Origin of the sequence: Myxococcus qinghaiensis, assembly GCF_024198215.1 — a bacterium.
GTDB lineage: Bacteria > Myxococcota > Myxococcia > Myxococcales > Myxococcaceae > Myxococcus > Myxococcus qinghaiensis.
Map to the genome: position 1 here is coordinate 115343 of NZ_JAKCFA010000022.1, position 57671 is coordinate 173013.

The 57671-nt window shown below is 69.3% G+C and carries 44 protein-coding genes (2 of these 44 running past the window's edge); 24 read left to right on the forward strand and 20 right to left on the reverse strand.

What is annotated here, in order from left to right; translation table 11 throughout:
- From LZ199_RS34170 to LZ199_RS34185, 4 genes are all read right to left on the reverse strand, one after another.
- On the reverse strand, nt 1–755 hold the 5' portion of the coding sequence (locus LZ199_RS34170; RefSeq protein ID WP_253997954.1) for a hypothetical protein. It extends 16 nt beyond the left edge of the window; 755 of the gene's 771 nt are visible here — the first part of the coding sequence; its start codon is at nt 753–755; the stop codon falls past the left edge of the window.
- Nucleotides 756–1418: 663 nt separating this feature from the next.
- The gene (locus LZ199_RS34175) at nt 1419–2408 is read right to left on the reverse strand and encodes an alpha/beta hydrolase family protein (RefSeq protein WP_253997955.1); all 990 of its coding nucleotides are present in this window, start codon (nt 2406–2408) and stop codon (nt 1419–1421) included.
- Nucleotides 2405–3226, reverse strand: a complete 822-nt coding sequence (locus LZ199_RS46285; protein WP_256569635.1) for a serine aminopeptidase domain-containing protein — start codon at nt 3224–3226, stop codon at nt 2405–2407. The genes LZ199_RS34175 and LZ199_RS46285 overlap by 4 nt, the downstream gene beginning before the upstream one ends.
- Before the next feature lie 182 nt (nt 3227–3408).
- Entirely contained in the window at nt 3409–4401 is a 993-nt protein-coding gene (locus LZ199_RS34185; protein WP_253997956.1) for an AraC family transcriptional regulator, read from the reverse strand.
- A gap of 146 nt (nt 4402–4547) precedes the next feature.
- Between LZ199_RS34185 and LZ199_RS34190 the strand changes: the two genes are divergently transcribed.
- Complete coding sequence (locus LZ199_RS34190) at nt 4548–5360, forward strand: class I SAM-dependent methyltransferase (protein WP_253997957.1); 813 nt, start codon at nt 4548–4550, stop codon at nt 5358–5360.
- Here LZ199_RS34190 and LZ199_RS34195 read toward each other — a convergent pair.
- Nucleotides 5357–6166, reverse strand: a complete 810-nt coding sequence (locus LZ199_RS34195; RefSeq protein ID WP_253997958.1) for a hypothetical protein — start codon at nt 6164–6166, stop codon at nt 5357–5359. The genes LZ199_RS34190 and LZ199_RS34195 overlap by 4 nt on opposite strands.
- 256 nt (nt 6167–6422) lie before the next feature.
- On the opposite strand from LZ199_RS34195, the gene LZ199_RS34200 reads away from it, so the two are divergent.
- Nucleotides 6423–7697, forward strand: a complete 1275-nt coding sequence (locus LZ199_RS34200; RefSeq protein WP_253997959.1) for an endonuclease/exonuclease/phosphatase family protein — start codon at nt 6423–6425, stop codon at nt 7695–7697.
- Between the two features lie 15 nt (nt 7698–7712).
- Here the strand turns inward: LZ199_RS34200 and LZ199_RS34205 are convergent, their stop codons facing one another.
- Both LZ199_RS34205 and LZ199_RS34210 read right to left on the reverse strand, forming a co-directional pair.
- Entirely contained in the window at nt 7713–8453 is a 741-nt protein-coding gene (locus tag LZ199_RS34205; RefSeq protein ID WP_253997960.1) for a peptidoglycan-binding domain-containing protein, read from the reverse strand.
- An 85-nt stretch (nt 8454–8538) separates the two neighbouring features.
- Nucleotides 8539–8871 carry a hypothetical protein gene (locus tag LZ199_RS34210; protein ID WP_253997961.1) on the reverse strand — a complete coding sequence of 111 codons (333 nt, stop codon included), beginning with the start codon at nt 8869–8871 and terminating at the stop codon, nt 8539–8541.
- Nucleotides 8872–9084: 213 nt separating this feature from the next.
- On the opposite strand from LZ199_RS34210, the gene LZ199_RS34215 reads away from it, so the two are divergent.
- Both LZ199_RS34215 and LZ199_RS34220 read left to right on the forward strand, forming a co-directional pair.
- Nucleotides 9085–10827 carry an N-acyl-D-amino-acid deacylase family protein gene (locus LZ199_RS34215; RefSeq protein ID WP_253997962.1) on the forward strand — a complete coding sequence of 581 codons (1743 nt, stop codon included), beginning with the start codon at nt 9085–9087 and terminating at the stop codon, nt 10825–10827.
- A gap of 119 nt (nt 10828–10946) precedes the next feature.
- The gene (locus LZ199_RS34220; RefSeq protein WP_253997963.1) at nt 10947–11828 is read left to right on the forward strand and encodes a hypothetical protein; all 882 of its coding nucleotides are present in this window, start codon (nt 10947–10949) and stop codon (nt 11826–11828) included.
- Between the two features lie 32 nt (nt 11829–11860).
- Here LZ199_RS34220 and LZ199_RS34225 read toward each other — a convergent pair whose 3' ends face one another.
- Nucleotides 11861–12580, reverse strand: coding sequence for an FAD-dependent oxidoreductase (locus LZ199_RS34225; RefSeq protein ID WP_253997964.1), 720 nt, complete (start codon nt 12578–12580; stop codon nt 11861–11863).
- Nucleotides 12581–12778: 198 nt separating this feature from the next.
- Here LZ199_RS34225 and LZ199_RS34230 point away from each other — a divergent pair, with 198 nt between their 5' ends.
- The 3 genes from LZ199_RS34230 (at nt 12779) to LZ199_RS34240 (ending at nt 17286) form a co-directional block, all read left to right on the forward strand.
- Entirely contained in the window at nt 12779–15544 is a 2766-nt protein-coding gene (locus tag LZ199_RS34230; protein WP_253997965.1) for a CHAT domain-containing protein, read from the forward strand.
- 84 nt (nt 15545–15628) lie between these two features.
- Nucleotides 15629–16900, forward strand: a complete 1272-nt coding sequence (locus LZ199_RS34235) for a hypothetical protein (RefSeq protein ID WP_253997966.1) — start codon at nt 15629–15631, stop codon at nt 16898–16900.
- 8 nt (nt 16901–16908) lie between these two features.
- Entirely contained in the window at nt 16909–17286 is a 378-nt protein-coding gene (locus tag LZ199_RS34240; protein WP_253997967.1) for a hypothetical protein, read from the forward strand.
- On the opposite strand, the gene LZ199_RS34245 is transcribed toward LZ199_RS34240, so the two are convergent.
- Both LZ199_RS34245 and LZ199_RS34250 read right to left on the reverse strand, forming a co-directional pair.
- Nucleotides 17255–18154, reverse strand: a complete 900-nt coding sequence (locus LZ199_RS34245; RefSeq protein ID WP_253997968.1) for a cupin-like domain-containing protein — start codon at nt 18152–18154, stop codon at nt 17255–17257. The genes LZ199_RS34240 and LZ199_RS34245 overlap by 32 nt on opposite strands.
- The gene (locus LZ199_RS34250) at nt 18151–19206 is read right to left on the reverse strand and encodes a cupin-like domain-containing protein (protein WP_253997969.1); all 1056 of its coding nucleotides are present in this window, start codon (nt 19204–19206) and stop codon (nt 18151–18153) included. Before LZ199_RS34250 ends, LZ199_RS34245 begins: the two co-directional genes overlap by 4 nt.
- 57 nt (nt 19207–19263) lie before the next feature.
- Here LZ199_RS34250 and LZ199_RS34255 point away from each other — a divergent pair, with 57 nt between their 5' ends.
- Nucleotides 19264–19431, forward strand: a complete 168-nt coding sequence (locus tag LZ199_RS34255) for a hypothetical protein (RefSeq protein WP_163869354.1) — start codon at nt 19264–19266, stop codon at nt 19429–19431.
- Nucleotides 19432–19449: 18 nt separating this feature from the next.
- On the opposite strand, the gene LZ199_RS34260 is transcribed toward LZ199_RS34255, so the two are convergent.
- On the reverse strand, nt 19450–20457 hold the full coding sequence (locus LZ199_RS34260; protein ID WP_253997970.1) for a cupin-like domain-containing protein: 1008 nt from the start codon (nt 20455–20457) through the stop codon (nt 19450–19452).
- A 223-nt stretch (nt 20458–20680) separates the two neighbouring features.
- Here LZ199_RS34260 and LZ199_RS34265 point away from each other — a divergent pair, with 223 nt between their 5' ends.
- From LZ199_RS34265 to LZ199_RS46810, 3 genes are all read left to right on the forward strand, one after another.
- A complete protein-coding gene (locus LZ199_RS34265; protein ID WP_253997971.1) occupies nt 20681–21118 on the forward strand; it encodes a hypothetical protein in 438 nt (145 codons plus the stop codon).
- 204 nt (nt 21119–21322) lie between these two features.
- Nucleotides 21323–22189: a hypothetical protein gene (locus LZ199_RS34270; protein WP_253997972.1), complete on the forward strand. Its 867-nt coding sequence runs from the start codon at nt 21323–21325 to the stop codon at nt 22187–22189.
- A 296-nt stretch (nt 22190–22485) separates the two neighbouring features.
- Nucleotides 22486–23643, forward strand: coding sequence for a M57 family metalloprotease (locus LZ199_RS46810; protein ID WP_323390082.1), 1158 nt, complete (start codon nt 22486–22488; stop codon nt 23641–23643).
- A 156-nt stretch (nt 23644–23799) separates the two neighbouring features.
- Here LZ199_RS46810 and LZ199_RS34280 read toward each other — a convergent pair whose 3' ends face one another.
- The 5 genes from LZ199_RS34280 to LZ199_RS34300 all read right to left on the reverse strand — a co-directional run bounded on the left by LZ199_RS34280 (nt 23800) and on the right by LZ199_RS34300 (nt 30085).
- Nucleotides 23800–24780 carry a GlxA family transcriptional regulator gene (locus tag LZ199_RS34280; RefSeq protein ID WP_253997973.1) on the reverse strand — a complete coding sequence of 327 codons (981 nt, stop codon included), beginning with the start codon at nt 24778–24780 and terminating at the stop codon, nt 23800–23802.
- A 64-nt stretch (nt 24781–24844) separates the two neighbouring features.
- Nucleotides 24845–27271 (reverse strand): ABC transporter permease, encoded by a 2427-nt coding sequence (locus LZ199_RS34285; RefSeq protein ID WP_253997974.1) that lies wholly within the window; start codon nt 27269–27271, stop codon nt 24845–24847.
- A 160-nt stretch (nt 27272–27431) separates the two neighbouring features.
- Entirely contained in the window at nt 27432–28121 is a 690-nt protein-coding gene (locus LZ199_RS34290; protein WP_253997975.1) for a hypothetical protein, read from the reverse strand.
- Complete coding sequence (gene rdgC, locus LZ199_RS34295) at nt 28108–28755, reverse strand: recombination-associated protein RdgC (protein ID WP_253997976.1); 648 nt, start codon at nt 28753–28755, stop codon at nt 28108–28110. Before rdgC ends, LZ199_RS34290 begins: the two co-directional genes overlap by 14 nt.
- 79 nt (nt 28756–28834) lie before the next feature.
- Nucleotides 28835–30085, reverse strand: a complete 1251-nt coding sequence (locus tag LZ199_RS34300; RefSeq protein ID WP_253997977.1) for a hypothetical protein — start codon at nt 30083–30085, stop codon at nt 28835–28837.
- Nucleotides 30086–30403: 318 nt separating this feature from the next.
- Between LZ199_RS34300 and LZ199_RS34305 the strand changes: the two genes are divergently transcribed.
- The 4 genes from LZ199_RS34305 (at nt 30404) to LZ199_RS34320 (ending at nt 35574) form a co-directional block, all read left to right on the forward strand.
- Nucleotides 30404–31054 carry a hypothetical protein gene (locus tag LZ199_RS34305; RefSeq protein WP_253997978.1) on the forward strand — a complete coding sequence of 217 codons (651 nt, stop codon included), beginning with the start codon at nt 30404–30406 and terminating at the stop codon, nt 31052–31054.
- A 474-nt stretch (nt 31055–31528) separates the two neighbouring features.
- The gene (locus LZ199_RS34310) at nt 31529–33364 is read left to right on the forward strand and encodes a DUF4114 domain-containing protein (RefSeq protein ID WP_253997979.1); all 1836 of its coding nucleotides are present in this window, start codon (nt 31529–31531) and stop codon (nt 33362–33364) included.
- Nucleotides 33365–33518: 154 nt separating this feature from the next.
- Entirely contained in the window at nt 33519–34988 is a 1470-nt protein-coding gene (locus LZ199_RS34315) for a hypothetical protein (RefSeq protein WP_253997980.1), read from the forward strand.
- A gap of 103 nt (nt 34989–35091) precedes the next feature.
- Nucleotides 35092–35574: a DUF4114 domain-containing protein gene (locus LZ199_RS34320; protein WP_253997981.1), complete on the forward strand. Its 483-nt coding sequence runs from the start codon at nt 35092–35094 to the stop codon at nt 35572–35574.
- Between the two features lie 67 nt (nt 35575–35641).
- Here LZ199_RS34320 and LZ199_RS34325 read toward each other — a convergent pair whose 3' ends face one another.
- Nucleotides 35642–36580 (reverse strand): SH3 domain-containing protein, encoded by a 939-nt coding sequence (locus tag LZ199_RS34325; RefSeq protein ID WP_253997982.1) that lies wholly within the window; start codon nt 36578–36580, stop codon nt 35642–35644.
- Nucleotides 36581–36816: 236 nt separating this feature from the next.
- On the opposite strand from LZ199_RS34325, the gene dacB reads away from it, so the two are divergent.
- The 3 genes from dacB to LZ199_RS34340 all read left to right on the forward strand — a co-directional run bounded on the left by dacB (nt 36817) and on the right by LZ199_RS34340 (nt 41874).
- The gene (gene dacB, locus LZ199_RS34330) at nt 36817–38304 is read left to right on the forward strand and encodes a D-alanyl-D-alanine carboxypeptidase/D-alanyl-D-alanine endopeptidase (protein ID WP_253997983.1); all 1488 of its coding nucleotides are present in this window, start codon (nt 36817–36819) and stop codon (nt 38302–38304) included.
- A gap of 162 nt (nt 38305–38466) precedes the next feature.
- Nucleotides 38467–40644 carry a prolyl oligopeptidase family serine peptidase gene (locus LZ199_RS34335; RefSeq protein ID WP_253997984.1) on the forward strand — a complete coding sequence of 726 codons (2178 nt, stop codon included), beginning with the start codon at nt 38467–38469 and terminating at the stop codon, nt 40642–40644.
- 84 nt (nt 40645–40728) lie between these two features.
- A complete protein-coding gene (locus LZ199_RS34340; protein ID WP_253997985.1) occupies nt 40729–41874 on the forward strand; it encodes a D-TA family PLP-dependent enzyme in 1146 nt (381 codons plus the stop codon).
- A gap of 6 nt (nt 41875–41880) precedes the next feature.
- Here the strand turns inward: LZ199_RS34340 and LZ199_RS34345 are convergent, their stop codons facing one another.
- On the reverse strand, nt 41881–42882 hold the full coding sequence (locus LZ199_RS34345) for a nucleoside 2-deoxyribosyltransferase (protein ID WP_253997986.1): 1002 nt from the start codon (nt 42880–42882) through the stop codon (nt 41881–41883).
- Between the two features lie 239 nt (nt 42883–43121).
- On the opposite strand from LZ199_RS34345, the gene LZ199_RS34350 reads away from it, so the two are divergent.
- From LZ199_RS34350 to LZ199_RS34360, 3 genes are all read left to right on the forward strand, one after another.
- The gene (locus LZ199_RS34350; protein ID WP_253997987.1) at nt 43122–44429 is read left to right on the forward strand and encodes a styrene monooxygenase/indole monooxygenase family protein; all 1308 of its coding nucleotides are present in this window, start codon (nt 43122–43124) and stop codon (nt 44427–44429) included.
- 73 nt (nt 44430–44502) lie between these two features.
- Nucleotides 44503–45459 carry a ketopantoate reductase family protein gene (locus tag LZ199_RS34355; protein ID WP_253997988.1) on the forward strand — a complete coding sequence of 319 codons (957 nt, stop codon included), beginning with the start codon at nt 44503–44505 and terminating at the stop codon, nt 45457–45459.
- 74 nt (nt 45460–45533) lie between these two features.
- The gene (locus LZ199_RS34360; protein WP_253997989.1) at nt 45534–46280 is read left to right on the forward strand and encodes a hypothetical protein; all 747 of its coding nucleotides are present in this window, start codon (nt 45534–45536) and stop codon (nt 46278–46280) included.
- On the opposite strand, the gene LZ199_RS34365 is transcribed toward LZ199_RS34360, so the two are convergent.
- Complete coding sequence (locus tag LZ199_RS34365; RefSeq protein WP_253997990.1) at nt 46269–47288, reverse strand: Lnb N-terminal periplasmic domain-containing protein; 1020 nt, start codon at nt 47286–47288, stop codon at nt 46269–46271. The two genes, LZ199_RS34360 and LZ199_RS34365, sit on opposite strands and share 12 nt — an antisense overlap.
- Nucleotides 47289–47465: 177 nt before the next feature.
- Here LZ199_RS34365 and LZ199_RS34370 point away from each other — a divergent pair, with 177 nt between their 5' ends.
- A complete protein-coding gene (locus tag LZ199_RS34370; RefSeq protein WP_253997991.1) occupies nt 47466–49112 on the forward strand; it encodes a cyclic peptide export ABC transporter in 1647 nt (548 codons plus the stop codon).
- A gap of 199 nt (nt 49113–49311) precedes the next feature.
- Nucleotides 49312–50385, forward strand: a complete 1074-nt coding sequence (gene hppD / locus LZ199_RS34375; RefSeq protein ID WP_253997992.1) for a 4-hydroxyphenylpyruvate dioxygenase — start codon at nt 49312–49314, stop codon at nt 50383–50385.
- A 29-nt stretch (nt 50386–50414) separates the two neighbouring features.
- Here hppD and LZ199_RS34380 read toward each other — a convergent pair whose 3' ends face one another.
- Nucleotides 50415–51767 carry a cytochrome P450 gene (locus tag LZ199_RS34380; protein ID WP_253997993.1) on the reverse strand — a complete coding sequence of 451 codons (1353 nt, stop codon included), beginning with the start codon at nt 51765–51767 and terminating at the stop codon, nt 50415–50417.
- A 378-nt stretch (nt 51768–52145) separates the two neighbouring features.
- On the opposite strand from LZ199_RS34380, the gene LZ199_RS34385 reads away from it, so the two are divergent.
- Nucleotides 52146–57671, forward strand: partial view of a MupA/Atu3671 family FMN-dependent luciferase-like monooxygenase gene (locus LZ199_RS34385; RefSeq protein ID WP_253997994.1) — the 5' portion only. It continues 948 nt past the right edge of the window; the window shows 5526 of its 6474 coding nt (coding positions 1–5526); its start codon is at nt 52146–52148; its stop codon lies beyond the right edge, outside the window.

Genomic DNA, 57671 nt, shown 5'->3' on the forward strand with positions numbered 1-57671 from the left:
ACAACCTCAGAAATAGCTTGCTTCAGCAGTGCCGAAAAACTTGGCGTCTCAATACACCTCAACATAACCTGCTGAGCGACCCAGCCGTCAGCCCTTAACAACCGAGAAAGTTCCTCAAATGCCTGTTGTCGCCGTTCTGATGCATTAGGCGCACTCTTGAGCTGTGAGCAAATAAGCAATCCCACAAGCGAAATTTTGGGGGAAGAAGCAGGATTCTTTCCAACTATATCCTTAACGACAGGGATTAAATCAGCGCGTCCCTTGTGATACTTAAGGCTCGATAGGACCCGTCCAACCCGACAAGCGAGACGGCCTTGAACTGCTCCTCTGAATAGGCTCTCGAAATCAGTCCGAAGACTAGATTTGACACCTGCGATCAGAGCAACTCCATCACCGATGCTCGATTTCACTTCAAAAACAAGGAGCTTGAGCTCGGCATCCGGAGTCAAGATCGCAAGAATGTCAATTCCCGGATCCGAAGAATTCCTCCATGGATTCTCCGCGTTGGGTGCCCAACTCCATGCGCGATCAAAGAGAAGCCAATGTTGTTCTCCGAGTTCCCACGCCAAAAACTCAGAGAGGTTCCCCTGGAGAGCATTGTCGAGGCCGGGAAGATTGGTCGGTATCTCAGACGACGGATGATTCTTCAACGCATTCGCCAACAATTGAGCTGCGCGTACGTTGTCCTCTACAACTTCAAGCTGCAACGACCCGCTAGGTTTACCTTTCAGTATTTCGCCAAACTTGCCGACCACCGAACCGCGTTGAGAAGGGCCAATCCGTTTAGGCGGCATGCATGAACTTTGACGTGGGGTTGTGTGCTCGTCTGCTATGGTAGCGAATCAAAGACGACACCTGCAACCCCCAATGATGAAGCCCAGGCCCATGCCGGGGTCGTTTAGACCCACTGACTTGCGTACGCTTAGTGGGAGGTGACGTCGAAAACCGTGGGTAGTGATTGCCTTCGCGAGAACCCGCCAAGCTGATGCTTCTACGTGAATTGGGATAGTACGTTCTGCCACGAATCCAGGGCGCTCTATTGCGCATAGGGTACAAATACCCGTTGTACCCTATGCGGAATCCTCGCTCTGAAAATCCTACAAAGCGGATATAGAGATCTGCATCGGATGTAACGCCAGGGACCACGGCTGCAACAGCGTGGGTAAATCCACACCATGACACCATGTGCAATTAGCCGGGCCAGGGCGTTGTCTGAAATGAGCGAGGCCGACCGGTCATCTTCCACTGACAGCCAATGCGCAATTTCGCTATTTACCTAGACTGGCTAAACATCACTGCAGACTGGGACGCTCGTGAGAAGGGCTGCGATAACATTATTGCGCAGTGGCCAGTTGAGTGCATACTCAGCGGCGGCTCCACCGCCCCATTGAAGAAGGGGTTCGCCAACCCGCGAGCCCTCAACTCACCACCCGCTCGGCCCCCGGACGCACAGCATCGGGAGGGACAGGCAGATGCGTGGTGTTCTCACCCGGGAAGCGCTCCGAGGCCCACTGTGACAGGTGGTCCACGGACGCCTCAATCGCGCCGCCCGTCGTGAAGATGTGATTGGTGCCCTTGAGCCGAATCCGCGACAGGTTCGGGTGCGGCAGGTCCGCCAGCGATGAACGATGGATGCGGTCGAAGAACACATCCCTCAACTTCCCCTCCGCCGTCAGAACCAGCACCGGCTGCCCGCGCTCCACCACGCGCTGCCACGCTCGCACCAGCGGCACGTTCGCCACCGCCGGTAACGAATCCCAGTCCATCAACAAGTCCAACAGTCGCTGCCGAGGGAACGGCACGTACTTGAACAGCCGCGCGTACTCGTTCTCCCGCGTCAGCATCCGCATCCAACCCCAGTACGAAAACAGCTTCGACGTCACCCGCTTCAATGACAGTCGCGAGTGCTCCGTCTCCACCGCCGTCCCCTCCCCGCCCACCGCCGCGGCTTCCTGCTCCGACAGGTAGAACTCCGGCTCGAACATGAACAGGCCGCGCACGCCCTCGGGCTCACGGTCCGCCAGGTACAGCGCCGTCGTCGCCGCCCCACACAGCCCGCCCATCAACATCCCCTCCAGCCCATGCCTCCGCTGGAGCTCCTCCCGCACGGCGCTCGCCACGTCCACGAAGCCGCCCTTGCACACGAGCTGGTACAGCTCCGACGTCATCTCCGGCAGCGGCCCATCCGAATCCCCCAACCCCGGCAGGTCCACGCGGAAACACGGGAACCCCTCCGCCGAGAGCCGGTCCGCCGCCTGCACCGACAGCCCCCCATGCCCCGAGCGCGGCACATGCCCCGGGTTCAGGAAGAGCACTCCCACGGAACGCCGGGGCACGGACGACGACGGAGGATGGAACGTCCCCCACAGCCGATGGCCCTTCACCTCGAGCTGGATCAGCTCCCTCATGACCGAGCCTCCTGGCCCACACCCGTCCCTGCGATGAACCCGAGCCCGTCCTCATAGAGCTCCGCCAGCTCCGGCAAGAGCCGGTTGCTCGTGGTCCAGAAGAACGGCCGGGGTGCCCGCACCGAACGACTCCTCCCCGGCGCCAGGTGGCGCTCCGCGGGGCGACCATCCAGGTGCACCACCCGCCACGGGCGCGCCTCGTCCTTCTCCGGAACGGCCAGCCCATACCCCTCCGAGCTGCGCCACAAGCCACGAGACCAGGGCAATCCCTCCACCTCCACGTGCCGCCCCGCCTCCAGCTCCGTCACGTAGTCCTCGCGCGAGCGCGCCTCCCCTCCCGTCCCCTCCAGGTTGTCCGCCGCCACCTTCCGGCGAAGCACTTCCATCAGGTGCGCCCGCCCCGACTCCGGCGGCTCCCACATCAGGAGCCCATCCACCCGCTCCGTCCGGAACACCCGCGCCGCGAGCAACGCACCGAGTCGAAGCCCATGCACCATCAATGGCACCCCAGGACTCACCCGACGCAGGTGCTCCAGGCCCGTGCGCAGGTCCTCTTCCCAGCGAGGAAACGTCATCTCGTCGAAGCGCCCCGTGCTCTCGCCAGAGCCCCGGTAGTCCAGCCGCAGCACCTCCACGCCCCTGGCCGCGAGGAAGCGCGCCCACCTCACCCACACGACGTAGCCGTGCGCACGCTCCAGCCCCAACGGCCCCGCGAGCAGCACCGCCGCCCGACGCTCCGTCAGCGCCCGGTGGTGAACGAAATAGAGCGAGTCCTCGCCCTGGGAGAGATACCCAGGTGACTCAGTCAATGCCGGCATGTGAGTGGTGAGTCCCCCGCCTTGATGTCGCGTGATGCTAGGAACGCGTCGCCAAGCGAGTCAAACAGTCGTTGTCACATCTGCAACCGCCGCGCGGTCACCCCTGACACGCCCTGACGCCAGACAGGACACACGCAAGGTCGGTCCCCAAGGACCCAGACGCGCGGAGCACACCGGCGGCATTACCGTGAAGCAGGGAGGTGCTCGCGGCGGAAGCGCTCGGGGCTCATTCCCCACCAGCGCTTGAAGGCGCGATGGAAGGCAGCCGGCTCCGCGTAGCCCAGCAGAAAGGAGACCTCCGCGATGGACATCCGCCGTCGCAGGTAGGTCCCCGAAAGCTCCCGGCGCAGGGCCTCGACGATGGCGGCATAGGACTCGCCCTCATCGGCCAGGCGACGCTGGAGCGTGCGGGGTGACATGCGCAGCGTCCTGGCCACCGCGGCGAACGAGGCGTCTCCGCCGGAGAGGGATTGGCGGACCTGCGCCCGCACCCGGTCCACCGTGGTGCTCACCACCGGAAGCCGCTCCAGCGCGCGCTGCACCTGACGCTCGAACATCGCGTGCAGCAGCGTGTCCGCGTGGATGAAGGGCCGCTGCGCATCCTCGTGAGTGAACTCGATGTCGCTGAACGGCGCGCCGAACTCCAGGGGACAGGCGAACAGGGCGTGGTGCTCGGACAGGTCCGCCGGGGCCGCGTGGACGAAGCGCACTCGCAAGGGGTTCACCGGCTCGCCCGTGAAGACTCTCACGCCGGTGACGAACTGGCTCAGCGCGGCCTCCGTCAGGTGCCGGTGCGCGGGCCGCCACGTCCCCACGGGCGTGAAGCGCATCCGCACGCCGCGCTCCGTGTCCTCCATCCGGAACCGCTCCCCGTCGCCCCAGACACGCTGGTAGCGGACGCCCCGCTCCATCGAGTCGCGCAACGTCGCGCTGGTGAGGACGACGAAGGTCGCCGGGTCATCCAGGTCCACCACGTCCACCCGGGCGATGTGCAGCCCCAGGTTCACGTCCCCGGACAACGCCTCCATCCGCTCCAGCAAGTCGTCCAGCACGGTGTAGGAGACGCGCAGCTCCGGGTCATCCAGGTCCGTCAGCCGCAGGCCGGTGGCGCGCTGGAGCGACTCCTCCACGGGCAGCCCGAGCCGGCTCGCGATGCGCAGGGCCTGACGAGCCATCCGAGCGGACAACGCAGGGGCGCCGCTCGAGGATGCGTTCGCCTTGGCCACGAGGGGAAACGCTAGCCGTGGGCTGGCGCGCGCGGCAAGCCGTTCTGGCGCTCCCTGTCACTGCGGCCCGGCCCCCACGGCGGCACCCTCCCCTCATGAATGACACCGCCACACCGGCCCACCCCACCGTGCCCCGTCTGCACCTGTTCGAGTTCATCGACCAGGACTGGTTCCCTCGCGCCCTGAGGAACCTGTCGACCGACTATCTCCACACCGTCAGCAGCCGGCTGGGCCTGTTCGACGGCGCCACGGAGGTGCTCGCCCGGGGCCTGCGCGCCTCGGGCAGCGACGAGCTGCTGGACCTGGGTTCCGGAGGACAAGGCCCCCTGCCCCGACTCAAGCGACTGCTCGCGGAGCAGCAGGGCGTGGACCCGCGCGTCCTGCTGTCGGACAAGTTCCCCAACGCCGAGGCCGCCGAGCGCGCGCGCCTGGAGGGTGTCACCTACCTGGAGCGCTCCGTCGACGCGCTGAAGGTGCCCGCTGACCTGCGCGGCATGCGCACCCTCTTCAGCGCGCTGCACCACTTCCGACCGGATGAGGCGCGCCAGGTGCTCGCGGACGCGCGAGACCAGGGCGTGCCCATCGCCGCCTTCGAGGCGGTGCGCCGCACGCCCGCGGGCATCTTCTCCATGCTGGTGGTGCCGCTGCTCGTGTTCCTCTTCACGCCGATGGTGCGCCCCGTGACGGCGCGACGGCTGCTGCTCACGTACGTGCTGCCCGTGTCGCCGCTGCTCATCTTCTGGGACGGACTGGTGTCCGCGCTGCGCGTGCATCACCCCCGGGAGCTGCGGGCGATGACGGAGGCCCTCGCGAAGGAGGGCTACACGTGGGAGGTCGGCGAGGTGAAGGCCCCGGGCAAGGCGGCCATCTCCTACGTGCTCGGCATGCCCACGCCGCGGGGGCGCTAGCGAATCTGCAACAGGATGGCGAGGACGATGAGGCCATTGAGCCCCAGGCCCACCGAGAGGTAGCCCCCGCTGGCGCGCGAGACGCCGGCGGCCATGTTGAGGTGGCCCACGTCCTCCAGGCACAGCTTCACGCCCGCCTCGCCGCCCAGGTTCAACAAGGTGTCCTGCCCCGAGCCCATGCCACCCACCATGGCCCGCGCATAGGGGACCACGAAGGGCGTGAGGTAGTGCTGATAGGCGGCGAAGCCATTGGCCTCCACCATCCCGTCATTTCCGCCCAACACCATGTTCGCGCCGAAGCCCAGCCGGCGGTCCATGAAGGCCATCGGCTGGAGGTTGAAGGACACCTCCAGGCCCGTGCCCATCTCGCTGCCCGTCCGCATGGCGAAGAGCACCTCCGTGTCGGGCTTGTTCATCGCGGGGGCCTCGTGCCGCAGCTGGGCCGCGGCCCGCAGGTCCACGGGCTGTCCCTTCGCTTCGCGCACGTCCGCCAGCGCCAGCGCGGCCTTCTCGTCTCCCGTGTCGTAGACCTTGGTGAGGGGAAGCTCGGCACCGACGAAGTCGCCGGACTCCTTGCGCAGCTGGCCCTCCGTCATGCAACTGGACAGGTCGCCTTCCGCGCACGACTTCGCGAAGGCCTCGATGGCGCGGGGACGGTCTCCCTCGCGCAGCAGCTTGGCGCCCCACTCCGGACAGGGCAGCACCGCGCCCTGCTCACACGAAGGCGGCGCCGAGTCCGCCCGGGGCGTGGTCGCGCACGCCGTCACCGCCACCGCACTCATCACCAGAAGCCACACCCGCATCATGTTCACCATTCAACCACGAGGTCCCCCCGCTCCGCCTCTCGACCTGCTGGAGAGGAGGCCATGGCCCCGCTGCCCGCCTGCTTTCCGTCCCGGCGAGAATGGCCGAATCGCGCTTTCCAAGGGGCCTGCCCCCTGGCGAGTCGGAGGATCCGCACCGAACTTGAGGGCACTCAGGAGGATTGGTGGACACCGTCGCTCACCAGCAGGACTCGCTGCTTCGCGCCCCTCTCGGGAGGGGTCTGTCCCAGGAGCCCGTATGAAGGTGCCCGAGGTCCTGGAGCACCTTCCGGGCGTGGGCCCCCTGCTCGGCCGCATTGCGACCAGCCCCGAGGAGCCCCATCCTCGCAGGGACCCCACCCTCACCCTGCCGAGCCTGGACGCCTTCAAGCTGCCGGCGACGGCGCGGCAGCTCGGGGACGGTCGCACGCTCATCGTCCGCAACCCGGAAGTCAGGGCTCCCACGGGGCCCGGCCTGTCGGTGATGAGCTACAACATCCTGCTCGGAGGCGAGCGACGCGCGGCGCTGCTGGCCTACTTCGACGGGCTGGAGGCCGAAGGCCGCATGCCGGACGTCATCGGACTGCAGGAGGCCAACGTCCCCATCTCCGTGCTGCTGTCGTCACGGTATGGCTTCCACCTGGCGTACTTCGGCCATGACGGGGGCAACGGCGCGCGCCTCATCAACGGCAAGGCGTTCCTCACGCGCCATCCGCTGGTGGACGCGGCCCACTTCACCTACTCCCTCTCCGACGCGGAGCGCGCCGCCGCCATCCAGCGCCGGGGGGGAGACGTGTGCGAGCTGCCGGAGGACCGGGGCGCGCTGTACGTGCGCCTGGAGGTCGGCGGGGTGCCCGTCGTCCTCTACAACGTGCACCACACGCTGGGGGACTCCGCCATCAACGCGCACAACATGCGGCAGCTCAACACGCTGCTGCGCCACCGGGAGGTCCCCCACGCCGTGGCGCTGGGTGACTTCAACGCCAACACCGCCATCAAGCGCGGGGGCTCCTGGCTGATGGCCCACCTGATTACGTACGACGACACGGACACGGTGGAGGAGTACGCCGTGCGCTACGGCGAGCCGCACGCGAGCGTCGGCGACAAGGGCGTGGGCAACATCGCGGACCCCCGGCTGCGCCACGAGCTGCACGTCATGGAGCAGGGCCTGCCGGAGACCATCGCCCACGCCGCCGTGGCGCGCGTGCGCCTTGCCGACGGGGCGATGATGACGCCGAAGCAGGCGTGCGCGGAGCTGCGCTCGGGGAAGGTGCCGCGCGGCAGTGAGCACTGGCTGCGGCTCCAGGACATCGCCGACAGCGCCACGCTCACCTCGCTGCCGGACGAGTCGGGCGTCGTGCCCGCCACGGGCAAGCGCTTCGACAACCTCTACGCCAGCCCGGAGCTGGAGCCCGTCCTCTTCGAGGTGGACCGGAGCACCGAGTCCTCGGACCACCAGCCCGTCCTGGCGCACTACACGCTGAAGCCCGCGAAGACTCGCGACGGCAAGCCGACGTCCGGCAAGCCCACGTGAGGCGCGCGGCTCGAGTCACACGAGGACGAAGTCCACGTTCTTGAAGCCCCGGGTGCGCGCGCAGACCTCGTAGCCTTCGTGCGCGCCGTCGTCGTTGGTGTTGGCTTCGATGGTCTGGAACGTCTCCTCGTCCACCTCGGTGACGATGCCCGCGTGGGCCCAGTCTCCGGGCGTGCGCCGTCGAAGGAAGAGGCTGCCCGGGCGGATGCGCGTGCGGTCCGGCGGCGCGCTCATCGTGGAGAGGAAGCTCGCCCGCGCGCGCCCCTGCGCCGCCAGCAAGTCACTGGAGAAGGTCCGCTCCAGCGGCATGGGCACGCCCAGCGTCCTCGCCGCTTGATGGAGGCAGAAGGTCGCGAAGCCGGCGGACCAGCACCAGGACGAGCCCTCATTGCCATCCAGGTACAGCCGCACCCACGGCCCGCGGTTGCGTCCGCCGACTTCCCGAGGGAGCTGGCGCAGGTGCTGCGCCGCATACGCCACCGTCAGCGAGCCCAGGGAGCGGCCCGATGCGGGGACCGCGGTGAGCGCGGCGCGCAGCGGCGACACCAGGCGTTCGAAGGTCACCGCATCGGCCACACCGGAGACGGGCAGCCCCGCGCGCGCCTGGAAGCGCTTGAGGGCCGCCTCCGTGGCGGCGCCGAAGTCACCGTCGACGGCGACCGCGAAGCCATTCAGGCACAGCCACTCCTGGATGCGCCGCACGCCGGAGGACTCCTCACCCCGGCGATACACCTTGTCCAGCTCCAGTTCGCTCATGGGGGGCCCCCGCCAGCCACTGCATGGCCGCGTGCAGCATCCTGGCACCGCGTCGAGTCACGGCGCCAGGAGGGCGGCCCCGACCTCAGCGCGGAGGTGCTTCACCTGGCACATCGCGGTCATCCACCGAACGTTCCCTGTCTTCATCCACCTCGTTCGGCACCGGCGTGGCCGCGTCGCCTTCCGCGCCAGAGCCGCCCACGCCTTCCCGGAAGCCCCGCGAGGCCTCCTTCGCGGCGGTCTTCATGTCCTTCGCTGCCTCGCGCGTACCGTCGCGCACCTCCCTCGCAGCGCTCCCCACCTCGCGGCCGACCTCACGCGAGTTGTCGCGCACCTTCGCGTCGTCGCAGCCCGTGAAGGCCGCAAGCGAGGTCCCCAGGCCCACAAGCGTGAGCCACTGCCAGCGTGTCCGTGCCATCTGTCGCCTCCCGCGCTCAGGTCGCGCTCGTGTCGTCAGGACCGGAAGGTAGGCATGGGAGCACGCGAGAGCGGGCCTGCGAGCAGGCGCCCCCTCCCTGGTCGCGGGAGCGTGCACCCGCCCTGATGACGCACCGCGCCTGACTGTCAGGTGGCCCTCGTGTCGGAGGGTTCCGGGTGGAAGTGGACAGAACGACGGGCCTAGGCTCGATGGATGGACCTCATCGTCGAGAACGGCCTCGTATTCGATGGTCTGGGCAACCCACCCCGCAAGCTGAACGTGGGCATCCGGGGAGGCACGGTTGCCTCTCTCACGGAAGGGCCGATTGAGCGCGCGCCGCACACGCGCGTCATTGACGCCGCCGGCCACTGGGTGACGCCGGGCTTCATCGACCTGCACACCCACTACGACGCGGAGGTGGAGCTGGCTCCGTCGCTCTCCGAGTCGGTGCGCCACGGCGTCACCACGGTGGTGGTGGGGAGCTGCTCGCTCAGCCTCGCGGTGGGAAAGCCCGAGGACCTGGCGGACATGTTCTGCCGCGTGGAGGCCATCCCCTACGACGCCGTCCGCACGCTCCTGGAGGAGCGCAAGACGTGGGACACGCTGGGCGGCTACCTGGAACACCTGGAGACGCTCCCGCTGGGCCCCAACGTCGCGTCCATGCTGGGGCACTCCGCGCTGCGCGCGCACGCCATGGGCCTGCACCGCAGCCTGGAGCCCGGGCTGCGCCCCAGTGAGGACGAGCTGCGCCGCATGGAGGCGCTGGTCACCGAGGGCCTGGACCTGGGTTACCTGGGCATGTCCATCATGACGCTCAAGTGGGACAAGATGGGCGGCTCGCGCGACGTGCGCAGCAGGCCCCTGCCCTCCACCTACGCGCGCTGGAGCGAGTACCGCCGGCTGACGAAGCTGCTGCGCGAGCGGGGCCGCGTCTTCCAGGGCGTGCCCAACATCAGCACCAAGGTGAACGTGGTGCTGTTCCTGCTGGAGAGCATGGGCCTGTTCCGCAAGACGCTGAAGACGACGGTCATCTCGATGATGGACCCGCGCGCCAGCCGGGGAATCCACCGGCTCATCGGGGTGCTGTCGCGCGCGGCCAACACGTTGTTCGGCGCGAACTTCCGCTGGCAGGCCCTGCCGGAGGTGTTCGACTTGTGGGCGGACGGCATCGACCTGGTCGTCTTCGAGGAGTTCGGCGCGGGCGCGGCGGCCCTGCACCTGCAGGACGCGGCCTCGCGCGCGGGGCTCTTGAAGGACCCGAAGTACCGCTCGCGCTTCCGGAGCCAGTGGACCAACCGCTTCCTGCCGCGCGCCTTCCACCGCGACTTCAACCAGTCACGCATCCTCGCGTGCCCCGACGCCAGCATGGTGGACAAGTCCTTCGCGCAGGTGGCCCAGGAGCAGGGCCGCGACGCGGTGGACGTGTTCCTGGACCTGGTGGCCACGCATGGGGACGCGCTGCGCTGGTACACCGTCATGGCCAACGACAGGCGCGAGGAGCTGGAGTTCATCTGCCAGCACCCGGACATCCTCGTCGGCTTCTCCGACGCGGGCGCGCACCTGCGCAACATGGCGCACTACAACTTCCCGCTGCGTCTCTTGCGGCTGGTGCGCGAGGCCCAGAAGCGCGGCGAGCCCTTCATGACGGTGGAGCGCGCGGTGCACCGGCTCACCGGGGAGATTGGCGAGTGGTTCGGCCTGGACGCGGGCGTGCTCGCGGAGGGCAGCCGCGCGGACCTCGTCGTCATCAACCCCGAGGGCCTGGACGCGAAGCTCGATGAAATCGCGGAGGCGCCCATGGAGAACTTCGGCGGCTTCGTGCGGCTGGTGCGCCGCAATGACACCGCGGTGAAGGCGGTGCTCATCTCCGGACGCGAGGCGGTGACGGAGGGCGCGGTGTCTGCGGCCCTGGGTCAGGAGCGCGGCTTCGGGCAGGTGCTCCGCGCGAGGGCCTGAGGACGTTGACGCGAAAAACCCGGCGAAAAACACCCGGGAAGATTCGCGAAAGGGGCCGTTCCATCGAGCGAAACCGGGACAACACCCGGCGCGGTACTCGACTGGAAGGCACTTTCACCATGAAGCGAAACACGAAGCTGCTGTGGGCCCTGCCGTTCACCCTGCTGGCCGTGGGATGTGGCCCTGAAGGACTGGAAGCGGAGAGTCCAGAGGCGACTGTCGCGCCCGCCGCGGAGAGCCTGGGTGAGACGCAGCAGGGGCTCGTCGTGACGGGGACGTGGGAGTCGGGCACCAACGAGGCGGACATCGACATGGGCCCGTCGAACAACCAGACCTGCTTCCTCACGGGCGTCCGGGGCAATCTCAAGGGCCGTGACACGTTCCCCCACACTCCCCTCGCCAGCGTGGGTGTCTACGAGGAGGGCGGGCACTGGAGGCTGAAGACGCGCCACGGCGTCGGCACGGGAGTCTCCGGCAGCGCGACGTGCATCTCCAACGTGGGCAACCGCGTGTCCATGTCCTGGTCCGAGTGCACGTCGTTCAGCTGCGCCTTCTCCCATGTGCCGGTGAACGCGAACCGCCGCTGCTTCCTGACCAGCATCTGGTCGCGCGCCGGCATGACGTTCCACAACTCAGGAGACTCGCGGCCCGGCCTGCTCATCAGCAAGCAGACCATCTTCCCCGGCGGCGGCGCGCCTTCGTATGACGCGTGGGTGATGAAGGGCTGGACGTCCAACGACGCCAGCGAGCCCGCCAACGGCGGCGGCACCGCGCACTGCGTGGACTTTCCGACGGGCGGCGCGGCTGACGGCTCGTGGGATGGCAACTCCACGACGCCCATGTGCAACGGCCCCGCCACCGTGGGACTCCTGCGCGGCATCTTCGGGGACTTCACCGGCGGCCAAGGTGATGGCGTGTCGCTCATCAAGAACGTCGGCACCGGCTGGACGGACCTGAAGGTCACCAACAACAAGGCGGGCTACGTCTCCTGCGTCTGGTGAGTGGCGCGAGCCCCATGACGGCCCGGCGGCGCTCAGCGGGCGTGCGCGGAGACGAGCTGGACGACCTCCTCCGCGCAGCCCCACGACAGCGTGACACCCGCGCCGCCGTGGCCGTAGTCATGCACCACGACGCGCTCCCCGAAGACCTCCGCCTCCAACCGCACGGTGGGACGTCCGGGGCGCAGCCCCACCTTGTGCTCCACGACGTTCAGTTGCGCGCCTGGAGGCAGGAGCGGCGCAGTGCGCGCCAGGATGCCTCGGGCCGCCTCCGCGTCGGGAACGAGCGACGCATTCCCCTCCTCCACCGTGCCGCCGAGGATGCAGTCGTGGGCGCGGGGAATGACGTAGGCGATGCCGTGCTCGCACTCGTCGTCGAAGATGAAGCGGTCCGTGGGGGGCGGCGTCACCCGCGGCAGCTCGTCCGCGCGCGCCCGACGGAAGTCCGGCACGCTGTCGCGCCACCATGGGTCCTCGACGTGGCGCCGGAACACCTCCACGCCGGGGACGCTCAAGATGCCGGCGGAGGGCTGCTCTCGCGCCAGCGACTCCAGCACGGTGTATGTCCGCTTCGCCCACGCAATGACGCGCTCCTGCGGCCACGCCCGATAGGGATACCAGACGGCCGCGGCGACATCCGACGTCGTGTGCGGGGTCAGCTCTCGCGCCCACACCTCCACCGAGTGCCCGGCCTCCAGCAACCGGATGCCGCACGACAGGCCCGACACCCCACCGCCGAGGATGACGATGAACATGGCGTCACCCTAGCTCCAGGCGGCGCTTTCGGGCCTCGCCGACGCGTCCCCGGGTCGCCTTGACTCAGGCCGTCAACTCCAACCCAGCAAGTCTTTCACTGCGACGATTTGTCCCAGTCAGGCGTTATGGCTTAAGACTCGGAGTCTCAGTGACGGCTCCACGCCATGGGACGTGGAGCGACGGGGAGGGTCCAGCGAATGGCGGCAGAGCTGGATGCACCAGGGAAGTCCACTCGCGGGCGACGCGCCCCGCGCCTGCGTGCGTGGCACCTCATTCCCCTGCTCGTCTTCCCCGCCCTCCTCATCGCCCGCTCCGGGCCGCTGACGGACCGTCGCAACGAGCTGCTGTGGCTCACCGACACCCGCACCCGCCCGCTGGAGCCGCGCCTCAGCGTCCCCGCCGCGGATGTGCACCGTCCCTATGCCCGTCCCCGCGAGGAGCGTCCCTCCATCGCCGTGCCCCTGCGGGAGCTGGCCCGGCTGGAGGAGCGTGGAGACCGCGCGGGCATCGCCGCGTCCTATCTGCTCCATGGAGATCCCCAGCAAGGCCTCGCGCACCTGGCGCACGCGCCGCCGTCGCTCAATCGCGACAACGACCAGGCCGTCGCCGCCTTCCTGCTCAAGCGCCATGACGAGGCGCTGACCTCGCTCGACGGAATCCTGGAGACCTCTCCCCGTCATCCCCAGGCCTTGTGGAACCGGGCGCTCGTGCTGCGGGAGATGGGGCTGCACCTGCTGTCGGCCTCCGTCTTCGACCAGGTGGCCGCCCTGGGGGAGCCCGGCTGGAGCGCGGAGGCCCGTGAGCACGCGGCCTCGCTGCGGGCGGCCGTGAGCCAGCGGGACGCGTCCTGGAAGCGCACGCGGGACGCGCTCACGAAGCTGGCCCAGGACCCCACGCTCCCCATTCCCCTGGACGAGGCCCGCCAGCATCCAGGCATCTCTCGCGGCCTCTTCTACGACGCCGTGCGCACCGCGCCCACGTCCGCCCGGGTGCTGGCGCTCCTGCCCCTCGCGGAGCTGTTGGACCGCATCCACGGTGGCACCGCCCTGGCCGACCACACGCGCGCCATCGCCACGCGGGACTTCACGCGCCGCGCGCCGCTGGCCGCCGAGTACGCGCGGCTCGTGCGCGAGCGCCAGCCCGCCTCCGCGGAGCTCCTCACGCGCCTGCGCGCCGCCGGTGAACATGACCTGCTGCTCGGCGCGCGGCTGCTGTCGCCGGAGGCCCAGAGCCCGCCCGAGGAGCTGGAGCAGCTGGCTCGCAAGTGGAACGACCCGTGGATCCACCTGCTGGTGCAGGACGAGCTCGCCCGGCAGGAGGGGCTCGCGGGCGAGTCGTGGCAGGCGGACCAGCGCCTCAAGGCCGCGCTGACGTTCTGCCGCGAGAAGCGGCTGCGCCCGCGCTGCTCGGACCTGCTGCGCAAGCTGAGCCACAACGCCACCTCCGCCAACCGGCTGTCGGAGGCCGAGGAGACGGCCCTGGCGAGCTGGCGAGAGGCCCAGGCGATGGGCGAGTGGGGGCTGGAGTCCGCGGCCCTGCGCGCCCTCGCCCAGGCGGCCCGCTTCCAGTTCCGCGTGGCCTCCGCGCGCGCGTACCTGGCCGAGTACCTGGCGCGAGCACCAGACACCTGCGACGTGAAGAACTACGTCCACCGCAACATGGCGGCGCTGGAGCTGATGCGGCTCAGGCCCCAGGAGGCCCGCCGCGCCCTGGTGCGCGCGCAGGAGTGCGACGCGTCCGTGGACCTCATCGGCGCCTGGATTCTCACCGACCTCATGCGGCTGGACCCACGGCCCGAGGACGCGGCGCAGATCAGCGCCGAGCTGGCCCGGGCCCAGGCGAGGCGCGAGACGCCCGGCCGCCGCATGCTCGCCCAGCTGGTGCGGGCGCGCTTCGAGCTGCTGAAGGACCGCAAGCAGGGCAATGAGCGGCTCGCCGCCCTCATCAAGGACGCCACGCCGTTCCTGACGACGGACGCGGACGCGCGCGACGCGGTGGCGGTGGCCTGGCAGACGATGGCCGTCACGGCTGGCGAGGCGGGCGCCTTCTCCGAGGTGCCGGGCGTCGTGGCCAGCCACCTGGGCGTCACCAGTCCCAAGCAGTGCGCGCTCATCGCCGCGACGGAAGCCGAGCGCACCGTGGTGGTCGCGCTCGGGCCCCGGGGCCAGGTGCTCGGTCACCATGACGCCTCCCGCAGGGAGCCCTTGGGAGAGGACCTGTCCGGGCTGGTGCCGGAGAAGCTCCTGACGCTGCTGCGCACGTGCCCTCGCGTGGACGTGCTCGCGGCGCCGCCGCTCGACAGCCGGGCCGGACTGCTCCCGCCGGAGATGGCGTGGAGCTACCGCGTGGCCACGGGCGCCGCGACGGAGCCGAAGCAGAAGCCGCCCGCGCCCCTGCACCTCGTCGTGGCCAACGTGGAGACGCCCTCGGGCCTGGGGCTGGCGCGGCTGTCCTCGTGGGAGTCCACGCCCGCGCCCATCGGCCAGTCGGTGGAGCTGTCCGGCGCGCAGGCCACGCCCTCGCGCGTGCTGGAGGCGATGGCTCGCGCCACCGACATCGAGTTCCACGCGCACGGCGTCGTGGACCGCAGCCTGTCCGAAGCGCCTGTCATCGCCCTGGCGCCCGAATATGACGGTCGCTACGCATTGACCTCGGAGGCGCTGAAGCAGGTGCGGCTGGAAGGTTCGCCGGTGGTGTTGCTGGGCGCGTGCAGCGCGGCGCGGCTGCCGCCCCTGTTGCATCAGACGTCATCACTGCCCCAGGCCTTCGTTGGCTCGGGGGCGCGCGCGGTGTTCGCGGCGACGGTGGATATCCCGGACTCGGCGGGCCGCTTCTTCCAGGGCGTCCGGGAGCGCATCCACGCGGGCGCGACACCGGCGGTGGCCTTGCGCGCGGAGCGGCTGCGCTGGCTGCGCGACGTGAAGGGCGCGCCGTGGGTGACGCGCGTCTTGTTGTATGAGTAAGACCACCGGCGGCCCGTGGGGGCGTCGCCGGAGGCCGTGAAGCCATGTCCGTGCCCCTCCGGCACGGGCGAGGGGGGGGTGGACATGCACATCGCGGAACCGCTGGCCATCTACAGCTTGCACTTCGACCGGGGAGACGCGGACAGCGGCACGGTGGCCTTGTGGAGCCCCGTCACCGACACCCGGCTGGGGGAACAACCGGAGTGGATTCGGGACCACCGCGCCGAGCCCGTCGCCTACGTGCGCGGCGCGCGGCCCTCCGTCGTCATCTCCCTGCTCGCGAACCACTTCGTCCCCGCGTCGTTCGAGCTGAGCGCCTTCGGCCGCTCTCTGTCCCCGGCCCATGGCCCGGACACGCCCATCCGCTGGCTCGGGCCGCATCCGGTGAGCCTGGAGCGCACGGCGGGCTGGAACACGCTCGCGGAGCCGGTGCCTTTCAATCGGCCGCTGCCCAATCACATCGGCACGCACGCGCTGGAGCTCCAGTGGGTGGCCGAGTGGACGGACGCGGACGGGAGCGCGCGCCGCCTCTTCCTGGGCAACAGCCGACATGAGCTGTTCACCACCGGAGCGCCCATGCGCGACGGAGGAGCGGGAGCGCCGCCCTCGGGGGCCTACCTGCCGCTGGTGCGCTGGTCCTCGCGCTGGTGCGAGCGGCTGGAGTCGCGCAAGGACATCTGCGACGCGCTGCTGCGAGGCCTTCCGGAGACGGGCCTTCGCTACGGCGTGCCCGCGTGGACGGTGCGCCACATGCTGATGGTGGGCGGCGGCATGTGTGGCGGCTGGTACCAGCTCTTCCAGCAGCTCGCCAACTGTCAGGGCGTGACGCTGGAGGGCCGCACGCTGCACCTGGTGCCCAGGGACGACCCGCGCACCGACGAGGTGCGCTGGGAGGCCATGGTGGCGGTGGCGCCGGGCATCAACCAGCTCGAGCCCAGCCGCCTGACGCGCCTGCAGGGGCGCTTCCACGACTGCGTGCGCTATCCCTTCGCGTCGGACGAACCCGTGGAGCTGCTGGGCCGCGTGGAGGCCCGGTATGTCTTCATGGCCGGCTGGGATGACGGCCACTGCCTCAACTTCCTGGAGGATGCAGGGCGGCTGTATCTCTACGACGCCTGCTTCCGGACAGAGGCGGTGGAGCTGGACATGCCCCTGCCCCCGGCGGATGGCCGCCCCGTCAGACTGGGCGCGGAGTCCTCCTTCCGCCGCCGCTACCTGCACCCGACGCTGCCCTTCCTCATGGGGACGCTGTGCGCGAACGGAAGACTCTGGGAGGTGGACCTGGGGCGCAACGAGTTCGGCATCACCGTCGGGACGGAGCAGGTCCCGGAGATAGACATCATGTGGACACGCTAGGAGTTGTCATGCCGACGACACGCGAGCAGCTCAGGCGGATGGTGGCGGAGCGAAAACCTCCGCCGCGCGGCTTCGCCTGGGGGGAGCTGATGAGTGCCCTGGAGCAGATGGAGGTAGCCCCCCTGGAGGACGCAGACGTGGGAGTGCTGGTGGAACTGCTGGCGCAGCGCGGCCGTGTCCCCTTGAGAGGACAACCGCCCGTCCCCCACTCCATGCCTCCCGAGGAGCTGGTGCAGTCCAGAGCGCTGAAGATTCTCGCGCAGGCGGGACGGCTCGCGCTCATCCGCGACGACCTTGTGCGACTGGAGCGCGAGCCCTCCGCGCCCGCGCTGCGAGACCTTGCCCGACAGCTCCTCAGCCGACTGGAGAGCGAGGAGGGGGCGTAGGCTCGCGGGACTCCGGCCGGGGTGTCCACGACACGTTGGGCTCGGCCGCGGCGAAGGACTCGAAGACCAGCGCTGCGCCGCCCTCTGGCGAGTGATGCGCGAACCACCACCCCACGGGAAGCAGCAGCAGCTCACCGGGCGACAGCTCCACCTCCAGGCGCGGCACGCCGTCCGGCACCGAGGCGGCGCCCAGCACGCGATGCAGCGCATGGGCGGGAACGAGTTGGAGTCGCCGGTGCCCTCGCACCTGACACACCAGGGTGTTGCGACGCGAGGGCCGCAGGGGCACCTGTGCGCCCGGCTCGTCCCACCACAGGCCCGCCGGTGCCTCCGCCGTCACCAGCCCCGGGGGCGCGTGCACGGTGATGCGCGACAGCCCGCTCGATCCCGGAGGCAGGACGAAGGCGCCGGGGGCCACGCTCGTGGCGCTGGATTCGCGCGCGAGCGTGGCCAACAGCGAGCCCATGTCCTCCGAGGCCGCATTGGTGAGCACCGTGGCGTGGACCACGACGGGGAGGTTCTGGAAGTAGTAGCGCTCGAAGAAGTCCTCGGGCGACAGCGCGTCATGGCGTGCGACGTGGGTGGGTTCCGCTGACTGGCGATGGAGGTCCGCGTAGAGGTCCAGCAGCCCCTCCAGCTTGCGCTGCATCGCGACGGCGCGCGCGGCGCCCAGGTAGCAGGGGTCCTCGGCCTCGGCGCGCACGGCCGCGCGCGCGAGCGAAGTGTCGACGCCCGAGCGCTCCAGCACGGCCACCAGGTCGTCATGCTCCGCGCCGCGCAGCAGGTTCTCCACCACCCAGCGCCGCCACTCCGGCGCCAGCGAGCCCGTCGTTCGCGCTCCAGGAGCGCGCGTGTCCGCATCCGTCATCGCTGGACCTTCTCTGGCCTGGGGCCAATCCAATAGTCGCGCCACTCCACGTTGCGCTCCGGCCGGTCGAAGCTGACGAACGTCACCGACAGGCTCACGTCGAGTGCCTGCACCGCGTGCCACCACCCCACCGGAATCAGCAGCGCGTCACCCGGCCCCACCACGCAGGAGTGCAGCGTCGCTCGCGCGAAGTCAGGGAAGCGGCCCAGGTCCGGCGCGAGGATGTCCACCGCGCTGTAGAGGCCCCGGTCATTGTAGAGCCGAGGCGTCTCGCAGGGCGGCGCCAGCCAGAAGCGCTTGCGGCCCAGCACCTGGCAGAAGAGGACGTTGAGGTGGTCGTGGTGGAGGTTCGACAGCGTCCCCGCCGGACCGAACCACAGGTGCACGCTGTCCGGAGCGCTCAGGTCCGGATGGATGAAGCCCCGGGGCGGAGTCAGGTCGTCGAGCAGGGGACGGAACGCGGCGCGCAGCAGCAGGCTGTTTCGCGCCACCAGGTACACGTCGTCCGAACCGGGCGTGCCGCGCACGTGGGCCACCAGCTCGCGCAGGGGCAGCGTGTGGCGCAGGCGTTCCGCATGGAAGTCCGGGTCTGGCTCCGCGTCGCGACCGGCCATGACCTCCACCTCCTCGTCACCGAAGCGCTCGACCAGCCACTCAGGACTCCAACGCTTCAGCGCTGGCCAGTCGTCCAGCACCCCCTCCAGGATGACGGGCCGGTTGGTGACGTAGTAGCGCTCGAAGAAGGTTTCGGGTGCCAGGTGGCGTCGCCGCTCCACGCCCAACGGAGACGGGCCAGGATGGCGCTGGGCATGGAGCCGGGCCCGCGTCTCCAGCAGTCCCTCCAGCTCCCGGCGCCGGACATGGGCCTGCTGGCCGTGACGCACCGCGGGGTGGGAGGCGACTGCGTCCACCGCTTCACGGGACTGTGCCTCGGACAGGCCTTGGGCCTGGAGCGCCTGGACAAGCCGTGAGGGGTCCACGCCCACGGTCAAGTTTTCAGCGAGCCAGGAACGCACCGGGGGCGGCAGGCTCTCGCGCTCGTCAGGAGTCATGGTTCGCGCGGTGCGATATACCACCCGGGTAGGCCACACCGTTGCATTGGGGACCGCATGACGACTTCAAAGGATCCTGCTCCAAAAATCGTCCCGAACCCGCCACCCAACCCGGCCACTCGGATAGCGCCGCGCATCGTCCCCAACCCGGGAGGTCATTCCGCGCCGCCCGAGGAGCGCGCCGTGCCCACTCCGCCGCCCACCACGCCGCCGCTGGAGAAGTGACGGCGCGGAGCCGGGGCATCATCCCAGCTTCCACCACGTATTGCCCTCCGGGACGTCGAACTCCTGGAAGGTGACGGACACGCTGACGTCGAGCGCGTGCACCCAGTGCCACCACCCCGCGGGAATCAGCAGCATGTCTCCGGGCTCGACGATGACTTCGAGGACGTCCGCCTCCCGGTACGAGGGGAAGCGCGTGAAGTCAGGGCGGTCCGCGTCGACCTGGCTCCACACCTCGAGGTGGCTGTAGACGTGGTGGGTGTGGAACGAGGGGATGAGCCGGAAGCGCTTGCGGCCGAAGACCTGGCCGAAGAGGACGGTGCCGAGGTCGTGATGCAGCTCCGTCCGCGTGCCCGCGGGCCCGACCCAGAGCTTCACCGCGCCGGCCCGCGTTGATGCGCGCAGCAGGCCCGGTGGATAGCGCACGTCGTCGAGCAGCCCGCGCAGCTCCTCGCGCTCCAGGGCGAAGTTGCGGGCCGTGAGGTAGAGGTCATTGGTGGGGCCGCCCTCCTCCAGCCTGCGGAGGAACTCGCCCAGGCGCATCACCGCGCGACAGGCGTCAGGCTCCACGTCGTGGTCCGCGCGGGACTCCCGGCCGGTCATGACTTCCACCTCGACGTCGCCGTAGCGACGCGAGAGCGCCTCTAGCCGCCAGTTCGTCATGAGCGGCCAGTCCCGCATGAAGCCGGCGAGCAGCACGGGCTCGTGCGCCAGGTAGTAGCGCTCCATCAGCGTGGGCACGGGCAGGTGTTCCTGGCGCGCCATGCGTTGGTGTCGTCCGGAGTGACGGTGCAGCGCGACGCGGGTGTCGAGCAGGGAGAGCATGTCCTCGTGAGGGCGCATGCGACGTAGACCCTCCGCCACGGCTGGGTGCGCACGGGTGGCTTCGATTTCGGCGTGAGCGCTCGCGAGCGGCACGCCCGCCGACACCAGCGTGTCGACGAGTCGCGCCGAGGCCACGCCTCGCACCACGTTCTCCGCCAGCCATGCCCGCCACTCCGAGCCCAGGCTGGATGCCACGTCGGCCATGTCTCCTCCGCTGACCTGCGCGCCGGGCACTGTACAAGGCGCTCGGTCGTCCTGGGCAAGCCACCGGTCAGGCGGTTTCCAGCGGGTGTGCGTTTTCTTCCGCGCGCGGTGGGCGGCACGAGGCCCGGGTGGCGCCCCATCGCCTGTCCCGACGGGGGGCGACTGCACGGGCCATGAGTCCCGTGGGGGGACGGAGTCCTAGATTCTCCGCACGAGGCCCGCGATGAAATCATCCAGCTTGAGGTTCCGGTCGTGCCTGTCGCTCGCCAGCACGGGAGGGTTGGGTGCGCTGCTCCTGCTTGTCGCTCCGGCAAGTGGACACGCACAGGACGACGATGACGATGAGGCGGTCGCTCCCCAGGTCTCCTGCTACACGGCCGCCAGCCAAGGGGGACTCAGTGATGACTACGTGGCCACCCAGCTCTGTCGAGGTGCCCGCTCCAATGCCCCCGCGAAGTGCTTCCTGCGCGTCCAGGACGAGGGCTCGCTGACGCAGGGCCAGGCGCTCCAGCTCTGCCAGTTCGCCACGGACGACGACGACCCCGCGGCCTGCTATCTCCAGGCGCGCAGCAAGAGCTTCGGTGACGACTCGCGCATCCTGCAGCTCTGCCAGCCACCGGTGACGGAGTTCCTGCGCTACTGCCCTGTCTATGTGCAGTGAGCGTCGACCTCACCTTTTCATGTGAGCCAGGGTCGACCCGCGTGGAGGATGGAGCGCGGCGCTACACCGCATGAGCGGCGACCTCACCTTTCATCGTGAACCAGGGGCCGACCTGCGTCGCGACAGCCTGGAGGGACCTGCGGCGCGGTTGGGGTGGCATCCCCGGGTGGAGCACGCTGCGGCGCCACGGGTTAGGGTGAGGCCATGACGGAGCAGCCGCCCCCCGAGGAGGACCTTCCCACGGCGCGTGAGCTGGAGCTGGGCGAGGCCAGCGCATCGCCCACGCCGCGCCTGTTGTTGCCACCCGGCAACGAGCCCCTCGCGATGCTGGCGCGCCGGGGCTTCCAGGCCACCGTCGCGCCCCTGGACCTGCCCTTCCCCGCTGACGTGAGCGGCGCGCGGGCGGAGCGACTGGTGGAGCGATTGGGCCACTATGCGTTCCGCCTCTTCCTGCGCGGGGCCATCCTGCGACGTGGAAGCTTCACGCCCCTGGAGGCCACTCGCTACCTGGAGGAGGCCGGTGCCACGGCCTTCGCCGAGGACCTGGTGTCTCTGGACCTGGCCACGCGCGAGGCGGATGGCCGATACCAACTCGTGTACCCAGCGGCGAGCTTCGGCGGCACGCTGGAGTGGTACGTCGCGCACGAGCTGCGAGGCAGGTTCGGCTTCGACGTGGCGGCGGGCGTGAAGTTCCACGCGCCAGACGTCGGTGGAGACCTGGACGTCGTGGGCGCGGCGGAGGGACGGCTCGTCTATCTGGAGATGAAGTCCTCGCCGCCCAAGCACCTGGCGCCGGATGAGGTGGGAGCCTTCTTCCGGCGCGTGCGTGCGCTGCGTCCGCATGTGGCGGTCTTCGTGATGGATACGGCCCTGCGGCTGTCCGACAAGGTGCTCCCGCTGCTTCAGGCGGAGCTGAGCACCCAGCCCCCTCCCCCTCCGCGCCGCATCGTCCGTGAGGTGTGGGCGCTCACGCCCCATCTCTATGTAGTCAACGCGCGACAGGACCTGATGGGCAACATCGGCCTCGCGCTCGCTGAGGGATTCCGGGCGCTCTCTCCTCCCGCACCGTGAGCCCGCAGGCGCCGGCACCCCACGAGCCGCGCGCCGCGACATCGACAGTGTGTATTTGAGGAAAACAATTGCGTCCCGCGATGACGCCGTGAAGTTCCAGGCGACACACGGGCGCGGAACACACGCGTTTTCGTCGCCGCTGAACATGAAGGTCGATAGGGCATTGGCCGACCTGCTCGTGAGAAGGCTCGAGCAGGCAACGCCTCATCCGCCCAGCCTTCACGACCGGATTGATTGTGAATCACACCCCCACGACATCGAAGTGTTTCATTCTCGCACTCGCCGCGAGCAGCGCCTTGGTATTGGGCTGCGGAGATCAGCCCGCACAGACGCAGGAGATTATCGACAACCTGGTACAGGCCGGCTTCCCGGTCAATGACATCCAGGTCGTTGGAGAGACCGTCTATGTCGGCAGGGACGCGGAGGTCAGCCTGGAGGCCTCTCGCGAGATGCTGGAGGCCCCTGCCTCCGAGGAGCAGTACCGCACGACCAACCTCGTCGGCGCGGCCGTGACGAAGATCTGCGTCAATGGCGCTGCGTTCACCGGGGTGTTCAGCACCGCCCTCAACCTGGCCATCCAGAACTACTCGGAGCGGCCGCTCCGATTCTCGATGGCGCGCACGCCGAGCACCGGCTGCAGCTTCACCATCAACGCCAACATCGACCCGAACATGAACGGCGGCGTGGCGGGATTCCCTGCCAATGGCCTGCCGTTCGGGTCCATCACCATTGGTGGCCTGCTCAGCCAGTACGGCGTCGACGTCATCGAGCACGTCATCACGCACGAGCTCGGCCACACCATCGGCTTCCGCCACTCTGATTACTACAACCGCGCCATCAGCTGCGGCACTGGCGGTAACGAGGGCGCCGCGGGCGTCGGTGCCATCCACATTCCCGGCACGCCGACCAACGCGGTGGTCGGAGGCTCGATCATGAATGCCTGTTTCCGCTCGTCAGAGACTGGCGAGTTCACGGGCAGCGATGTCACCGCGCTGCTCGCGATGTATCCCCGGAGCGGAGCGAGCCTGGCCTTCCGGACCGCCACGGGCCACTTCCTGGTCGCGGAGAACGGCGGCGGCTCGTTCGTCGGCGCTGACCGCACGGTCCTCAGCGACTGGGAGCGCTTTGGCTCCGTCGACTTGAATGGTGGCGAACTGCTCAACAATGACGTCATCAACCTGCGCGCCTTCAACGGCCAGTTCGTCACGGCCGAGAACGGTGGTGGCAGCGTGGTCAACGCCAACCGCGCCGTCGCCCAGGGCTGGGAGTCCTTCCGCCTCATCAACCTCGAAGGCCGGAGCCGCTTCCAGACCGGAGACCGCGTGGCCTTGCAAGCCTCCAATGGACAGTACGTGGTGGCCGAGAACGGTGGCGGCGGCAGTACCTCGGGCGCGGTGAACGCCAACCGCCCCGCGGTCGGCGCGTGGGAGACGTTCGTCCTCTTCATTCAGTGACGTCTCGGCGACGCGTCCTGGAACCATAGGACCCGCTTGTCCTGGTGAAGTCTCCAGGGGCGCATGCCAACAATGGCGGCGCCTGCCATGTCCGGATGTCCCAGATGGATGGCTTCATCTGGGCATTGACACCTCGACGGACAGCGCTGTTCGTGGTTACTCCACGGGCAGGAACGCGGGGGTACCAAAGCCTCGACGGTAGGTGCTCGGGGCCACGCCGAAGCGGCGCTCGAAGGCCCTGCGAAAGACATCCGCGCTCTGGAATCCCACGGAGAGGGCCACCTGCTCGATGCCGCCGTCTCCATCCACCAGCCTGCGGCGCGCCTCCTCCAGACGAAGCCGTTCGACATACGCAGCAGGCGTCTGCCCGAACACGGCCCGGAACTGACGGGCGAAGTGTCGGGGGCTCAGACATGCACGCTGAGCCAGCACCTCCACGGAGAGGTCTCCGGCGAGGTTGACCACCATCCAGCTCGTCAAATCACCAAAGCGCCCACCGCTCTCCTCCTGGAAGCGCAGGGGCTCCGAGTACTGGGCCTGTCCTCCCGGGCGCTTGAGGTACATCACCAACTCACGCGCCACGGAGAGGGCCGCACTCGGGCCGTGGTCCTCTTCAATCAACGCGAGCGCCAGGTCGATGCCCGCGGTGATTCCCGCCGACGTGTAGAACGCACCATCCTTGATGAACAGGGCATCCGGCTCGACGCGTACCTTCGGAAAACGCGCCGCCACGTCCTCCGCGTACTGCCAATGCGTGGTCACCCGCCGTCCGTCGAGCAGGCCCGAGTCCGCGAGCGCATAGATGCCCGTGCAGACGGAGACGACCCTCCTGAGCGTGTGTCCATGCGCTCGGAGCCAACGGACGACTGGGGCCCTGACCTCCGGTCTCCGGAGGCCCGCGCCTCCTGGAATGATGAGCGTGTCCAACCCCTTGGCTTCGTCCAACAGGACATGCGCCTTGAAGACGAGCCCCGACTCGGACCGGAACTCCCCCAGATGCAGCCCCACCAGCACCACCTCGTAGCGGCGCTGCCCGTCCGTCTGGACTTTCGCGAAGGCTTCCAGCGGCCCGACGAGGTCCAAGGCCTCCAGCCCCTCGTAGCCGAGAAAGCCCACACGCCGCACCGCCGCTGTCATGTGCACCTCAAGACCGGCATCGTAGTCCCGTCCGCCAGGCCGTGGGGCACCCACGACGTGGGCATCACGTGCTCCGCAGTGCAATTGCCGGGTCGGTCCGAGCGGCGCGCAATGCGGGCAGCAGGCAAGCCACCGCTCCAGTGCCGCCCAGCAACAACACCACTCCCACCAGAGTCAGAGGGTCGGTCGGCTCCACTCCGAACAGCAACCCCTCCATCAGCGACGACAGCCCCAGCGCACCAGCCGTCCCCATCAACAGCCCGGCGAGCACCAGGCTCATCCCCTGCCGCAGCACCAGCCCGAGCACACTGGAGGGCTCGGCTCCCAGCGCCAGGCGGATACCGAGCTCTCTCACCCGCTGGCTCACGGAGAACGCCACCACTCCCGTCAACCCCGTACAGGTCAGCACCAACGCCAGCACCGCGAAGAAGCCGAGGAGCAACGTCACCAGGCGCGGCGCCGCGAGCGACTCGCTCCGCAGGCTCGACAAGGAGCGCACGTCCGTCACCGGCTGCACGGAGTCCAGTTCGTGCACCAGCTCGCGCAGGTGTGGCGCGAGCGCCATCGGAGCCCCGCTCGTGCGCACGAGAATCCGGAGGTCGCGCAACGGCTGCAACGCGAACGGGAGATACACCTCACGCGGTGGGTCCTCCCCGAGCCCACGCTCGCGCACGTCCCCCACCACGCCCACCACGGTGACCCAGTTGCGTCCTTCATCGAACGAGATGCGCCGCCCCAATGGCTCCCCACCCGCGAGATACGTCCGTGCGAAGGCCTGGTTCACCACCACGACCGGGGCGGTGTCCGGACGGTCTCCAGGCTCGAAGAGGCGCCCCTTCAACAAGGGCACGCCGAGCGCGTGGAAGTAGCCACTCGTCGCGCTGCGCAGGTCCGCGCGCGGACGCACCTGTCCGGCGGAGACCTCTTCGCCCTCCACTTGCAACGCCATCGTCCAGGGCTCGTTGCCTCCCAGCGGAAGCTCGTTGGCGAGGCCGACGACCGTCACTCCCGGCAACTCCTCCAGACGCGGCACCAGTTGCTCGGCGAAGGCGCGGACCTTGTCATCCTCCCGATAGCGGTCCCATCCGAGGTCCACCCGCGCGGTGAGCACGTTCTCCGGGTCGAACCCCGGGTCCACCCGATGCAGGCTCACCATGCTGCGCAACATCAACCCCGCGCCCACCAGCAATACGCACGAGAGGGCCACCTGCGAGACGATGAAGAAGCCTCGCAGGCGCGGACTCACGCGGGAGCCGCCAGCGCCTTGCATGGCCACCGCGCCGAACAGCGTGCGTGCGGGAAGCGCGGGCAGCAGCGAGAGCACCAGCCCCGTGCCGAGCGAGAGCCCCAGGTTGATGAGGAGCATGGACGCGCCCACCTCCACTTCGACGGCGCGCGACGTGTAGCGCGCGACGAACGCCACCAGCAGCTCCATCCCGGCGACGGCCACCACGAGCCCGAGCAGGCCCCCCAGGAACGACAGCAACAGGTGCTCCGTCAGCAACTGTCTCGCGAGTCGCCCCTGGCCCGCGCCCACGGCGACCCGAACCGCGAGCTCATGTTCGCGGCGCGCGAGCCGAGCCAGCGTGAGGTTGGCCACGTTCGCGCAGACGATGAGCAGCAGGAAGACGGCCGTGACGAACAGGAGCAGCAGCGTGGGACGCGCGCGCGCCACGAGCCTGTCCTGGATGCGTGAAGCGGTGGCCGTGAAGCCCTCGGCGGAGGGATAGGCCTCGGGCCAGGCCTGATGAAGACTCGCGGCGGCCCTCTCCAACTCAGCGCGTGCCTCCCCGAGCGACACGCCGGGCGCCAAACGCCCCAGGACGGTGAGCCCACGGCTGGTGCGGGTATGAGCCCAGTGCTCACCCGAGCGGAACGGACATGCGGAGACGGGCATGTACACGTCGTTCTCCCCCGGGTACTGGGGCACGGGTGGCAGCACACCGATGACCGTGTGCGTGCGCCCGTTCATGGTGAAGGTCTTTCCGACGATGGTCGGGTCTCCACCGAGCTCGCGCTGCCAGTAGGCATGGCTGAGGATGAGCACGGGCGCGGCGCCGGGTTTCTCCTCGTCGGGCAGGAACGTGCGGCCGAGCAGTGGCCGGACGCCCAGCGTGTCGAAGAAGCCCGAGGACACCACGGCCGTCTGCACCCGCCGTGGCTCACCATGCCCCACGATGTGGAACGGCATGGAGTGGTACTCCACCAGCCGCTGGATGCCCGTGAGACGCTGCCGATAATCCTCCAGCTCGAGCGGAGAGAAGCCCGCGCTCTCGCCCCCCAGTCGTGCCACCGGCTGATCCAGGTGCACCAACCGCTCACCGTCCCCATACGGGAGCGGCCGCAGCAGCACGCCATGGATGACGCTGAAGATGGCGGTGTTCGCGCCGATGCCCAGCGCCAGCGTCACCAGGATGGCCACGGTGAAACCCGGGCCGCGGACGAGGACACGCGCGCCGTACCGAAGGTCCTGCCAGAGCGTCTCGAACACCACCTGCCTCCCGCGCCGGGACGGGCCCCGGTCGCTGGTGGCGTCCCCTCACTGAAGCGCGCGAGCAGTGGCCACCGAAGGCCCAGGGATAGGCGGACGCCCGGACCGGAACAATGACGTTGTCCCGACGATTCCGGACGTCCCCTGCCCCACTCCTACCTCAGTGCCGGGCAGCGCGCGCGTCGCGGCCCCGGGCGCGAGCGGCCTTGGAGAGCGCGTTGGCGCCCTGCTCGTCGCCGCGCATCCACTCCTTCATCGCCGGCACCACCTGCTTGCTCCAGGTCTTCCCCACGCGAATCTTGAGGAAGTCGCCGACCAGCGCGTCGATCATCGCGGAGAGCTGCTCGGTGAGGAACAACCGCTCGTTGAGCTGGTCGTCCTCCTCTTCGCTCATCAGCGCGGGCAGCTTCGCGGCGCGAACGTCGAGGAACTCGGAGTCGAGCGTGGCCTCGTACTCCTTCTCGCCATGCGTGAAGCGGATGCGCGCCTGGGCCACCAGGAGGCCCTTGTCCAACGCGTGCTTCACCTGCTCCGAGTACGGCGCCAGCGTGCCCTTCGCGCTCAGCTCCGTGACGTCACCGGCCACGCCGCGCAGGGTGATGCGGCCCATGAAGAGCACGTTGACGCCCGTGCCCTCCAGCTCCACCAGCGCGTCGCCCGTCTCCGAGCGCCACAGCAGCCACGTCAACAGCTCGCGGCCCAGGTACGCCCGGCCTCGCAGGAGCTGCTCGCGCGCCTGCCCTCGCTCCACCTCGGCGACGTCCTTGGTCTCCTCGGTGGCGGCGCCATCGACGCCCACATCGCCTCGCGCGAAGGCGGCATCCGCCCGCGCCTGCTCACGCTTCGCCATGTGCCACCTCCGCCGACGTCGCCGGCAGGTCCATGCCAATCAGCTCCGCCGTGGGCCCCAGCGCGTTCTCGTCGATTCCCGACGTCTGAGCGATGGCGGCCGGCGTCAGGCCCACGAGCTTCAGGCCCAGCGCGTTCTCCAGCGCGATGATGATCTCCTCCACCACCTTGCGCGACGCGGCCCAGATTTGGAGCTGCTGCGTCTTCTGGTTCCAGCTCACGTCCAGCACGTTGGTGCGAGGCGTGGCGCGCGTGCGGAGCATCTGCTTGATCTGCGCCTTGGCCTGCGTCTTCTCGCCACGGCTGGGCGGCCGGTCATTCTCCGCCTCGAAGTTCGTGGACCACTTCGCCATCTCCTCCTTCATCGCGGAGGCAGGCACTTTCAGCGAGTCGATGCGGAAGGAGAAGAGGACATACTCTCCGTAAAAGACACGGCCGACGGAGAAGTCGACGGCGTCGGCGTTCTCCAGTTCGACGAAGCCGGCCGCGCGGTCATCCTCGGAGCGGCGGTCGATGGGCTCGAACGCGTGGGCCTTGAGACCCCGGGTCAGCCAGCGCTTGATGTCGGAAGGCGCTTCCTTGGCGGGTTCTACCCGGAAGCGCGAGAAGGTGACGGCACCACGAAGGACAGGCATGGGGCGCGGCAGGATGGGGGGCGCGAGCCAAGGCGTCAAGGCACTCTTGGTGCTGCCCTCCGGCCGGGGACGATGGAAATTACAGGGCCCAGGGTCCTTGCCGCCTCCTGGGGTAATTTCGCAGGAGTCCATCCGCCACCACCTCCTGGGAATCCTTCGGGAAGCCGCGCAGGCTTTCACCGCCGCACTCCAACCGGAGCGAGTCCACCAGGGGTACTGGTCGTTGGCCCACGTACTCCTGCTCGATGCGGACCACCTCCGCACGACTCCAGCGCCTGCTGGCGGTGACGGCCAGCACGCGGCCCAGGGCGGACTCGAACTCCACCTCCGGCAGCCACCGCAGCAGTTCCACCAGTCGGTCCACGTCGAACGAGGGACGGGACGCCGTCCTGCCAGTGATGGCACCCAGCGCCTGGGGCCCCTGTCCCGCGGAGATGAAGGACAGGTGCTCGAGGCCGAGGACACAAAGTCCCGGCGCGCCCTCGAGCCTCGCGGGAAAGAGGGCTCTTGAGTCCAACCGCCTGCCAGAGCGGAGCGCGTCGCTCAGGCGGGGCCAGCGCACCAGCTCCACCAACGCCGCGAGGTTCACGGCATCAACGCTCCGCTGAGTGAACACGCCCCAATCCCCGCCCGCACGAACCTCCCGCGTGTTCGCGTCGAGCTGGGGCCCCTCCTCGGGGAGGTCATCCAGCCGCACGCTTCGGGGTGGACCGAACGCGGAGCGCCAGATCAACCGCTCGTTGGAGAGCCGCACTTGTCCCGAGCCCGGCACCCACCCGCGCCAGGATGCGTGCGGCCCGAACAGGGTCGCCAGGCGGCCCGAGTCCTTCTGAGTGACCTCCAGGTGGCGACTCCAACGCGCATCCGTCTCGAATACGAGCACCTCGCGCGAATCCAGCTCCCAGCTCACGGACTGACGCGCCAGCACCTCCAGTCTCGTCAGCGTCTCTTCGAGAGACCCATGCCCCGGCGACACACCCAGCGCCTCCAGCCTGCGCCGCGCGAGGGCCACAAGCCGCTCACGCCGCGCCGACAACTCCCGCGCCATTCGCAGCACGGGAATCGTCGCGGGCCATGCTTCCAGTTCCGCTCGGCGATGGACCCTCTCCAGCGCTTCCGTCAGCGCAGCCGCCCCTTCCACGAGCGCGGCCCCCCACTCAGGGCTTCGTGTCAGCGCGCGCCGCCACCCCCAGCCCGACAGCAGCTTCTCCAGCTCCGCATGAGAACGCCGGGCCGCCGCGAGGACCTCGGCGCGGCCCTCCAACTGGCGCTCGGCATCCGACGCCTGGAGGGCATTGGCCGTAACGTGCGTGTGCGTGGGCTCGGACATCTCCGTGGCAAGAATAAGCCAGGGCTCGTGATTCACGCTCGGTTGGAGAAGTGGGATACGGGTGCGCTGGTGCCCACCTCGTCGTTGGATGAGTGTGCCGCGCGGGAAGCGCCCTTCCGTGGCGGGCAGCGTGATGGAGGGCCGGGGCTCGCTGCCGGCCACCCTTGGCCCCTTGCATGGGCCACCTGGCTTTCAGCTATCGTGGGGTTGCCAGTCATGCGCGGACCCGGACCACTCGCGCATGTCATTCCTGGCGATTCCCACATCCCACCCTGAAGTGAAGTGCCCGGCCGGGCGTACGAGCTTCGGGTGTCTGTCATGACCACTCGTCTCTCGACGCTGTTCGTCGTCGCATGGCTGTCCGTCCCGAGCCTCGCCCAGGAGGGCTACAGCCCCCCTCCCCTCACCTCGGCGCCCGAAGACTCCCCGAGCGGGGTGCGGGGTTCCTCCACGCCCATCGATACCCGTATCCGACTCGCGGGGACGCTCCTGGGAGGCGCCGCGGGCACCGCCGCTGGCGGAACCATCGGAGGACTCTTCTCCATGGGCAAGCTCACAAGCTGCGGCTCCTTTCCCGCCACCATCCACTGCGGGCAAAGCCTGATTCCCATCTTCATCGGCATGGCTGGCGGCTCCGGCGTGGGAGTCTTCGCCACGGGCCGGGCACTCGGGAGCAACGGCAACTTCGCGCTCAGCGTGCTGGGCGGAGGGCTCGGCACGGTGGTCGTGGCCCTGATGACGGGAGACAACGCGCCGGGCGAACCGCTCGTGACCGAGGGAGGCACTCACATCGTGCTCAGCCTGCTGATTCCCACCGCGGGCGCGCTGCTGCTCAACGAGCTGTCTCACCGATTCAGCGGGGGTGAGCCTTCCGCGCGCAGTCAGCATCGAGACGAGGGGCTCCAGCTCCCCCCCACCGTGGGCGCGTCGAGGGATGGCGGTTTCGCGGGACTCGTCGGCCGGTTCTGATCCGACCCACTCCCCTCGGAAAAACGTGGCCGCATGGCGCGAGCAGTCACCGTCAGTCGGCGCATGGCGCGGCGTCGATGAGCGCGTCCTCGACGGGCCGGGGTCAGCACCGAGGCCGCATCCATCACATCGTCAATTCCGAGGGAGCTTGTCTTGTCATTGATTCCCATTCGATTCTCACGAAGCGGCGCGCTCGCCGTCATGCTCATCCTGCTGGCCGGCCCCGCCATGAGCGCGAGTCAGCCACCGTTGGCGCCCCTGCCACCCGCGATTCGCGGCACCACCCAGTCCTTGAAACAGGTGCCCTCGCGCGGGTCCGCGCTCCTGAGAGTCACAGCGACCGACCCGCAGGGAAGCGCACTCAGCTTCACCTGGACCTCCACCGCGGGCGCCCTCAGCGCTCCGATTCATGATGCGGGTGCGAGCACGGTCACCTGGACCGCTCCGGATTGCATCATCACGGGAAGCCAGCCCGTGAAGGTCTCTGTCACCAATGCGCACGGGCTCACCTCCGAGGCCACCTTCAGCTTCACCGTCGGAGGTGACCGCGATGTCGACCGCCAGCCGCCTTTCGCGGAAGGACAGTTCGAGTCCCTCGACAACGTGCACTTCTCCGGGAACTCGACCCTCCGGCACCCCGAGCCGCGCCCGAATCCGGTGACCGCCGAGCAGGTCGTGTTCTCCTCGGACGTTGACCTGTCGCTCTCGTTCCTCAGCACCTACGCCCTGGCGTCCCACTCACTGGGCTGGCTGTACTACGACGACCTCGTCGCGCGGGGCTATGTCGAGACTCGTGGGACACCTGACTCCTCCGACGACCTCCTCAAGGATGCCAACAACAATGGCATCACCGACCTCCACGAGGACCTCTACAATCTCGCCCCCCCGTTCGACCTCTGGGCACGGCCCTACATCGGCACGACTCGCCGCTGCTCCCGGTATTTCGTCTCAGGCGGCCTCCCCTACAGCGAGCCAGAGCTGGCGATGAACGGGAGCTGCGCCTCGGCCTTCACGCGCGAGGTCTCACTCCCGGATGCACGACCCGGACGGCTCAACGACCTCATCCCGGTGGATGTCGTCGGCGCACTCGCGGCCGCTCAGAATCCAGCCGCCGCCTTCTCGGACGGAGGACTCTTTCCTCGCATCCCCAACCTGCTTGAACCCGCCGCGCCCGGGAACCGCCACATGGGACTCGGGCACCTGGCCTTCCTGCTGACCGACGACGACTCCGACAGGACCACCTACAAGCAGTTGGGCCCGGTCCAGGACCGGGATGAGTTCTTCGAGGACGGCCTCCCCGATTACGATGTCTCCGCGTACACGCCGGACGGCGTGCTTCGAACCACCAATCCGGACCCGGGCATCACCCCGCTCGACCGCACCGTGAAGCTGGGGCGCATCCAGGGAGGCCGGGAGATCGTCTTCTTCCTCGTCACCTACTACGACGCCAGACACGACCCGGCTGGCGACGGCACCGTGTATCCCTGCTTGAAAAAGGCGCTGGATGGCCGTTGCACCCTCCATCTCAAGACCTCCACGTCCGTCTTCTTCTCGAAGCCGGGCTGGAACCTCGATCAGGACACCCGAATCACCACTCCCGTGGTCGAGCACAACCAGGGCTGTTCGTTTGACCCACGCTGCAATCCCATCAGACCCCAGCTCTACTCCTGCCAGGTGGCCTCGACCGGCCAGAGCCTCTGTGGATGGCTGCAGCCACCGTCTCTCGAGCGGCTCCGGACACCAGCCTATGGAAACCTCGTCCCGCCGAAGGAGAGAAGCTGGGTGCCCAGGGCCAGCAACGGCAACATGCCGCACCTCGAAGTGGGGCTCGCGACCCCCAGCCAGGACCAGTGGCTCCTCGGGTTCGAGGACCTCAACGGGGGAGGAGACCGGGACTTCGCCAATGTTGTGTTCCTGCTCAAGGCCGTCGCCATCCCGGGTATCGCGCGCTCCCATGTCATCAACGACACCCCTCCCGCCATGGACAGCCATTGCGCCATCTCCCGCGTGCGCTTTCGCAAGCACGACTGGATTCCCTCATGGTGCTCGCCGTCGTCGACCGGCGATAGCATCACCTATGCGGTCGCCTCGGACTGCGATGTGTGCAGTGAAGGGGTCTGCCAGACGAATCCCACACCCACGTGGGTGAGCGTGCCCTTCGCGCCCGGGCTGAACGAGGCGGTGATGGACCTCTCGTGGCTCGGCGGCTCCCAGCTCTGCTGGAAGGCGCAGATGACCAAGCCGGACTTCTTGTGTCATCTGGAGATCTTCAACGTGGACATCGGCTACGAGCTGGGCCTGGTGCCCTGAGTCCGGCGACATCATCCAACAAACCACCATCCCGAGGGGGATTGTCTTGTCATTGACTCCAACTCAAGTTCCACGAAGTCTGGCTTTCGTCGCCCTGCTCGCGGTGCTGGCCACGGGCACCCGGGCAGCGGCCGTGAGGACCCCGCCACCGCCCGTGATCATCAGCGTCGGCCAGTCACAGACCCTCCTGCCCTCGCGCGGCACCGCGCAGTTGATGGTGCGGGCACAAAATCCCCAGGGCGGCAGACTCGTCTTCACCTGGACCGCCAGCATGGGAGAGCTCGGCACCCCGCTTCACGGCGAGGACGTCAGTGAAGTCACCTGGACCGCTCCGGACTGCATCATCCCCGGCAGCTTCCCCGTGAAGGTCACCGTCACCAACGCCCAGGGCCTCTCGGCCGAAATGGATTTCTCCTTCCACGTCGGCCCGACCATCTACGACAACCATCAGCCACCGTTCGCGGAAGGCCAGTTCGAGTCCCTTCAGAACATGTTCCTCACGTCGGACGGAACGCTGGAGTATCAACACCACGCCCCGTTCGCGCTGGACGCCGAGCGCATCGTCGCCCCCACGGACCAGGAGGTCTCCCTCACGTTCCTGAGCCAGAACGCCCTGGCCTCTCATTCGATGGGCTGGCTGTACTACGACGACGTCGTCGCCCGAGGCTACGTCGATACCAAGGGCACACCTGACTCCTCCGACGACACCCTGGTGGACACCAACGGCAATGGCATCACGGACTTCCACGAGGACCTCTACAACCTCGCCCCGACCGGCGGCCCCCAGGCGCGCCCCTACGTCGGCAGGACGCGCCGCTGCTCCCGGCTGTTCGACTCCGGTGGCTTCGTCTACAGCACGCCAGACATCGCGATGAGCGCGGGTTGCTCCGCGGCCTTCTCACGGGGTGTCTCCCTGGACGATGCCCGGCCCGGACGGGCAGGTGAGCTCATCCGCGCCGATGTCGTCGGCGTCCTCGCCCCCTCCACCACCGCCCCGCCCGGCAGTGGCTTCTCCGACGGAGGCCTCTTCTCTCGCATTCCCAACCTGCTCGAGCCTGCCGCGACCGAGAATGGAGACAAGGGACTGGGGAATCTGGCCTTCCTGCTCACCGATGACGACAACGACAGGACCAGCTTCAAGCGGCTCGGTCCCGTCGAGGACAGGTCGGACTTTTCCGGGGACGGCCTCCCTGACTACGACGTCTCCGCGTACACGCCCTCGGGCCTGCTCCGGGCCACCAATCCAGACCCTGGAATGACAGCGTTCGACCGCACGGTGAAGCTGGGAGTCCATCCAGGGTGGCCGGGAGATCGTCTTCTTCCTCATCGCCTACTACGACGCCGAACACGACCCGGCCGGCGACGGCACGGTGTTTCCGTGTCTCAAGAAGGCCGTGGATGGCCGGTGCACCCTGCACCTCAAGACCTCCACGTCCGTCTTCTTCTCGAAGTCGCGCTGGAATCTGGACCAGGACTCCCGGGGCACCACGCCCGTGGCCGAGCACAACCTGGGCTGCGTGGCGGATACGCGGTGCACCCCCTCCGTGCCCAACAACCCCTACGCATGCACCCTGTACACGACGGGCCAGCGGCTCTGCGGCTGGCTGGACTGGTCGGCCCATGACCTGCTCCGGTCTCCGGCCTACGGAAACATCACCCTTCCAAGGGAATACAGCGGAGTTCCCGCCACGAGCCACGGCAACATGCCGCACGTGGAACTCGGTTCGATGACCACGCTTCCGGGAACCTGGCTCCTCGGCTTCGAGGACCTCAATGGAGGAGGCGACCGGGACTTCGCCAATGTTGTGTTCCTCCTCCAGTCACGACCCGTGACGGGGCTCGTGCGCTCCCATGTCATCAGCGACATTCCACCGAGCATGGACAGCCACTGCGCCATCTCCCGCGTGCGCATCCAGAAGGCCGAAGGTGGGCTCTCGACCTGCCAGACCTACCCGCCAGCCACCAGCCAGTTCTCCTATGCCATCGCCACCGACTGCAGAACGTGCACGGAGGAGTTCTGCGTGCGAAACCCCTCGCCCACCTGGAGGCCGATGTCCTTCGTGGGGGGGCGACCCGAGGCCATCCTGGACCTCTCGCCGTTCTCGGGGACCCAGCTTTGCTGGAAGGCCACCGTGAACACCTCGGACCCCACGTGCCGGCCGGAGATCTTCTACCTGGATGTCGGCTACGAACTGGGCTTCGTGCCCTGAGCCCAGCTCCCGCGAAACACTGACGTGAGCCGACGAGTCCCTTCCTTCGTGGAGGGCTCGTCGCGCGTCAGGGCGCCGATTCCGCCACGGAGGAGGAGGGCGCGGGATTCAGGTCGGTGTAGACGCCGTCCTTGAGCTGGTAGCGCGTCGTCTCCTTCGTCTTCACCACCTTGCCGGACTCATCCTCTTCCTCGTTGGTCCGCACCACCGTGAGCTGCTTCTTCCCCGCCTGGAAGGAGACCTTGAAGCGGGAGAAGGTGGGCGAGTCCGACAAGCCCGCCACCTCCAGCCCCAGCTTCGCCTTGCCCAGCACGCCCTTCTTGTTCCCCGGCACCGTGTAGCTCACGTAGCTCGTCCTGAAGTCGCCGCAGGCCTCGGGCGAGGAGTCCACCTGCAACAGGGTGACGCCCGCGGTCTTCGCCGGAACGAGCTTCGCCGTCGCGGGCCCTCCATTCACGCTGAGATACCCCTGCCCGGCGGGCGAGAGGTCCACGCTGCTGACCCGTCGGGGCGGCTTCACGTTCGGCTCCAGGACGCGGACGCGAATCTTGAAGTCCCCACTCATCACCACCGTGGCGATCTCCTTCTCCCCGTCCCCGTCGAAGTCCCCTTCGAAGCGGAACGGCGTCAGCGTGTTGCCGAAGAGCCAGCCCTTGAAGACCGCGTCGTCCGCGGCGTCCGCCGTGCCCTTCGCGTCCACGTACTCCACCGAGTACCAGTGGTTGACGTACTCCCCCACCTTCAAGCGCTCCTTGCCCTTCTCCAGCACTCGCACGGCCGCGCCCAGGGGCAGCGTCGCGACCACCGCGCCTTCCGCCGAGGCGGTCTGCCGGAGGTTCGCTTCATCCACCCCCACGTAGAGAGGCTCCTTCATTTCGGAAGGCTCCCACTCCGTGAAGGAGTAGCTCTCCAGCGTTCGCTGCACGCCCTCCTCCACCGACTCGGCGGTGTAGTGGATGTCGGGCGTCTGCGACAGGAGCAGCGACAGCAACAAGCCGGGCGTCATCGGGAACCATCCAGGGCGAGAAGCAGCGGGGCCCTTTCTGCGACAACCCGCGCCGCCGAAGCAAGGCAGCCCCCTGATTCCCGATTCCTCGCATCCGCCTGGGGCACCTCGGCCCCCATCCCACGGGGCCTGGGAGGAGGGGTCGCATACCGGACGGCCAGGGTGGCATGACACCCTCGCGTCGACACCACGCCGCATGACACCCACGTCCGCGAAGCGTTAGCGTGGCCCGGGTGATGAGCCGCGCCCTGCCCCTCTCCCTGTTGCTGGCCTCCGCCCTGCTTCCCGGCTGCCGCCACGCGCAGCATCCCGCAGCGCCCACCGTGGGCTCGGTGGCGAGCAGCCTCTTCGCCACCCTGGAGGAGGAGGGCGCGCTCGCGAGCGCCTTCGTGCTGGACGCGCGCACCGGCGAGCCGCTGTATGCGCACCGCGAGCACGTCCGCCTGCTGCCCGCGTCCACGATGAAGGTCGTCTCCACCGCGTCGGTGCTCTCCGCGCTCGGGGCGGACTTCCGCTTCCAGACGCTGGTGACGCTGGAGGGCACGTTGACCGATGGGCTCTACCTCGGAGACCTCGTGGTGGAGCCGTCGGGCGACCCGTCGCTGGGCTCGTGGCGCTTTCCGGAGACGGCGCTCGCGTGCGAGCAGGTCGCGGACGCGCTCCAGGCGCGCGGTGTCCAGCAGTGGCGCGGACAGGTGCGCGTGCGCGGCACCGACGACGTGGAGGCCGCCTTCGGTCCGGGCTGGGCCTGGGATGACGCCGCCTATGCGTACAGCGCCGCGCCCACGCCCTTCGTCTTCCGGGAGAACGTGGTGGACCTCGCGCTGTCCCGCGCGGACGGCGCCGACTGCGCGCTGCCTCCCACCGTGCAGCTCACCCCCGCCTTCGCCACCCTCTCCGCCATCGTCCGCGTGGACGCGAACGCGGAGCGCGCCAACCTCTCCTGCACCCGCCAGCGCGGCGCCCCCGGCGTGCGCTGCGTGTGGCGCTCTCCCGTCAACCAGTGCCCCCGCTCCGCCGCCGTGAAGCTCTCCGTGGACGAGCCCCAGGTCCTCTTCTCCGCCTGCGTGGAGGAGGCCCTGCTCAAGCGCGGCGTGCCCCGGCTCCCCGCCACCCTGGAGGCTCCCAGCCCCCTGCGTCCCCCCGTGCCGGAGCCGCTCGTGACGCTGGTCAGCCCGCCCCTGTCGGAGCTGGTGAAGGCCACCAACAAGGAGTCCCTCAACCTCTACGCGGAGCGCCTGGGCCTGCGCTTCGCTCGCGAGAGAAGCGGCACGGAGGGCTATGCCACGCTGCGCACCGCGCTGGCGGAGGAGCTCATCCGTCGCGGCATCCCCGCCCGGGACTTGCGCCCTGTCGATGGCAGCGGCCTGTCCCGCTACAACCTGGCCACCGCGCGGGGCCTGGCGCGCGTGCTCTTCACCAGCCTGCGAGAGCCCTATGGCGACGCGCTGGTGGACAGCCTGCCCATCGCCGGCGTCGACGGGACGTTGGCCACCCGCCCCGTCACGCCCCTCACCGCGGGCCGCATCCGCGCCAAGACGGGCACGCTCTCCGGCCAGAAGTGCTTCGCGGGCGTGGTGGACCGGCCCGGCGACCCCGAGCATCCGCGCGTCGTCTTCGCCCTGATGCTCGGCAACATGGACGAGAGCACCGCCCTCCCCGCCAATGAGGCTTTCGACCGCTTCGCCGCCGCGCTGGTGGAGCTGCCCCTGCGCGCCCCTTGACGTAGGACGTCCTCGAATTCCCTGGCGGGTTTGACGCACCGCACGCCTGGAGGCAACCCGAGGGAACACCCGTCCCATGACGACATTCCCCTGTCGGGAACGGGCGCCATGGGGGATGGGACGTGGCAGGCTGCGCCCGCCTTTCCCCATTCCGAGGTGAACATGAAGCTGACAACCGCAATGGCCGCGGCGGCACTGCTGCTGCCACTCACGTCCCCGGCCGCCGGCAAGGGCGCGTCCAAGCCGCCCGTCACCGAGAAGCAGGAGGTCGTCGACACCTACCACGGCACGGAGGTGAAGGACCCCTACCAGTGGCTGGAGGCCACCGACGACGCGAAGGTGAAGCAGTGGAACGACGCGCAGAACGCCCACACGCGGGCCATCCTGGACAAGCTGCCGGGCCGCGAGGGCATCCGCCAGCGCGTCGCCGAGCTCCTGTCCTGGAAGTCCCCGGGCTACGGCGGCCTGACGGAGGCCAACGGCACCCTCATCGGCATCAAGTTCCAGCCGCCCCGGCAGCAGCCGTACGTGGTGGTCATCGGCTCTCCGGACGACACGTCGAAGGAGCGCTCACTGCTGGACCCCATGGTCATCGACCCGTCGGGCCACACCACCATCGACTTCATCGAGCCCACGCTGGACGGCAAGAAGCTGGCCGTGTCGCTGTCGAAGAACGGCACGGAGAGCGGTGACGTCTCCGTCTATGACGTGGCCACGGGCAAGCCGCTGCCGAACGAAGTCGTGCCTCGCGTCAATGGCGGCACGGCGGGCGGTGGCCTCGCGTGGAACGCGGACGGGACGGGCTACTTCTACACCCGCTATCCGCGCGGCGAGGAGCGCCCGGCGGCGGACCGCGACTTCTTCCAGCAGGTGTACTTCCACAAGCTGGGCACGCCCACGGAGCAGGACACATACGCGCTGGGCAAGGACTTCCCGCGCATCGCCATGACGGAGCTGGAGACGTCGCCCGACGGCAAGTACATCAAGGCGATGGTCGCCAACGGCGACGGCGGCGAGTTCATGCTCTACCTCCACGGCCCCGACGGGAAGTGGACGCAGGTGACGAAGTTCGCGGACAAGGTCATCCGCGCCCGCTTCGGCCACGACGGCGCCCTCTACCTGCTCAGCCGGCAGGACGCGCCGCGCGGCAAGGTGCTGCGCCTGGCCCTGGCCACGCCGACGCTGGACAAGGCCACGGTGCTGCTGCCCGAGGGTGAGGCCAGCGTCCAGGGCTTCTTCCCGACGAAGTCGCGGCTGTACGTGAGCGAGCAGCTCGGCGGCCCGTCGCAGCTGCGCATGGTGGACCTGAAGGGCAAGGACCTGGGCCTGGTGCCCACCCCGCCGGTGTCGTCGGTGGGCGGGCTGGTGAGCGCGGGCGGCGACGACGTCTACTTCAGCAACTCCAGCTTCGTTCAGCCGCAGGCCTGGTACCGCTTCACCGCCGCGGACGGCAAGGTGACCAAGACGGCCCTGGCCAAGACTTCGCCGCTGGACGTCAGTGACGTGGAGGTGGTGCGCGCCGAGGCCACGTCGAAGGACGGCACCAAGGTCCCCCTCACCATCCTCAAGAAGAAGGGCACGAAGCTCAACGGCAACAACCCCACGCTGCTCACCGGCTACGGCGGCTTCAACGTCTCCATCAGCCCGGGCTTCAGCCCGCTGGCGGGCCTGTGGCTGGAGCAGGGCGGCGTGTACGCCATCGCCAACCTGCGCGGCGGCTCGGAGTTCGGCGAGAAGTGGCACGCCGAGGGCTCGCTGACGAAGAAGCAGAACGTCTTCGACGACTTCTACGCCTGCGCGAAGCTGCTGGTGGACCAGAAGTACACGCAGCCCAAGAAGCTGGCCATCCAGGGCGGCAGCAACGGCGGCCTGCTGATGGGCGCCGCCGTCACCCAGCACCCGGAGGCGTACGGCGCCGTGGTGGCCCGCGTGGGCCTCTACGACATGCTGCGCTCGGAGCGCACGTCCAACGGCCAGTTCAACGTCACCGAGTACGGCACGGTGAAGGACCCCGAGCAGTTCAAGGCGCTGCTGGCGTACTCGCCCGTCCACAACGTGAAGGACGGCGTGAAGTACCCGCCCGTGCTCTTCACCTCCGGCGCCAATGACCCGCGCGTGGACCCGTTCCACTCGCGGAAGATGGTCGCCCGGATGCAGACGGCCACGTCGGCCAAGAATCCCATTCTCCTGCGCGCCGACGCGGAGACGGGCCACGGCTCCGGCACCCCGCTCAACTCCCGCATCGAGGAGGAGGTGGACGCGTACTCGTTCATCTTCAGCCAGCTCGGCGTGAAGTACCTGCCGCCCGCGAAGAAGGTGGCGGCTCCCAAGCCGCAGTAGCGCGCCACACTTTCGCGCTGTCGTGAGGCCCGCCCTGGGCCCGGAGGAGACACTCCGGGCTCGCGGCGGGCCTCGACATGTCCGGTGACGCCCACGGACACCTGGAGCGTCGGCGCGCGCGGTGACAGATTGCGCGGCATGGACCTGTCCCCGCTCGAAGCGCTCACGACTCCCGCCGCCCTGGTGGACCTGGAACGCGTGGAGGCCAACCTGCGGCGCGTGGCCGCGTACTCGCGCCAGCACCGCCTGCACTGGCGCCCCCATACGAAGACGCACAAGACCGCGGAGCTCACCGCGCTCCAGCTCGCCGCCGGAGCCGTGGGCGTCACCGTCGCCACCCCGCGCGAAGCCGAGCTCATGGCCACCGTCTCGGATGACGTGCTGCTGGCCTATCCCCCCGTGGGCGCGAGCAGGCTCGCGCAGCTCATGGCCCTGCCCCGCCGCACGCGGCTCATGGTGGCGCTCGACTCGGTGGAGGCGCTCCAGGGCTTGAGCCACGCGGCGCGGGACGCGGGCCGCACCGTGGGCGTGCTGGTGGAGTTGGATTTGGGCATGCGCCGCGTGGGCGTGCAGACGCCGGCCGACGCCGTGGCCCTGGCCCACCGAATCGCCGCCATGCCTTCCGTGACGTACCGAGGCGTCATCTTCTATCCGGGCCACGTGCGCGCGCCGGTGGAGCAGCAGGAAGCCGCCGTGAAGGAGCAGACCGCGCGCGTGCGTGAGTTCGTGGACGCGCTCGCCGCCGAGGGCCTCCGCCCCGAAGTGGTGAGCGGAGGCTCCACGCCCATGCTGTGGCGCTCACACGAGGTGGAGGGCCTGACGGAGATCCGCCCGGGCATCAACGTGCTGAATGACCGCAACACCGCCGCGCTCGGCGCATGCGCGTGGAGCGACTGTGCCTTCTCCGTCCTGACGACGGTGGTGAGCACCGCCGTTCCCGGACAGGTGGTGGTCGACGCGGGCTCCAAGGCCCTGGCCAAGGAGGAAGGACTCGCGCCGGCGGGCGGCTACGGCGCCCTGCTGGACAGACCGGAGCTCGTCATCCGAAGCGTCTCCGAGGAGCACGGCCTGCTCGACGTCTCCAACACGTCCTGGCGTCCCCGCGTGGGAGACCGCCTGCGCGTCGTCCCCAACCACGTCTGCGCCGCCGTCAACCTGCACGAGCGGCTGCACGTCCTGCGCGGCGACACCATGACGGCGTGCTGGCCCGTCGCCGCGCGAGGCTGGTAGTCCGCCTCACACCAGCTTGTCGAGCCGCCCCAGCTCCCGCGAGAGCATCGCCTCCAGCTCGCGGATGTTGCGGTAGACGATGCACCGGTAGGACGCGACGTCGAAGCGCAGCTCCCGCACGTCGCGGACCAGGAGCAGCGTGGGCCGCCCCTTGCCCCACGCATAGCCGACCTCCAGGTACACGTTGGGGTTGGCCAGCGACAGGTCGGCGATGACGACCTTCGCCGTGTCGATGCGCTCCTTGATGCGCTGGATGATGGGCCCGTCGAACACGGCCTGGTCCACGCGCTCGCACAGCAGGCCCGCCGCATTCACCGGCCCCTGGATGCCGTAGTGGTACGTGTCCTCCAGCTCGGGCGCGAAGGGCATGGCCACGAAGGCGTGCGGCTTCGCCATGGACACCGTGCCCGCGCTCGCCATGGAAGGCGCCTGCACGAAGGCGCTGTTGCGCCGCACCCGGAAGCCTCCTCCCGGCAGCGTCTCCACGCCGGGCGTTCCCCCCAGGCCCCGCTCCAGCGCCTTGCGCAGCCGCAGCGCGCGGCGCATGTCCAGCTCGACCACCGTGAAGCGCTCCAACCCCTTGGGGCCCGTGCCGCGCTGGAAGGCCTCGATGAGCCCGCCCACGAAGGCCAGCACCGCCTCGTCCTCGTCCAGCCCGTAGTTGGGGCCGTGCACCGTGCCCGCCGCGTGCTTCAGGTGGGGCTGCGCCTCCAGCGCCTTCAGCGCGCGCAGCGTGAACTGGCGAATCTCGTGGTAGCCAAACGCGCCCAGGCGAACCGTGCCCACGAAGAGCGCCAGGGGCGAGGCCAGCGCGCCGCGCGTCTCCAGGAAGCGGTGCTCGCCCGGCTGGACCTCCCACTGCGCGGGCTCCACCCCCGCGGCCGCCAGTCGCCGTGAAGCCTCTCCGGAGGCGCCGTACAGCCTCTGTGCATATTTGAACAGGGCGACGTCCGCCTTCATCTCGGTGACGTCACCCACCTCCAGCACCACGTCGAGAGCCGCGCTCATCCCTCGACTGTAGGGCCGTCGACTGTCCTCACCCAACCCGGAACCCAACGGTCCAATCGCGAACGGGTGCCCGGGGACCCCCATGGCCCTGAGACTCGGGGTATGACCAGTCTAAAGAACTCCATTCGCATTGTGATATGGAGCCCTGCGCACCCCGGACTACCCGGGGAACCCCACATCCCCTGAGGGGCGGTCCCGACTCAAAGTCTTTCACGTCGGGAAAAGTGAAGGAGAGACAGATGGCGAGCATCGGAATCGTCGGCGCCGGCACTGCCGGACTGCACCTGGGTCTGAAGCTTCTCTCGCAGGGCATTCCCGTCACGCTCTACGCGGAGCAGGAGCCAGACGCCCTTCGGGTGGGCCGCCTTCTGAATACCGTGACTCACCATGCGCCCACGCGCGCGAGGGAGCGGGAGCTGTATGTGGACTTCTGGGGCGCGCCTGAGCTGGCGATGAACCGCTGCGCCATCCACGTCCACGGGCCGCACCCGTTCAGCCTGAAGGGGCGGGTGAGCGAGCCCAGCCTGTGCGTGGACTACCGCCTCTATCAGCCCCGGCTCGCGGAGGCCTTCGTGGAGCGCGGTGGCCGGCTGGAGGTGATGCCAGTGGACCTGGCCGCGCTGGAGGGACTGACGCGCCGCCACGCGTTGGTGGTGGTGGCCACCGGGCGAAGCGGCCTCAACACGCTGTTTCCGCGCGTGCCGGAGCTGTCGCCGCACGACAAGCCGCCGCGCGTGCTGTTCGCCGCGATGCTCAAGGGCCTGCGGATGCCGGAGCCCTTCGGCATGCACGTCAACCTGGTGCCGGGCCAGGGTGAGGTCTTCGAGTCGCAGATCATCACCCGCCACGGCCGCGTCCCCAGCACGCTCATCGAAGCGGTTCCCGGCTCCGAGCTGGCATCGATGATCTCCCGCAAGCGCGACGACGACCCGGCCGGCTTCGACAAGATGCTGCTGGAGCTGATGCGCCGCCACGCGCCCGCGACGTACGAGCGCATCGACCCGACGGAGTTCGGCGTCCGCGGACCGCTGGACTTCCTGCAGGGCGGCTTCACGCCCATGGTGCGCCGCGCCTGGGCCCAGGTGGGCGAGGGCCGCTTCGTGATGACGGTGGGCGACACGCACGTGACGAATGACCCCATCGCGGGCCAGGGCGCCAACGCCGCGTCGGCCTCCGCCTTCACGCTGGCCATCGCCATCCAGGACGCGCTCCTGTCCGAGCGCCCCTTCGACGAGAGGTTCTGCCGCGACACGGAGACGCGGATGTGGGCCGCCGTGGCCCCTGCGACGGACTGGACCAACGCGCTCTTGCAGCCGCCTCCGCCGCACGTCATCGACCTGCTCGTGGCGGGCAGCCGGGACAACCGGGTGGCCGACGCCATCGTCAGCGCCTTCATGATTCCCGAGCGCATCCTCGGCGCCTGTGCCTCGCCCGAGGCCGCCGCGGAGTTCATCGCCCACGCGGGAACGCCGAGCGCCGAAATCCTGGCCGCGTCCGGGGCCCTGGGCTGGGACACCGGGGCGAGAATCCGGCCGCTGGCGGGCTGAGACATGATTTCAGTGCGAGGCGCCGTCGAAACACTCCTGCGGGAGTGACGGCGCCTCGCTATCCTCGCGAGCCATGCGATTCGCCATCGTCGGTTCGGGTGGAGTGGGCGGCTATTACGGCGCGAGGTTGGTGCGCGCGGGCCATGAGGTGGGCTTCCTCGCGAGAGGTTCGCACCTGAAGGCCATGCGGGACAAAGGCCTCACCATCCTCAGCCAGGAGGGAGACTTCACCGTCCCCGTCCGCGCCGAGGAGGACGCCGCGCGGCTGGGGCCGGTGGACGTGGTGGTGCTGGCGGTGAAGAACTACGACGTCGCCAGCGTGCTGCCCCAGGTGAAGACGCTGCTCGCCGCGTCGGAGCGGCCCGCGCTCGGAGGCTCCAGCGCGGCGGTCGTCACGCTCCAGAACGGCGTGGACAGCCCCTCCGAGGTGGCCGCCGCCGTGGGAGAGCCCGTCGTCATCGGCGGGACGACGTACATCTCCACCGCCATCACCGAGCCCGGCGTCATCCGCCAGGCGGGCACGCTGCACCGGGTGGTGCTGGGGGAGACCTTCGGGGACCTCTCGCAAGTGTCCTCGCGCGTCCAGGCGCTGCGAGACGTGCTCGCGCAGGCGGGCCTCAACGCGGAGGCGGTGGCCGACATCCGCGCGCCCCTCTGGGAGAAGCTCGCCTTCCTCGCCGCCATGGCCGGCTTCTGTACCGCGGCGCGCTCCTCGATTGGCCCCTTGAGGGAGGCCCCCTTCTTCCGGGACGTCTTCCGCGAGGCCGTCGCCGAGGTGCTCCGCGTCGCCGCCGCCGAGGGCGTCTCCACCCCCACGCGTCCCGACGACGTGGTGCGCTTCATGGAGGCGATGGCCCCGGAGATCCGCCCGTCGATGATGGTGGACTTCGACGCGGGCAAGCCGCTGGAGGTCGAATACCTCCAGGGAACGGTGGCGCGACGTGGCCACGCGCTCGGCGTCCCCACCCCCGTCATGAGCACCCTGTACTCCGTCCTCCTGCCCCACGCGCGCGGCTCGCGGCAGGGCTGAGCCTGGCTGACCACCCGCCAAGCGGGCCGAACATCCGACGCAATCGCCCGCCGGAATTCGCATAGAGATGAGTGATGAGCGAGCCGAGCCCCCGTCCCACGCCGAGCCCTCCGTCGTCCGCGCCCCTGGGGCGCGTGGCGCTGCACGCCGTCGCCTCCGGGTTGACGCCGCTCATCCCCGTCCCCTTCCTGGATGACTACGCCCTCTTCCAGGTGCGGGAGCAGCTGGTCCGCTCGCTGCTGGAAGAGCGCGGACTGCGCGCGCCGAACCAGGCCGTGGAGGCGCTCGCGGGCTCCAGCCTGGGTCGCACGATGGGCGGCCGGCTGGTCGGCTACCTCAAGGGGATGATGCTCCTGCCCGTGAAGAAGCTCTTCCGGAAGATCTTCTTCGTCCTCTGGGTGAAGGACTGCGTGGACGTGGCCTCCGTGTCGCTGCACCACGGCTACCTGCTCCACCACGCGCTGGAGCGCGGAGACCTGGATGCGCTGAGCCTCCAGGGCGACAAACCCCAGGCCATCCACGCGGCCATCGTCGCGGCCTGCGCGGAGGTGGACGCCCGGCCCGTCAACCAGGCCCTGCGGCGCCTCTTCGCGAGCAGCCGGTTGCTGGTGGCCGAGGCCACGCGCGTGTTCCTCAACCCGAAGAACGCGGGCCCGCGCACGCCCGAGCCGGGTGAGAGCGCGGAGGTGAAGTCGCTGGCGGACCGGCTGCTTTCCCTGCTGTGGGAGGAGCGCGGCTACTTCGCGACGCTGGAGGCGCACTACGTCCGCCACCTGGAGGCCGGGCCGGCCCCCGTCCTGAAAGCCGCCTCAGGGAGCTGAGTCCACCGCGCGCGCGTCCGTCTGGCGGATGCGCTGCGAGAAGTCCGGCTGGTTCGCCGCCGCCAGCGCGCGCGGGTTGATGCGGTGCCGCGCACGCACCACGTCCAGGGGCGCGTCCGTTTCAATCAGGCCCAGCTCGTACGCCAGCGCGTCCGAGAACGCCGGCAAGAGCGTGCGGTGGTCATACGGCACCTTCAGCGCGCTCACCTTCTCGAAGTGGCTCACCAGGTTGGTGGTGCAGTTGTTGGTGAGCGAGTTGTAGAACTCCGGCTTCGCGTGCAGCGCGTTCATCCGCGCCACCATGTCCAGGAAGAAGTCGGAGATGCGCTCCTTTGATGCGCTCACCGGGTAGAGGTACACCTCGTCGTGCCGGTGGTTGGAGCGCAGCTGCACGAGGTCTCTCTCGTCGCCCACGACATAGACGAGCTCGAACTGGCGGAAGAGGCCTCCCACGGCGGAGAACGACTCCCCCTTCTCGCGGCGCACCTCCACGGAGAAGACGAGGTAGCGGCCATCCGAGAAGCCGAAGCTCACCATGGTGTGCGCGGCGCCGTAGAAGCCGGAGAAGGGCTCGACGATGAACCACGCCCCCGTCAGCTCGCGCGCGTCATACGTGGCCGTGTACCAGGAGGCATCCCAGTCCGTGGTGCTCCGGTAGCGGAAGTCGCGCACGTCGTGAATCGTCACCTTGGGGCCCTCCACGTCCGCGCGAGCCACCCGGACCAGGTCCGGCGCCCAGTCCCGCTCCGTCGAAGGCGCCTTGGAATAGGCCCAGACGTGAAGGCCCCCGCACACAGCGAGCACCACGGCCACCGCGCCCAGGCGAGAGCCGAACCGCCGCCAGACAACGAGGGCCACGGCCGCCACGGCCAGCGCACCCGACGCCCTGAGGAGGTGCGCGCCTTCGGGCCCCGCCCCCGTCAAGGCGAGCGCGAGCCCGACCCAGGCGGTCCCCCCGAGGAGCACCAGGGCGGTCAACACGTCGGGGACGAAGGAGGGCAGTCGCATATCCCCCCAGTATTCCGTGGCCCAGGCCCGCCCGCCAAGGGTGCCGGTATCCTGTCTCGCCTGGCACCACGATAACCCGATAAGCAGCCTGTCCCCGGGTATCACTTCGCGCGGCAATGACGTATGAGAGCGGCGAGGGCCCGATTCTCAGGTCCCTCCGGGTCTCCGGGAGCCGTCGTGTCATTGCTCGCCCTGCTCTTCCAGAAGTCCAAACTCCCCATCATCCTCGCGGCGCTCCTGGGCATCCTCACGGGTGCGTGCAGCGCGGCGCTCGTCGCGGTGATGAACCAGACGCTGACGTCCCGGACGGTGGCGGAAGCGATGCCGCTGATGCCCTGGTTCATCGGCCTGGCGGTGGCGGTGCTGGTGCTGCGCATCGTGTCTCAGATGCAGCTCAGCTCCATGCAGCAGGTGGCGCTGCTGGACCTGCGGCTGTCGCTGTGCCGGCGCATGCTGGCCGCGCCGCTGCGGAAGCTGGAGGATGCCGGCTCGCACAAGCTGCTGGCCGCGCTGACGGAGGACATCGCCGTCATCAACAGCACCATCTCCGTCATCCCCGGCGTCATCATCTGCCTGGCGACGCTCGTGGGCTGCCTCGTCTACCTGGCGTGGCTGTCCGGGCCGCTCCTGATGATGATCCTCGGGGTCATCGCGGTGGTGATGGCGAGCGTCGCCATTCCGAACCGCTACGCGTATTCGCAGTTCTTCAAGCGGCGAGAGAGCCACGACGCCCTGTACTCCAACTTCAGGACGCTCATCGACGGCGCCAAGGAGCTGCAGCTCCACCACGCGCGCAGCGAGGACTTCTTCGCCAAGGAGCTCAAGCCGACGGCCGAGGAGGTCTCCCGCGTCTCCCTGTCGACCAACAACCTCTTCATCGTCACCGGGAGCTGGGGCGGCTTCATGGTGATGGCCGTCATCGCCGTCATCCTCTTCGGCGTGCCCCGGTTCCAGACGGTGGAGATGTCCACGCTGGCCGCGTACGCGCTGGTGGTGCTGTATCTGCAACAGCCGCTCGACGGCCTGCTGAATCAGTGGCCGGCCCTGTCTCGCAGCCACGTAGCGATGAAGAAGCTGGAGAAGCTGGGCCTGTCGCTGGAGGACCCGGAGCCCCCCGCCGCGGATGGCGCGGTGCCGACGAAGTTCGAGCGAATCGAGCTGGTGGACGTCACCCACACCTACTACCGCGAGCAGGACGGCGCGAGCTTCACGCTGGGCCCCATCAACACGACGATGCACCGGGGCCAGCTCGTCTTCCTCGTAGGCGGCAACGGCAGCGGCAAGACGACGCTGGCCAAGCTGTTCACCGGGCTGTACGCGCCGGAGAAGGGCGAGCTGCGCGTGGATGGCCTCCCCATCACCGCGTCCAACCGCCGCGCCTACCGGCAGCTCTTCTCCTCCGTCTTCTTCGACTTCCACCTCTTCGAGCGCATGCTCGGCCTGGACCACCCCGGGCTCGAAGAGAAGGCGCGCGGCTACCTGTCCCGGCTCCAGTTGGAGCGCAAGGTGAAGGTGGAGGACGGCAAGCTGTCCACCGTGTCGCTCTCGCAGGGACAGCGCAAGCGCCTGGCCCTGCTAACGTCGTTCCTGGAGGACCGCCCCATCTACGTCTTCGACGAGTGGGCCGCGGACCAGGACCCCATCTTCCGTGAGCTGTTCTACCGGGAGATGCTCCCCGCGCTGAAGAACCAGGGGAAGCTCGTCTTCGTCATCAGCCACGATGACCGCTACTTCCACCTGGCCGACCACCTGCTCAAGCTCGAGTCAGGGCAGCTCGTCTCCACGCAAGACGCCGCACCCGCGCCCACCGCCGCATTGGCGTGAGCACCCGGTGATACATCGCCCCACGTGCTGTCTCGCCGTGAGCACCGGGTGATACAGCGACCGACACCTCTCGGGAATGTCTCACTGAGAGGTCTACGGCGGCAATCCGTGATAATGGTTGTTGCAACGGTATCAACGTCTGGCGCTCCCATCGGGCTGGCCTGGAATGGCCCTGCCCTCTTGAATCGAGGTCCTCCGAGTGGAGCTCACGCGCGTGGAGCATGCCGAGCTGTTCGTGGGCGATGCGGCGCTCTCCGCCTATTTCTTCTGTCACGCGCTCGGCTTCCGGATGGTGGCCAGCGGTGGACCGGAGACGGGGTTGGCGGGCCGTCGCTCCTTCGTGCTCGAGCAGGGTGACGCGCGGCTCGTCGTCACGTCCGCGCTGGGCTCCGACGGCGAGGTGGCCGCGTACGTGCGGACTCACGGCGATGGCGTGCGTGACATCGCGCTGGGGACGCCCGACGTGCACACGGCCTTTCGCGAGGCGGTGAGCCGGGGCGCGCGGGTGGTGTCGGAGCCGTCCGTGCACGAAGCCGACGGCCAGCGCGTGGTGAAGGCCACCATCGCCGGGCCGGGCACGTGGGTGCACTCGTTCATCCAGCGCGATACCCCGTCGGGCGAGTTCCTTCCGGGGACGTACCTGCCGGTGGACGCGGGGCCCTCGGGTGGCGCTGCGCTGTTCTCCGGCGTGGACCACTTCGCCTTCGCCCTGGAGCGGGGCCGGCTGCTCGACACGGTGGGCTTCTACGTGGACGTGCTCGGCTTCGCGCAGACCCACCAGGAGGACGTGCGCACCGAGTACAGCGGCATGAGCTCCCGCGTGGTGCAGGCCGCGGAGGGCCGGGTGTGCTTCCCGCTGCAGGAGCCCGTCTCCGGCGCGCGACGCGGCCAGCTCGAGGACTTCGTTGATGCGCACGGCGGCGCGGGCGTGCAGCACCTGGCCTTCCTCGCGGACGACATCACCCGCGCGGCGGACGGGCTCACCCAGCGCGGCGTGAGGCTGCTCGACGCGCCCCGGGGGTACTACGAAGGGCTGGAGACCCGCCTGGGCTCGCTGGGCCCGTTCCGGCGGGAGCTGCTCCAGGAGCGCAACATCCTGATGGACCGGGACGCGTGGGGCGTGCTGTTGCAGGTCTTCACCCGCTCCCAGCACGCGCGGCGCACCCTCTTCTTCGAGGTCATCCAGCGGCAGCAGGCCCGGGGCTTCGGAGGCGCCAACATCCAGGCGCTCTACGCGGCGAAGGAGCAGGACGCGACGCGCGCGGCGGGCTGAATCTCGCCCGCCGCGGGCAGGACGTCACGTCACTTCCGGGGCTCCAGCGTCATCGGCAGGCCGCCGTGGGGCAGGAGGGAGATGCCGGGATAGATGTTCACCTTCCGCCCGGGAATGGCGCGCAGGTGGTAGCGCTGGGAGACCATCGCCAGCACGAGCGCGCCGAACATCAGCGACAGGTTGTTGCCGATGCAGATGTGCTGGCCCGCGCCGAACGGCAGGTAGGCGAACTTGTGGCGCGCGCCGCGCGGCTCGGGGGCGAAGCGGTCCGGGTCGAACTTCTCCGGCGACGGCCAGAACTCCGGGTGCCGGTGCAGCACGTAGGGGATGGCCATGACCACCGAGCCCGGCGCCACGGGATAGCCGCCCAGCGTGTCCGCCTCCTTGGCCACGCGCGGCAGGCGCCAGGCCGTGGGATACAGGCGGAGCGTCTCCTCGAACACCTGGGTGGCGTAGCGCAGGCGCGGCAGGTCCTCCAGCGTCGGCGCCCTTCCCCCGAGCACCGCCGCGCTCTCCGACGCCAGCCTGTCGGCGATTTCGGGATGGGTCGACAGGAGGTGCCACGCCCACGCCAGCGCGGCTCCCGGGCCCTCGTTGCCGGAGAAGAGGTTCATGAACTCGTCACGAAGCTCCTTGTCCGTCATGCCCTCGCCGGTGTCGCGGTCCTTCGCGGCCACCAGCATGGACATGATGTCGTCCTCGGGGCCGCCTTCCTTGCGCCGGGCGATGACCTCCTTCGCCTTGCGGTTGAGCTGGCGCAGCGTGGCGAAGAAGTCCGCCCACTTCTTCTTGTAGATGGGCAGCCGCTCCAGCTTCAGGAGCCGGTACAGCAACGAGCCGCGGTCGTTCATCGTCCACATCATCCGACGGATGGCCTCCGCCAGCGGCTCGTCGGGCTCCTCGGAGTACAGCGCCCGCGTCGTCATCCGCAGCGAGAGCACCCCCATCTCCTCCGCGATGTCGAACCTCCGCCCCGGCGTGTTCGCCGCCTCCCAGTGGTTCAGCTTGCGCTGGAGGAGGTCCACCATGCCCGCAAGCAGACCGGTCAGCCGCTCCCTGTGGAAGGCGGGCTGCACGAGCCTCCGCTGCCGCCTCCAGTAATTCCCCTCGCTCACGAAGAGCCCGTTGCCCAGGAAGGGGTCGTCCACCAGCTCCGGCTTCGAGTAGTTGGGGGCGTTCTCCGTGAGGAAGTACCGGACGTGGTCCGGATGACTCACCATGTAGGTCGCGTGGGCGCCCAACCGGAAGCGGACCACGTCGCCGTGCGCCCGGAAACCATCGACGAAGAGACCCAGCGGGTCGGTCTCATGTCGCAGGATGTTGCCCCAGATGGGAAGCCCCCGGGGACCCGGGGGGTACGACGAAACTTGAGTCGAAGCCATGCCGTCTCGCGAGCGAAGCGCACCAGTTTATCAGAAGTGCATGACCCCCTGACAAACCAAGGAGTTAGCGCCGTTCGAGGCTGACTAGACATTCCAGATAAAACAAGGGATGAAGCCAGAGGGCATGCTTCACCTCCGACCTAATTTTCCTCGTTCACGGCTCCCGGTACCGGTGCCGTGCCCCCGTGCGGTGGCGGGCTCCTCGCGGCAGACCGGGGGGAGCTCCGTGGCTGCGCCCCTCGCGAGGCGGATTGTCGAATCCGCCCGCTGTTGAGGGTCGAGGACTTCACCAGCCAACTGGACTGAAGCGGTCCCAGGAGCGGCCTACTCCTCGGGCCCGCGGAACCAACTTCGCGAGCCGTCCGCCTGGGAGCAGGGATGAAACAGCGCAACGAGCCGTCACCGGGTGACTTTCCCCACCTCGTGGATCTGCTGTGCCACCGCGCGCAGACACAGGGTGATTCGCTGCTGTATCGCTTCCTGGAGTCGGGCGACGTCGACGGCCCCATCGAGGAGTGGAGCTACGCGCGGCTGGACACGCGCGCCAGGGCGCTGGGCGCGCTCCTGAGGGCCTCCGGGGCCCAGGGACAGCGTGCGCTGCTGCTGTATGCGCCCGGCATGGAATTCGTCGCGGGCTTCATGGGCTGTCTCTACGGCGGCGTGGTGGCCGTGCCGTGTTACCCGCCAGATCCCACGCGCCTGGAGCGCACCCTGCCCCGCCTGCGCGCCATCGCCCAGGACTGCGGCGCGCGCTACGTGCTCACCAGCAGCTTCATCCTGGAGATGTCGGAGCTGTTCACGCCCCAGGCGCCGGAGCTGGCGGAGCTGAAGTGGCTGGCCAGTGACGCGGTGCCGGAGGCTCAGGCCGCGGAGTGGCGCCGCCCGGAATTGGAGGGCGGCACGCTGGCGTTCCTCCAGTACACGTCAGGCTCTACCGGTAATCCCAAGGGGGTGATGGTGAGCCACGCCAACATCCTCCACAACGAGGCACTCATCTCCCGAGGCTTCGGGCTGGATGCGTCGCGCTCGTCGGGGATGGGCTGGCTGCCCATGTTCCACGACATGGGGCTCATCGGAAAAGTGCTGCAGCCGATGTACCTCGGCTTCCCCTGCACGCTGATGTCGCCCATCTCCTTCCTGCAGCGCCCGCTGCGGTGGCTGGAGGCCATCTCCCACTTCCAGGCGACGTGCAGCGGCGGGCCCAACTTCGCCTACGACTTGTGCGTGAGGAAGGCGACCGACGAGGACCGGGCGAAGCTGAAGCTGGGGAGCTGGGAGCTGGCCTTCAACGGCGCGGAGCCGGTGCGGCGCGAGACGCTGGAGCGCTTCGCGGACGCCTTCGCCCCGTGTGGATTCAAGAGCACTTCGTTCTACCCCTGCTACGGCCTGGCGGAGGCCACGCTCATCGTCACGGGCGGCACGCAGGGCGAGCCCTTCGTGCACGGGCGATTCACCGCGGAGGCGCTGGAGCAGGGCCGCGCGGAGGCCCCGACCGAGGCCACCGACAACGCGCGCGTGCGCACGCTGGTGGGCGCGGGAATCAGCGCCCCGGACCAGCGGGTTCTGATCGTCCATCCCGAGACGCGCGAGCCGCTGGGCGCGAATGCCGTGGGCGAGGTGTGGGTGTCGGGTCCGAGCGTGGCGCAAGGGTACTGGTCTCGACCCGAGGAGACGGCCCACGCCTTCGGGGCGCGGCTGGCCTCGGGCGAGGGTCCGTTCCTGCGCACCGGAGACCTGGCCTTCCTGTCGCCCGAAGGGCAGCTCTTCGTCACCGGCCGGCTCAAGGACCTGCTCATCATCCGGGGTCGCAACCTGTACCCCCAGGATTTGGAGCTGGAGGCGGAGCGCGCGCACCGCGCCATTCGCGCCGGCTGCTGCGCGGCCTTCAGCGTGGACGTGGAGGGCGAGGAGAAGCTGGTGCTCGCGGCCGAGGTGGACATGCGCGACGGCTTCGACGCGTCGGCTGTCGTCGCCGCCGTGCGCCGTGCGTTCGCCGAGCAGCACGCGGTCCACGCGCATGGCGTGGTGCTGCTCGCGGCGCGCAGCATTCCCAAGACGTCCAGCGGGAAGATTCAGCGTCGGGCGACGAAGGCGGCCTATCTGGCGGGTGAGCTGGAGGTCGTCGAGGCCTCCGTGACGGAGCCCGAGGCGATTGAAGTGCCCTCGACGCCGACGCGCCCCCTCAAGGAGACGCTCGCGCTGGCGGCCGAGTCGGAGCGCGCCGCGCACGTCCAGGACTACCTGCGCCACGCCGTGGCGCGCACGCTGCGCATGGACGCCGCGAAGCTGCCGGGCCACACGGAGCTGGCGAGCCTGGGACTCGACTCGCTGATGGTGCTGGAGCTGCATGGCCAGCTGGAGTCCGAGCTGGGCGTGGCGCTGCCCGCGGCCTTCCTCTGGATGAGCCCGACGCTGGACGCCGCCGCCGCGAAGCTGCTGGAGGCGTGGCAGGGCATCCGGCCGGAGACGGCGCTCGTCGCGCCGCCGCTGAGCGCGGGGCCTCGCGAGGGTGAGCTGCCCCTGTCTTCAGGCCAGCTGCGCCTGTGGTTCCTGGACCGGCTGGTGCCGGACAGCGCGCTCTACAACCTCCACTTCCAGCTCCGGCTCACCGGCCCCCTGGACGCGGAGGCCCTGGGACGCAGCCTGGACGCGCTGCTGGCGCGGCACCCCACGCTGAGCGCGGGCTTCCCCGAAGTGGACGGACAGCCGCGCCTGGTGACGCGCGCGCCCGCGCCGCTGGCGCTTCCCCGCTTCGACCTGCGCGCGCTGGAGTCCGAGGCCCGCGCCGCGGAGCTGCGGCGGCTGTCGCTGGAGCAGTCGCGCGAGCCCTTCCGCCTGTCGGAGGGCCCCTCCGTGCGCGCCTCGCTGGTGGTCCTGGGTGAGCAGGAGCACGTGCTGCTGATGACCCAGCACCACATCGCCACGGATGGCTGGTCCATCGGCGTGCTGGCGCGCGAATTGGCGGCGCTGTACCGGGCGCAGGTCTCCGGAGCGAGCGCCGAGCTGCCGCTCCCCGCCCTCCAGTACACGGACTTCGCGCGGTGGCAGCAGGGCCTGGGCGCGCGGCTCGACGGGCAGCGGGCGTATTGGGGCAAGCAGCTCGCGGGCCTGTCTCGCCTGGAGCTGCCCACCGACTTCCCGCGTCCCCGCGAGCCGGGCTTCCAGGGCGCGCTGCACCGGCTCACGCTGGAGCGTCCGCTGGTGGAGTCGCTGCGTGCGCTGGGGCGTCGCGAGGGCTGCACGCTCTTCGTCACGCTGACGGCGGCGTGGACGGCGCTCCTGCACCGCTACAGCGGCCAGGAAGACTTCGGCGTGGGCACCGTGGTGGCGAACCGCGAGCGCCCCGAGCTGCGGGACGTGGTGGGCTTCTTCGCCCATACGCTCGTGCTGCGGGCCAATGTCGCGGGGCAGCCGACCTTCCGCGAGCTGCTGGCGCGGACGCGGCAGACCTTCCACGAGGCGCTGTCCCACGCGGACCTCCCCTTCGAGGAGGTCGTCGGCGCGGCGCGGGCGCCTCGCGGTGGCGCGGACAACCCGCTGTTCCAGACGGCGCTGTTGCTGGAGGCGCTGCCTCCCACGGACCTGACGGTGCCGGGCATGCAGTGGCAGCCGGTGTTGCCGGTGCCGGATGGCGCGGTGGAGGGCACGTCGAAGTTCGACCTCCAGCTGTCACTCGCGGAGACGGCGGACGGCCTCACGGGCGCGCTCGAGTACCGCACGGACCTCTTCTCGGCCACCACCGTGGCGCGCCTGGCGAGGCACCTGGAGACGCTGCTGCGCGCGGCCGTGGACGCGTCCGAGACCCGGGTGGAGGACCTGGCCCTGCTCGACGCCGTGGAGACGCGGCGGCTGCTGGTGGACTGGAACGAGCTGACGCCCTCGGCGCCCGAGGACGCGGCGGCGTGCATCCACGCGCAGTTCCGCGCCCAGGCGGCGAAGACGCCCGACGCAGTGGCCGTGGTGGGTGACGACGGAGAGCTCACCTACGCGGAGCTGGACGCGCGCTCCAACGCGCTGGCGTGGCATCTGCGGACGCTGGGCGTGGGGCCCGAGGTGCGGGTGGGCCTGTGCCTGGAGCGCTCGGCGGCCATGGTCGTCGCGATGATGGGCGTGCTCAAGGCGGGCGGCGCCTACGTGCCGCTGGACCCGGACTATCCCCGCGAGCGCCTGGCGTACATGCTGGAGGACTCCGGCGCGGCCGTGCTGCTCACGGAGACGCACCTGGAGGGCACCGTGCCCGCGGGTCGCGCTCGCATCGTCCCGCTGGAGAGCGTGGCGCTGACGGCTGGCGCGGGGCGCGATGCGCCTCCCCCTTCCGGGATGGGCCCGACGAACCTCGCGTACGTCATCTACACGTCCGGCTCCACGGGGCGCCCCAAGGGCGTGATGGTGCCCCATGGCGGCGTGGCCAACTTCTTCACCGCGATGGACGCGCGCATCGGCGACCAGCCCGCGGGCGCGTGGCTGGCTGTCACCAGCATCTCCTTCGACATCTCCGTGCTGGAGCTGCTGTGGACGCTCACGCGCGGCTTCAAGGTCGTGGTGCAGGGCGACGGCGCGTCCATCAAGGCGCCCGCCCGGGCCTCAGCGGCGAAGCGCAAGCCGATGGAGATGAGCCTCTTCTACTTCGCGGATGACGCGGAGGCGACGTCGGGAGACCGCTACCGGCTGCTGCTGGAGGGCGCGAAGTTCGCGGACCGCCATGGCTTCGCGGCGGTGTGGACGCCGGAGCGCCACTTCCACGCCTTCGGCGGGCTGTACCCCAGTCCCTCCGTCGCGGGCGCCGCCATCGCCGCGGTGACGGAGCGCGTGGCCATCCGCGCCGGCAGCGTCGTGCTGCCCCTGCACCACCCGGTCCGCGTGGCCGAGGAGTGGGCGCTGGTGGACAACATCTCCCGGGGCCGCGTGGGCATCTCCGTCGCCTCCGGCTGGCATGCGAATGACTTCGTCTTCGCGCCCGAGCGCTACGAGAAGCGCCGCGAGCTGATGCTGGAGGGCCTGGAGACGGTGCGCCGGCTCTGGCGCGGTGAGACGCTGCGCATGACGGGCGGCGCGGGCGCGCAGGTGGACGTGACGCTGCGGCCCCGCCCGGTGCAGAAGGAGCTGCCGGTGTGGCTCACGGCGGCGGGCAACCCGGAGACGTTCCTCACCGCGGGCAAGCTGGGCTGCCACGTCCTCACCCACCTGTTGGGTCAGACGTGGGAGGACCTGGAGAAGAAGCTGGTCCTCTACCGCGACGCCTGGCGCGCGGCGGGGCACGCGGGTGACGGCCACGTCACGCTGATGCTCCACACCTTCATCGGCGAGGACGCCGCCCAGGTGCGCTCGGTGGTGGAGAAGCCCTTCCGCGACTACCTGCGCAGCTCCGCGGACCTGATGCGAGGCCTGGGGCAGACGCTGGGCGTGGACCTGAACACCGCCACCGAGGCGGATCTGGATCGACTGGCGGCGCAGGCGTTCGAGCGTTACTTCGAGACGAGCGGCTTGTTCGGCACCCCGCGCTCCGTGCGCGAGCAGATGGAGCGGCTGCGCTCGCTGGGCGTGGACGAGGTGGGGTGCCTCATCGACTTCGGAATCCCCGCGGACACCGTGCTGGCCAGCCTCCCCCTGCTCCTCGAGGTGAAGCTCCAGGCGGACCGCGAGGGCCGTCGCTCCGGCACCGCGCGCTCCATTCCGCTCAACCTGCGCGAGCACGCCGTCACGCACCTGCAATGCACGCCGTCGCTGGCGCGCGCGCTGATGGCCGAGCCCGAGTCCTCCGAGGCGGTGGGCGGGCTGCGCCGGCTGATGGTCGGCGGCGAGGCCCTCCCCTCCTCCCTCGGCGCCTCGCTGCGGCAGGTGCTGGGCGAGGGCTCGCGGCTGCTCAACATGTACGGCCCCACGGAGACGACCATCTGGTCGTCC

Excerpts from the sequence above, each read along its gene's own strand:
- LZ199_RS34305 (WP_253997978.1), top strand. The coding sequence starts at position 30,404 with ATGACCACTCGTCTCTCGACGCTGTTCGTCGTCGCATGGCTGTCCGTC.
- dacB (WP_253997983.1), top strand. The coding sequence starts at position 36,817 with ATGAGCCGCGCCCTGCCCCTCTCCCTGTTGCTGGCCTCCGCCCTGCTT.
- LZ199_RS34360 (WP_253997989.1), top strand. The coding sequence starts at position 45,534 with ATGAGCGAGCCGAGCCCCCGTCCCACGCCGAGCCCTCCGTCGTCCGCG.
- LZ199_RS34215 (WP_253997962.1), top strand. The coding sequence starts at position 9,085 with ATGGACCTCATCGTCGAGAACGGCCTCGTATTCGATGGTCTGGGCAAC.
- LZ199_RS34265 (WP_253997971.1), top strand. The coding sequence starts at position 20,681 with ATGAAATCATCCAGCTTGAGGTTCCGGTCGTGCCTGTCGCTCGCCAGC.
- LZ199_RS34175 (WP_253997955.1), bottom strand. The coding sequence starts at position 2,408 with ATGAGGGAGCTGATCCAGCTCGAGGTGAAGGGCCATCGGCTGTGGGGG.
- LZ199_RS34325 (WP_253997982.1), bottom strand. The coding sequence starts at position 36,580 with ATGACGCCCGGCTTGTTGCTGTCGCTGCTCCTGTCGCAGACGCCCGAC.
- LZ199_RS46285 (WP_256569635.1), bottom strand. The coding sequence starts at position 3,226 with ATGCCGGCATTGACTGAGTCACCTGGGTATCTCTCCCAGGGCGAGGAC.
- LZ199_RS34250 (WP_253997969.1), bottom strand. The coding sequence starts at position 19,206 with ATGACTCCTGACGAGCGCGAGAGCCTGCCGCCCCCGGTGCGTTCCTGG.
- LZ199_RS34200 (WP_253997959.1), top strand. The coding sequence starts at position 6,423 with ATGAAGGTGCCCGAGGTCCTGGAGCACCTTCCGGGCGTGGGCCCCCTG.
- LZ199_RS34380 (WP_253997993.1), bottom strand. The coding sequence starts at position 51,767 with ATGGCTTCGACTCAAGTTTCGTCGTACCCCCCGGGTCCCCGGGGGCTT.
- LZ199_RS34350 (WP_253997987.1), top strand. The coding sequence starts at position 43,122 with ATGGCGAGCATCGGAATCGTCGGCGCCGGCACTGCCGGACTGCACCTG.
- LZ199_RS34255 (WP_163869354.1), top strand. The coding sequence starts at position 19,264 with ATGACGACTTCAAAGGATCCTGCTCCAAAAATCGTCCCGAACCCGCCA.
- LZ199_RS34220 (WP_253997963.1), top strand. The coding sequence starts at position 10,947 with ATGAAGCGAAACACGAAGCTGCTGTGGGCCCTGCCGTTCACCCTGCTG.
- LZ199_RS34190 (WP_253997957.1), top strand. The coding sequence starts at position 4,548 with ATGAATGACACCGCCACACCGGCCCACCCCACCGTGCCCCGTCTGCAC.
- LZ199_RS34365 (WP_253997990.1), bottom strand. The coding sequence starts at position 47,288 with ATGCGACTGCCCTCCTTCGTCCCCGACGTGTTGACCGCCCTGGTGCTC.
- LZ199_RS34235 (WP_253997966.1), top strand. The coding sequence starts at position 15,629 with ATGCACATCGCGGAACCGCTGGCCATCTACAGCTTGCACTTCGACCGG.
- LZ199_RS34345 (WP_253997986.1), bottom strand. The coding sequence starts at position 42,882 with ATGAGCGCGGCTCTCGACGTGGTGCTGGAGGTGGGTGACGTCACCGAG.
- LZ199_RS34355 (WP_253997988.1), top strand. The coding sequence starts at position 44,503 with ATGCGATTCGCCATCGTCGGTTCGGGTGGAGTGGGCGGCTATTACGGC.
- LZ199_RS34270 (WP_253997972.1), top strand. The coding sequence starts at position 21,323 with ATGACGGAGCAGCCGCCCCCCGAGGAGGACCTTCCCACGGCGCGTGAG.
- rdgC (WP_253997976.1), bottom strand. The coding sequence starts at position 28,755 with ATGCCTGTCCTTCGTGGTGCCGTCACCTTCTCGCGCTTCCGGGTAGAA.
- LZ199_RS34205 (WP_253997960.1), bottom strand. The coding sequence starts at position 8,453 with ATGAGCGAACTGGAGCTGGACAAGGTGTATCGCCGGGGTGAGGAGTCC.
- LZ199_RS34185 (WP_253997956.1), bottom strand. The coding sequence starts at position 4,401 with ATGGCTCGTCAGGCCCTGCGCATCGCGAGCCGGCTCGGGCTGCCCGTG.
- LZ199_RS34290 (WP_253997975.1), bottom strand. The coding sequence starts at position 28,121 with ATGGCGAAGCGTGAGCAGGCGCGGGCGGATGCCGCCTTCGCGCGAGGC.
- LZ199_RS34240 (WP_253997967.1), top strand. The coding sequence starts at position 16,909 with ATGCCGACGACACGCGAGCAGCTCAGGCGGATGGTGGCGGAGCGAAAA.
- LZ199_RS34230 (WP_253997965.1), top strand. The coding sequence starts at position 12,779 with ATGGCGGCAGAGCTGGATGCACCAGGGAAGTCCACTCGCGGGCGACGC.
- LZ199_RS34210 (WP_253997961.1), bottom strand. The coding sequence starts at position 8,871 with ATGGCACGGACACGCTGGCAGTGGCTCACGCTTGTGGGCCTGGGGACC.
- LZ199_RS34300 (WP_253997977.1), bottom strand. The coding sequence starts at position 30,085 with ATGTCCGAGCCCACGCACACGCACGTTACGGCCAATGCCCTCCAGGCG.
- LZ199_RS34280 (WP_253997973.1), bottom strand. The coding sequence starts at position 24,780 with ATGACAGCGGCGGTGCGGCGTGTGGGCTTTCTCGGCTACGAGGGGCTG.
- LZ199_RS34320 (WP_253997981.1), top strand. The coding sequence starts at position 35,092 with ATGACCACGCTTCCGGGAACCTGGCTCCTCGGCTTCGAGGACCTCAAT.
- LZ199_RS34260 (WP_253997970.1), bottom strand. The coding sequence starts at position 20,457 with ATGGCCGACGTGGCATCCAGCCTGGGCTCGGAGTGGCGGGCATGGCTG.
- LZ199_RS34245 (WP_253997968.1), bottom strand. The coding sequence starts at position 18,154 with ATGACGGATGCGGACACGCGCGCTCCTGGAGCGCGAACGACGGGCTCG.
- LZ199_RS34225 (WP_253997964.1), bottom strand. The coding sequence starts at position 12,580 with ATGTTCATCGTCATCCTCGGCGGTGGGGTGTCGGGCCTGTCGTGCGGC.
- LZ199_RS34335 (WP_253997984.1), top strand. The coding sequence starts at position 38,467 with ATGAAGCTGACAACCGCAATGGCCGCGGCGGCACTGCTGCTGCCACTC.
- LZ199_RS34195 (WP_253997958.1), bottom strand. The coding sequence starts at position 6,166 with ATGATGCGGGTGTGGCTTCTGGTGATGAGTGCGGTGGCGGTGACGGCG.